The sequence below is a fragment of the Tumebacillus lipolyticus genome (assembly GCF_042682745.1).
Taxonomy (GTDB): domain Bacteria; phylum Bacillota; class Bacilli; order Tumebacillales; family Tumebacillaceae; genus Tumebacillus_A; species Tumebacillus_A lipolyticus.
Map to the genome: position 1 here is coordinate 434,470 of NZ_JBHUIO010000005.1, position 57,087 is coordinate 491,556.

General features: G+C 55.9%; 51 protein-coding genes, 3 tRNA genes, 2 pseudogenes and 1 riboswitch (2 of these 57 cut by a window edge). Of the genes and pseudogenes, 16 read left to right on the forward strand and 40 right to left on the reverse strand.

The window, feature by feature from the left end; genetic code table 11:
* The 3 genes from ACFSOY_RS07420 to ACFSOY_RS07430 form a co-directional block, all read left to right on the forward strand.
* Positions 1–976, forward strand: partial view of an aminotransferase-like domain-containing protein gene (locus ACFSOY_RS07420; protein ID WP_386045274.1) — the 3' portion only. It extends 467 nt beyond the left edge of the window; the window shows 976 of its 1,443 coding nt (coding positions 468–1,443); its start codon lies beyond the left edge, outside the window; the stop codon is at positions 974–976.
* Between the two features lie 117 nt (positions 977–1,093).
* Positions 1,094–1,588, forward strand: coding sequence for an NUDIX hydrolase (locus ACFSOY_RS07425; protein WP_386045275.1), 495 nt, complete (start codon positions 1,094–1,096; stop codon positions 1,586–1,588).
* A gap of 442 nt (positions 1,589–2,030) precedes the next feature.
* The gene (locus tag ACFSOY_RS07430) at positions 2,031–3,500 is read left to right on the forward strand and encodes a protein adenylyltransferase SelO (RefSeq protein WP_386045277.1); all 1,470 of its coding nucleotides are present in this window, start codon (positions 2,031–2,033) and stop codon (positions 3,498–3,500) included.
* Positions 3,501–3,896: 396 nt separating this feature from the next.
* Here ACFSOY_RS07430 and ACFSOY_RS07435 read toward each other — a convergent pair whose 3' ends face one another.
* Entirely contained in the window at positions 3,897–4,280 is a 384-nt protein-coding gene (locus tag ACFSOY_RS07435) for a VOC family protein (protein ID WP_386045278.1), read from the reverse strand.
* A gap of 616 nt (positions 4,281–4,896) precedes the next feature.
* Between ACFSOY_RS07435 and ACFSOY_RS07440 the strand changes: the two are divergent.
* Positions 4,897–5,041, forward strand: a pseudogene (locus tag ACFSOY_RS07440) (DUF255 domain-containing protein); the annotation flags it as partial.
* Between the two features lie 108 nt (positions 5,042–5,149).
* Here ACFSOY_RS07440 and ACFSOY_RS07445 read toward each other — a convergent pair.
* Positions 5,150–5,542 (reverse strand): hypothetical protein, encoded by a 393-nt coding sequence (locus ACFSOY_RS07445; protein ID WP_386045280.1) that lies wholly within the window; start codon positions 5,540–5,542, stop codon positions 5,150–5,152.
* Between the two features lie 384 nt (positions 5,543–5,926).
* On the opposite strand from ACFSOY_RS07445, the pseudogene ACFSOY_RS07450 reads away from it, so the two are divergent.
* Together ACFSOY_RS07450 and ACFSOY_RS07455 are read left to right on the forward strand one after the other, a co-directional pair.
* Positions 5,927–6,110: pseudogene (locus ACFSOY_RS07450) on the forward strand (DUF255 domain-containing protein); the annotation flags it as partial.
* A gap of 22 nt (positions 6,111–6,132) precedes the next feature.
* Positions 6,133–6,261, forward strand: a complete 129-nt coding sequence (locus ACFSOY_RS07455; RefSeq protein ID WP_386045283.1) for a hypothetical protein — start codon at positions 6,133–6,135, stop codon at positions 6,259–6,261.
* Between the two features lie 79 nt (positions 6,262–6,340).
* Here ACFSOY_RS07455 and ACFSOY_RS07460 read toward each other — a convergent pair whose 3' ends face one another.
* A complete protein-coding gene (locus tag ACFSOY_RS07460) occupies positions 6,341–8,587 on the reverse strand; it encodes an EAL domain-containing protein (RefSeq protein ID WP_386045285.1) in 2,247 nt (748 codons plus the stop codon).
* Positions 8,588–9,015: 428 nt separating this feature from the next.
* Between ACFSOY_RS07460 and ACFSOY_RS07465 the strand changes: the two genes are divergently transcribed.
* On the forward strand, positions 9,016–9,813 hold the full coding sequence (locus ACFSOY_RS07465) for an ion transporter (RefSeq protein WP_386045287.1): 798 nt from the start codon (positions 9,016–9,018) through the stop codon (positions 9,811–9,813).
* 54 nt (positions 9,814–9,867) lie between these two features.
* Here ACFSOY_RS07465 and ACFSOY_RS07470 read toward each other — a convergent pair whose 3' ends face one another.
* Positions 9,868–10,524: an FMN-dependent NADH-azoreductase gene (locus ACFSOY_RS07470; protein ID WP_386045288.1), complete on the reverse strand. Its 657-nt coding sequence runs from the start codon at positions 10,522–10,524 to the stop codon at positions 9,868–9,870.
* 103 nt (positions 10,525–10,627) lie between these two features.
* Positions 10,628–11,047, reverse strand: a complete 420-nt coding sequence (locus tag ACFSOY_RS07475) for a DoxX family protein (RefSeq protein WP_386045290.1) — start codon at positions 11,045–11,047, stop codon at positions 10,628–10,630.
* Between the two features lie 162 nt (positions 11,048–11,209).
* Here ACFSOY_RS07475 and ACFSOY_RS07480 point away from each other — a divergent pair, with 162 nt between their 5' ends.
* Complete coding sequence (locus tag ACFSOY_RS07480; RefSeq protein ID WP_386045292.1) at positions 11,210–11,740, forward strand: helix-turn-helix domain-containing protein; 531 nt, start codon at positions 11,210–11,212, stop codon at positions 11,738–11,740.
* Between the two features lie 238 nt (positions 11,741–11,978).
* Here the strand turns inward: ACFSOY_RS07480 and ACFSOY_RS07485 are convergent, their stop codons facing one another.
* The 7 genes from ACFSOY_RS07485 to ACFSOY_RS07515 form a co-directional block, all read right to left on the reverse strand.
* A complete protein-coding gene (locus ACFSOY_RS07485) occupies positions 11,979–13,130 on the reverse strand; it encodes a universal stress protein (protein WP_386045294.1) in 1,152 nt (383 codons plus the stop codon).
* Between the two features lie 65 nt (positions 13,131–13,195).
* Complete coding sequence (kdpC, locus tag ACFSOY_RS07490; protein ID WP_386045295.1) at positions 13,196–13,783, reverse strand: potassium-transporting ATPase subunit KdpC; 588 nt, start codon at positions 13,781–13,783, stop codon at positions 13,196–13,198.
* Positions 13,784–13,799: 16 nt separating this feature from the next.
* The gene (kdpB, locus tag ACFSOY_RS07495) at positions 13,800–15,833 is read right to left on the reverse strand and encodes a potassium-transporting ATPase subunit KdpB (protein WP_386045297.1); all 2,034 of its coding nucleotides are present in this window, start codon (positions 15,831–15,833) and stop codon (positions 13,800–13,802) included.
* A 25-nt stretch (positions 15,834–15,858) separates the two neighbouring features.
* Positions 15,859–17,532, reverse strand: coding sequence for a potassium-transporting ATPase subunit KdpA (gene kdpA, locus ACFSOY_RS07500; protein WP_386046771.1), 1,674 nt, complete (start codon positions 17,530–17,532; stop codon positions 15,859–15,861).
* Positions 17,533–17,590: 58 nt separating this feature from the next.
* A complete protein-coding gene (locus ACFSOY_RS07505) occupies positions 17,591–17,671 on the reverse strand; it encodes a potassium-transporting ATPase subunit F (RefSeq protein WP_386046773.1) in 81 nt (26 codons plus the stop codon).
* A 413-nt stretch (positions 17,672–18,084) separates the two neighbouring features.
* Entirely contained in the window at positions 18,085–18,453 is a 369-nt protein-coding gene (locus ACFSOY_RS07510; RefSeq protein ID WP_386045299.1) for a Na-translocating system protein MpsC family protein, read from the reverse strand.
* Between the two features lie 244 nt (positions 18,454–18,697).
* Positions 18,698–18,844, reverse strand: a riboswitch (cyclic di-AMP (ydaO/yuaA leader).
* A 99-nt stretch (positions 18,845–18,943) separates the two neighbouring features.
* Entirely contained in the window at positions 18,944–19,933 is a 990-nt protein-coding gene (locus tag ACFSOY_RS07515; protein ID WP_386045301.1) for an MraY family glycosyltransferase, read from the reverse strand.
* A 408-nt stretch (positions 19,934–20,341) separates the two neighbouring features.
* Between ACFSOY_RS07515 and ACFSOY_RS07520 the strand changes: the two genes are divergently transcribed.
* A complete protein-coding gene (locus ACFSOY_RS07520) occupies positions 20,342–20,485 on the forward strand; it encodes a hypothetical protein (protein WP_386045303.1) in 144 nt (47 codons plus the stop codon).
* Positions 20,486–20,522: 37 nt separating this feature from the next.
* On the opposite strand, the gene ACFSOY_RS07525 is transcribed toward ACFSOY_RS07520, so the two are convergent.
* From ACFSOY_RS07525 to ACFSOY_RS07555, 7 genes are all read right to left on the reverse strand, one after another.
* The gene (locus ACFSOY_RS07525) at positions 20,523–20,780 is read right to left on the reverse strand and encodes an IreB family regulatory phosphoprotein (RefSeq protein ID WP_386045305.1); all 258 of its coding nucleotides are present in this window, start codon (positions 20,778–20,780) and stop codon (positions 20,523–20,525) included.
* Positions 20,781–20,816: 36 nt separating this feature from the next.
* Positions 20,817–22,097, reverse strand: coding sequence for a UDP-N-acetylglucosamine 1-carboxyvinyltransferase (murA, locus tag ACFSOY_RS07530; RefSeq protein WP_386045307.1), 1,281 nt, complete (start codon positions 22,095–22,097; stop codon positions 20,817–20,819).
* 156 nt (positions 22,098–22,253) lie between these two features.
* Entirely contained in the window at positions 22,254–22,799 is a 546-nt protein-coding gene (locus ACFSOY_RS07535; RefSeq protein ID WP_386045308.1) for a TlpA family protein disulfide reductase, read from the reverse strand.
* Complete coding sequence (ligA, locus tag ACFSOY_RS07540; protein ID WP_386046775.1) at positions 22,796–24,826, reverse strand: NAD-dependent DNA ligase LigA; 2,031 nt, start codon at positions 24,824–24,826, stop codon at positions 22,796–22,798. The genes ACFSOY_RS07535 and ligA overlap by 4 nt, the downstream gene beginning before the upstream one ends.
* Positions 24,827–24,847: 21 nt before the next feature.
* Positions 24,848–26,050, reverse strand: a complete 1,203-nt coding sequence (locus ACFSOY_RS07545; protein ID WP_386045310.1) for a bifunctional 3,4-dihydroxy-2-butanone-4-phosphate synthase/GTP cyclohydrolase II — start codon at positions 26,048–26,050, stop codon at positions 24,848–24,850.
* A gap of 22 nt (positions 26,051–26,072) precedes the next feature.
* On the reverse strand, positions 26,073–28,310 hold the full coding sequence (pcrA, locus tag ACFSOY_RS07550) for a DNA helicase PcrA (RefSeq protein WP_386045312.1): 2,238 nt from the start codon (positions 28,308–28,310) through the stop codon (positions 26,073–26,075).
* A gap of 139 nt (positions 28,311–28,449) precedes the next feature.
* Positions 28,450–29,592 (reverse strand): AAA family ATPase, encoded by a 1,143-nt coding sequence (locus tag ACFSOY_RS07555; RefSeq protein ID WP_386045314.1) that lies wholly within the window; start codon positions 29,590–29,592, stop codon positions 28,450–28,452.
* Between the two features lie 189 nt (positions 29,593–29,781).
* On the opposite strand from ACFSOY_RS07555, the gene rseP reads away from it, so the two are divergent.
* The 4 genes from rseP to ACFSOY_RS07575 all read left to right on the forward strand — a co-directional run bounded on the left by rseP (position 29,782) and on the right by ACFSOY_RS07575 (position 31,239).
* Positions 29,782–30,819, forward strand: coding sequence for an RIP metalloprotease RseP (rseP, locus tag ACFSOY_RS07560; RefSeq protein ID WP_386045316.1), 1,038 nt, complete (start codon positions 29,782–29,784; stop codon positions 30,817–30,819).
* Positions 30,820–30,958: 139 nt separating this feature from the next.
* Positions 30,959–31,035: transfer RNA gene (locus tag ACFSOY_RS07565), tRNA-Pro, on the forward strand.
* Between the two features lie 26 nt (positions 31,036–31,061).
* A tRNA-Pro gene (locus tag ACFSOY_RS07570) sits at positions 31,062–31,138 on the forward strand.
* Between the two features lie 24 nt (positions 31,139–31,162).
* A tRNA-Pro gene (locus ACFSOY_RS07575) sits at positions 31,163–31,239 on the forward strand.
* 261 nt (positions 31,240–31,500) lie between these two features.
* Here the strand turns inward: ACFSOY_RS07575 and ACFSOY_RS07580 are convergent.
* The 13 genes from ACFSOY_RS07580 to ACFSOY_RS07640 all read right to left on the reverse strand — a co-directional run bounded on the left by ACFSOY_RS07580 (position 31,501) and on the right by ACFSOY_RS07640 (position 47,542).
* Positions 31,501–32,094 carry a helix-turn-helix domain-containing protein gene (locus ACFSOY_RS07580; protein WP_386045318.1) on the reverse strand — a complete coding sequence of 198 codons (594 nt, stop codon included), beginning with the start codon at positions 32,092–32,094 and terminating at the stop codon, positions 31,501–31,503.
* Positions 32,095–32,142: 48 nt separating this feature from the next.
* Positions 32,143–34,194, reverse strand: a complete 2,052-nt coding sequence (locus tag ACFSOY_RS07585) for an AAA family ATPase (protein ID WP_386045320.1) — start codon at positions 34,192–34,194, stop codon at positions 32,143–32,145.
* Positions 34,195–34,196: 2 nt separating this feature from the next.
* Positions 34,197–34,661: a DUF6530 family protein gene (locus tag ACFSOY_RS07590; RefSeq protein ID WP_386045322.1), complete on the reverse strand. Its 465-nt coding sequence runs from the start codon at positions 34,659–34,661 to the stop codon at positions 34,197–34,199.
* Positions 34,658–35,002: a GIY-YIG nuclease family protein gene (locus ACFSOY_RS07595; RefSeq protein WP_386045323.1), complete on the reverse strand. Its 345-nt coding sequence runs from the start codon at positions 35,000–35,002 to the stop codon at positions 34,658–34,660. The genes ACFSOY_RS07590 and ACFSOY_RS07595 overlap by 4 nt, the downstream gene beginning before the upstream one ends.
* 286 nt (positions 35,003–35,288) lie before the next feature.
* Positions 35,289–35,999: a geranylgeranylglyceryl/heptaprenylglyceryl phosphate synthase gene (locus ACFSOY_RS07600; protein WP_386045324.1), complete on the reverse strand. Its 711-nt coding sequence runs from the start codon at positions 35,997–35,999 to the stop codon at positions 35,289–35,291.
* Positions 36,000–36,062: 63 nt separating this feature from the next.
* A complete protein-coding gene (locus ACFSOY_RS07605) occupies positions 36,063–36,356 on the reverse strand; it encodes a YerC/YecD family TrpR-related protein (RefSeq protein ID WP_386045326.1) in 294 nt (97 codons plus the stop codon).
* Positions 36,357–36,584: 228 nt separating this feature from the next.
* Positions 36,585–38,759 carry a DEAD/DEAH box helicase gene (locus tag ACFSOY_RS07610; protein ID WP_386045327.1) on the reverse strand — a complete coding sequence of 725 codons (2,175 nt, stop codon included), beginning with the start codon at positions 38,757–38,759 and terminating at the stop codon, positions 36,585–36,587.
* 181 nt (positions 38,760–38,940) lie between these two features.
* Complete coding sequence (locus tag ACFSOY_RS07615; RefSeq protein WP_386045329.1) at positions 38,941–40,245, reverse strand: amidohydrolase; 1,305 nt, start codon at positions 40,243–40,245, stop codon at positions 38,941–38,943.
* Positions 40,246–40,307: 62 nt separating this feature from the next.
* Positions 40,308–41,384 carry a MerR family transcriptional regulator gene (locus ACFSOY_RS07620; RefSeq protein WP_386045331.1) on the reverse strand — a complete coding sequence of 359 codons (1,077 nt, stop codon included), beginning with the start codon at positions 41,382–41,384 and terminating at the stop codon, positions 40,308–40,310.
* Positions 41,385–41,469: 85 nt separating this feature from the next.
* Positions 41,470–42,213 carry a UMP kinase gene (gene pyrH, locus ACFSOY_RS07625; RefSeq protein ID WP_386045333.1) on the reverse strand — a complete coding sequence of 248 codons (744 nt, stop codon included), beginning with the start codon at positions 42,211–42,213 and terminating at the stop codon, positions 41,470–41,472.
* Between the two features lie 128 nt (positions 42,214–42,341).
* Positions 42,342–43,679, reverse strand: a complete 1,338-nt coding sequence (locus ACFSOY_RS07630; RefSeq protein ID WP_386045334.1) for an ATP-binding protein — start codon at positions 43,677–43,679, stop codon at positions 42,342–42,344.
* Positions 43,672–45,090, reverse strand: coding sequence for a TerB N-terminal domain-containing protein (locus ACFSOY_RS07635; protein WP_386045336.1), 1,419 nt, complete (start codon positions 45,088–45,090; stop codon positions 43,672–43,674). The genes ACFSOY_RS07630 and ACFSOY_RS07635 overlap by 8 nt, the downstream gene beginning before the upstream one ends.
* 154 nt (positions 45,091–45,244) lie before the next feature.
* Positions 45,245–47,542 (reverse strand): M20/M25/M40 family metallo-hydrolase, encoded by a 2,298-nt coding sequence (locus tag ACFSOY_RS07640; protein WP_386045338.1) that lies wholly within the window; start codon positions 47,540–47,542, stop codon positions 45,245–45,247.
* A gap of 309 nt (positions 47,543–47,851) precedes the next feature.
* Between ACFSOY_RS07640 and ACFSOY_RS07645 the strand changes: the two genes are divergently transcribed.
* Positions 47,852–49,981: a HelD family protein gene (locus ACFSOY_RS07645; protein WP_386045340.1), complete on the forward strand. Its 2,130-nt coding sequence runs from the start codon at positions 47,852–47,854 to the stop codon at positions 49,979–49,981.
* 174 nt (positions 49,982–50,155) lie between these two features.
* Here ACFSOY_RS07645 and ACFSOY_RS07650 read toward each other — a convergent pair whose 3' ends face one another.
* From ACFSOY_RS07650 to ACFSOY_RS07675, 6 genes are all read right to left on the reverse strand, one after another.
* Positions 50,156–50,974, reverse strand: a complete 819-nt coding sequence (locus ACFSOY_RS07650) for a DUF2785 domain-containing protein (protein WP_386045342.1) — start codon at positions 50,972–50,974, stop codon at positions 50,156–50,158.
* A 106-nt stretch (positions 50,975–51,080) separates the two neighbouring features.
* Complete coding sequence (locus ACFSOY_RS07655) at positions 51,081–51,422, reverse strand: hypothetical protein (RefSeq protein ID WP_386045344.1); 342 nt, start codon at positions 51,420–51,422, stop codon at positions 51,081–51,083.
* A gap of 56 nt (positions 51,423–51,478) precedes the next feature.
* A complete protein-coding gene (gene tsaA, locus ACFSOY_RS07660) occupies positions 51,479–51,961 on the reverse strand; it encodes a tRNA (N6-threonylcarbamoyladenosine(37)-N6)-methyltransferase TrmO (protein WP_386045346.1) in 483 nt (160 codons plus the stop codon).
* Positions 51,958–52,614, reverse strand: a complete 657-nt coding sequence (locus tag ACFSOY_RS07665; RefSeq protein WP_386045348.1) for an MOSC domain-containing protein — start codon at positions 52,612–52,614, stop codon at positions 51,958–51,960. The genes tsaA and ACFSOY_RS07665 overlap by 4 nt, the downstream gene beginning before the upstream one ends.
* A gap of 1 nt (position 52,615) precedes the next feature.
* A complete protein-coding gene (locus ACFSOY_RS07670; protein ID WP_386045350.1) occupies positions 52,616–52,990 on the reverse strand; it encodes a VOC family protein in 375 nt (124 codons plus the stop codon).
* A gap of 135 nt (positions 52,991–53,125) precedes the next feature.
* The gene (locus ACFSOY_RS07675; RefSeq protein WP_386045352.1) at positions 53,126–54,340 is read right to left on the reverse strand and encodes an MFS transporter; all 1,215 of its coding nucleotides are present in this window, start codon (positions 54,338–54,340) and stop codon (positions 53,126–53,128) included.
* A 179-nt stretch (positions 54,341–54,519) separates the two neighbouring features.
* On the opposite strand from ACFSOY_RS07675, the gene ACFSOY_RS07680 reads away from it, so the two are divergent.
* Complete coding sequence (locus ACFSOY_RS07680; protein ID WP_386045354.1) at positions 54,520–55,659, forward strand: glycerate kinase; 1,140 nt, start codon at positions 54,520–54,522, stop codon at positions 55,657–55,659.
* Between the two features lie 21 nt (positions 55,660–55,680).
* Here the strand turns inward: ACFSOY_RS07680 and ACFSOY_RS07685 are convergent, their stop codons facing one another.
* Positions 55,681–55,956: a DUF1294 domain-containing protein gene (locus ACFSOY_RS07685; RefSeq protein WP_386045356.1), complete on the reverse strand. Its 276-nt coding sequence runs from the start codon at positions 55,954–55,956 to the stop codon at positions 55,681–55,683.
* A gap of 161 nt (positions 55,957–56,117) precedes the next feature.
* On the opposite strand from ACFSOY_RS07685, the gene ACFSOY_RS07690 reads away from it, so the two are divergent.
* Positions 56,118–56,450: a hypothetical protein gene (locus ACFSOY_RS07690; protein WP_386045358.1), complete on the forward strand. Its 333-nt coding sequence runs from the start codon at positions 56,118–56,120 to the stop codon at positions 56,448–56,450.
* 155 nt (positions 56,451–56,605) lie between these two features.
* Here the strand turns inward: ACFSOY_RS07690 and ACFSOY_RS07695 are convergent, their stop codons facing one another.
* Positions 56,606–57,087: the final stretch of an ABC transporter permease gene (locus tag ACFSOY_RS07695; RefSeq protein ID WP_386045360.1), read on the reverse strand. The gene runs 676 nt beyond the window's last position; the window shows 482 of its 1,158 coding nt (coding positions 677–1,158); its start codon lies off the right edge, out of view; the stop codon is at positions 56,606–56,608.

Here is a 57,087-nt window from a genome sequence, read left to right on the forward strand (position 1 = left end):
GCGAGAGGCGCTCTGTCACTATTTTACGAAGCGCTATCACTTCTACCTGTCTGCGGATGAATTGTTGATCACATCCGGCTCCCAAGAGGCGATCGATCTGATCGCCAGAGTTCTGATCAAACCGAGAGATGCAGTCCTGCTGGAACGACCAACTTACAGCCCGGCGATCGATGTGTTCAGACGACAAGGGGCGAACATCATCCCGATCGAGATTCATCCGCACGGCTACGATTTGGATCGGGTAGAAATGCTGATGCAACAATATAAACCTCGCCTCTTCTATCTCAATCCGACCTTCCACAATCCAACAGGCTTCGTCGTTCCGGCTGAGCAGCGAAAGCGACTGGTGGAGATCGCGCATAAATACAAGTGTGTGCTGGTCGAGGATGACCCCTGCCCAGATATCTATTTTGAAGAAAAACCGCCGCTGCCGCTTTTCTCCTATGATACAGCTGGCTATGTGATCTATATTCGCAGCTTCAGCAAATACATCGCGCCAGGTCTGAGCATCGCCATGATAGCTTGCCACCCCTCGTTCATGAGCTATCTCATCAGGGCAAAATCGTTGTCAGACAGTGGGACACCATTGTTAAACCAAAAGATCTTTTTGCATTATTTCTTCTGTGAACGGATGCAGAAGCATTTGGCCAAACTCCGAATCGCACTGGCGATTCGGAGAGACATCATGGAACAGGAGCTATCTGTCACCGATTGGAAATGGTCGAGCCCGACAGGTGGATTTAATCTGTGGATTCGGCTGCCCGAGTCGACTCCGATGGAAAGTCTGCTCAGCAAAAGCATCGAGCAGTCGATCACCTTTGTGCCCGGCTCCATCTTCGATCCGCAGAGGGAGTTCAAATCGTGGATTCGAATGAGCTATTCCTTCCTGAATGAACAACAATTGCGAGAAGGCTTAAAACGGCTTGTCCACCTGTCCCGCACGTTGCATCCGGAAGGGAATCCGTCCGGCGATTGAAGGAAGCACCCTACAGTCTCCCTTCAATTTTGCCGCCTTTTGTGAGAGGAACCATGTTGTCTATATCGAACGTTTAGATAACGTTTGCCTACCCCTACAGATCGAGGTGTCTTTGCGATGGAACCAAACTTACGTTACACGATGTGTTTTCTTAGGAGCGAGGATCGTGTCCTTCTATTGAACCGAGAAGCGCCTCCCAACATGGGCCTTTGGGTCGGCCCAGGAGGTAAGCTCGAAGCTGGGGAGACCGCGCTCGATTGCGCCAGAAGAGAATTTTTAGAGGAGACCGATATCGATCTCCCAAATGCACGATTTGCGGGCATCGTTACTTGGGATACTGAGACTGGATGTTCGGGGATGTATCTGTTCGTCGCTGATGCTCCTGCAGAATTTGAATATCACACACCGCGAATAACGGATGAAGGCATTCTGGAATGGAAGGAAATTGCGTGGATTTTGCACCCTGAGAATTGCGGAATCCCACCGCACGAAAAACATTTTTTGAAGGCGGCATTGGAGGATCCCACGACGTACGAACATCATTACGTATTCCGCAAGAATACTTTAGTCGACTACCGCACCATCCCTTTTGAGCATCCCGTTCACCTGTAGATCTTCCTTGCCCCGTGATTTCTAACGCGGGGCGCCTTCCTTTATGCAGAAGCCCCCCCCTCTTCACTCCACATCTTAAGCGACACCTAGGCTGTAGCTCCGCTTCTCAAGTTTCTGGAAAAACCAACGATTCTTTGCTGTGCTAGATCGAGTTCCTCTGGTAGCAGTCTGCTCAGCGATGCGATTCCCCACGCAAGTCTGCTGGCGCTCCTGCGATCGCTACCAGCCTTGAATAGCTCCCACCTCCTCTGCTAACGCTTAGGGACAAAAGCTTCTTGTCCTGGGCAAAGCACCTCAGGATGCAGAAATCTGTGCATACCGATCGATGGAAGGAAAGGATATAATAAATGGCAGAAGTGGACACGATAAAGGGTCGTCTCTCAGTGAAATAGTAAGAGCGAAGCTACATAAATACGAAACAAGAAAAGGAGATGCGATGACGATGGGAAACACAAGGTCAGAAGCAGGATGGAACTTCGACAACAGTTATGCACGTTTGCCGAACCCATTTTTTACCAGCCTCACCCCAACTCCAGCAAGCTCGCCAAAGTTGGTCATTCTCAATCATCCGCTTGCAACATCACTTGGGTTAAACGCACAGGCGCTGCAAAGCGAAGAGGGTGTAGAAGTGTTCGCCGGCAACCGAATTCCGGAAGGTGCGTCACCGCTTGCTCAAGCATATGCGGGGCATCAATTCGGTCATTTCACCCGGTTAGGCGATGGCCGCGCTCTGCTGATCAGCGAACAGATCACCCCTTCAGGCGAACGGTTTGATGTTCAGCTCAAAGGACCAGGCAGAACCCCCTACTCGCGCGGTGGTGATGGTCGAGCAGCACTTGGGCCGATGCTGCGCGAATACATCATCAGCGAAGCGATGCATGCGCTGGGCATTCCGACCACCCGCAGTCTGGCTGTGGTGACAACCGGCGAGCCGATCTACCGCGAAACCGAACTGCCTGGTGCCATTCTGACCCGTGTGGCTGCGAGCCATCTGCGCGTCGGCACTTTTCAATATGCGGCAAACTGGGGCGGTGCCGATGATCTTCGCGCCCTGGCCGATTACGCATTGCAGCGCCATTTCCCAGATGCAATCGATGATGAGAACCGCTACCTGTTGCTGCTTCAGGAGGTCATCAAGCGTCAAGCCTCGTTGATTGCCAAATGGCAACTGGTCGGCTTTATTCACGGAGTGATGAACACCGACAACATGACGATCAGCGGCGAAACGATCGACTATGGCCCTTGCGCCTTCATGGATGCATACGATCCGGCAACCGTATTCAGTTCGATCGACGTGCAAGGCCGCTATGCATATGGCAATCAGCCGTACATTGGCGGATGGAACCTTGCCCGCTTCGCTGAAACTCTTTTGCCGCTGCTCAATGATGATCAGGAGAAGGCTGTCCAAACCGCTCAGGATGCGATTTCTAGTTACTCTGAGCTGTATCGCCGTCATTGGTTTGCCGGGATGCGAGCCAAACTGGGAATCTTCAACGAAGAGAAAGAGGATGAGGCCTTGGTTGAAAACCTGCTCAGCCTGATGCAAAAGCATGGTGCTGACTTCACCAACACATTCCTTGCCTTAACTTTTGATAAACGGGAGGACGCAGCCCTGTTTGGAACACCTGAGTTTGCACAGTGGCAGGAACTGTGGCAGGCGAGATTGGGCAGACAGCAGGAATCGAAAGACGCCTCACATCAGTTGATGCGGAACAGCAACCCTGCGGTCATCCCTCGCAATCATCGGGTGGAAGCTGCACTGGCAAGCGCAGTGGAACGAGAAGATTACAGCGTGATGGAGAAGCTGCTTGCTGTTCTTGCAAATCCCTTTGCGCACACCCCTGAACAGGCGGAGTACGCCGCTGCGCCTGCTCCTTCAGCTCTTCCATATCGTACTTTCTGCGGAACCTAAAATCTCTGTTTCAACGAAAAAACACCTCTTTATGAAGAGCATTGCAAAAGTGCAGGTATGGATAACGAACGAACTAAGGAGTCAGATTGTAATGTTGAAAAAGCGAGTCTCCATCCAGGAGGCTTGCTTTTCTTGTTCTAGTAACCTTACGATCCACTTGGTATTGACGGCGAAAGCTGAGGGCAAACCGATCTTCCTCTCCATCCGATGTAGTATCTACCATCGAAGCTACGTCGGAAAAACACTCCCTGCATCTTCCTCAGCAAAAATAAAAACAACGACTCATGATCAAGTCGTTGCCATCAATCAAAACATTCTCCATCGTTGGTGATTCGAACAGAACTGGCAACTGGAACTAGAGAGCGATCAACTGCCCTACGCAACCATTCCTGCCGATCAGATCTCGTGATTGATCTCGATCAAATTCCCCACCGGATCACGGAAATAGGCGACGCGCATACCAAATTCAGGCGTGTCGTGCGGTTCCTTCACAAACGCAACCTCTTTGCTTCGTAATTGATCGTACGCGGCGTCGACATCATCAACTCGTAAAATGATGGCAACCCGATCCTGTGCGCTGAATTCATTCGGCTTCGTCCAAGCTTGGTCAGGTTCGCTTACGAGCAAAGGCTCCAGCGCAAGATTGATGCTTCCCGTTTGAAACTCAGCAAACGGCGTGGTTTCATCGCCGTAACGGACTTTCAATCCAATCACGTCGCGGTAAAACAGAAAACATTCTTGGACATTTGGCACCAACAATCGAACATGTGAAATTTCCAAATGAGTTCCTCCCTAGCACCTATTCCCTGTGAATATAAAATAATATTTATTATACAAAAAGTGTGTGATTCTGCATAGACTGCTTCCCTTACTTATCCATCGTCTGTGCACTCCACCTTCTACATTACTCTGAGCTACTTTGAAGGAGGATGCTCCATCTGCCACTGGTGGCATGTCCATAACACACCTCATGCATCCTCCTAATCGAGACATAAAAAAATCCACCTTAGATAAGATGGATTTCCCTGCTCTTTTGTTCTGAGCAGATCTGTTAGCATACCTCGCAAACTGTGCAACAAAACGAAAAATCCCCTTTTGTGTCATGCATGCATTTGTTGTAACATTCCCATTCCGGCATTGGATTCGAATAGAGAACGTAAGATGGTTGTGGACTGTAAAATGCTGTAGGTGCAGCATAAGCAGTTGGCTTTAGATATGGATGGTGTGGGACCATAACAACAGGAACTCGGAATGCATAACCGCTCGTATAAGGTTGACGATACAAGGATGATCACTCCTTCGCTTGCCGTTATTTTTATCGATATTATATCTAGCCGAATTCTATTTCGATGATTGTCCCTAAATGATTAGGTGATCGCCCACTCCGCCCTAGTGCCTGCCAGTAGCCGAACAGCTCCAGCATGCCGATACCCCCGTTGACTGGATGCCTCGGTCAGAGAAAAGCTTTTGAACAAACAATGAGAGAAGAGAAGCCAGTATGCTTAAGCATCGACTACTCCACCTGCCACTGGTGCCATATCTGTAAACTATCCCAAAAGAAAAAGGCTCCGTATTCTTAAACACGGAGCCTTTCCCACACTTTAGTAAATTCCCTTTGCATTTGGACAAACTACTCTACAAAAAATGGTTCAAAAACCACCAAAAAATCTCAGTGCCTCTAGTCCCATTATACGTCTCTGCACTTCAGGTGGTAATCCTAATGCTCCAGGAACGGATACAGGTTCTTGGCGACGTTGAAATTCTTGTGGTGATATAGGAGTGGGCTGAATCCGACCAACCGGTAATCCGAAAGGACCGATCACTCCAGGAGCAAATTGAAATGGATTAACAGCTGCAAATGGAGTAAAAGCAAAAGGGTTGATGTTCCTGACGGTACCAAGTGGGGCTTCAGCAGTAGGACCTTGAAACATTGGTGCATTTGGTGCAACTGGTCCCATTGGAGTAGCCTGTTGAAAAAAACGCATCTGTACTTGTTGTGCATCGACCTTATAGTGCTTTTGGTTTTTCTTCTTTGCTTTCATCTGTTTACTGCTCGTCTTCGATTTTTTAGCTTTCAATTTATTTCGCACCACCAATCTGAATGGTATCTTAAATAATTCCAATCATCCGATTGACTGAACAAACAACTTATACGAATAAACAAGAATCCAGCGAAAGTTTCTCTCAGCAATGCCTCCTTTCTTTGCGAAACTATTGCGAAAAATATTCTCATTGCCTCTACTTGTCTCAACTCACTATCCAATATATACAAGATCATAAGAAATCGTTTGGACGAGAGGTGAGAAGCTATAAAAGAAAACACCTATCTTTTTAAAAGATAGTCGATTGTTACAGGTTCGAGTCTCGCATAAGCACTCAACGAAACATACGCTGGTTGTTTTTATTCTGTCCGTTTCCAGTAAACGGCGTTCAATAAAGCAAAACGTGAAGGCAAGACAGTATTTTTGAGTATCGGCTATTCTTAGCCTTCGGGCTAATATAATGGAGTATTCGTCTACTCGCCACTGGTGCCATGTCATGGAACGGGAATCGTTTGAAGATGAAGAAGTAGCCGTACTGCTCAACGAGCACTACATTGCGACAAAAGTGGGTACACCCTGGGGTGATGGAGATGCTGACCCAGATTCATGACAGCTGGACGAAAGATCACGCCCGCATCACCGCGTCCAGCGAGAAGATCGCTTCTTCTCTTCAGCCGCACTTCATGTCGCACAGCAAAGGCATGCTGACCAAAAATTGAAACTCTCCTAACGAAAGAGGAGACAGTCATCCGCGGTGGATGCTGTCTCCTTTTTATCGTCACTCGTGGTGACCTCCCACTATTTTTTACGACTATCTTCATCGGATAACGGGGGTACAACTTCCGTTTTAAACAATTTCCCTCGGACGAACAGTTGCTCGACATCCTGGGCGGGCAGCGGGCGGCTGAAATGGTAGCCTTGCATATCATAACACCCGCGCTCCGCCAGGTAGCGCAGATGATCTTCCGTCTCCACCCCTTCGGCGATCACGTGCAGGTTGAGGCTCAGGGCGAGTGCGATGACCGAGCTTGCGATCGCCGCATCGTCCGCATCGGTGGTGATGTCGCGGACGAAAGACTGATCGATCTTCAGCGTGTGGATCGGGAAATGTTTGAGATAGCTCAACGACGAATAGCCTGTCCCAAAGTCATCGAGCGAGATGCGAATGCCTAAGTTGCGCAATTCGTTGAGCACGACGATCGCCCGCTCAACATTGTGCATGGTCACGCTTTCGGTGATCTCAAGTTCGAGGAATTCCGCATCGACGCCCGTCTCCTCCAGCACGCGCTGGACCATTTCGACCAGATCTTCTTGGAGGAACTGACGCGCCGACAGGTTGACCGCGACGATCAGGTCGGGATAGCCCGCTTCGTGCCAGATTTTGATCTGTTCGCAAGCGGTTCGCAACACCCACTCGCCGATCGGGACGATCAGTCCGGTCTCCTCGGCCAGCGGAATGAACGAGGCGGGCGACACCATGCCGAGAACAGGATGCTTCCAGCGCAGCAGCGCCTCCACCCCGATGATCTCTCCGCTGCTCACGTTCACCTGCGGCTGGTAGAACAGGACAAACTCTTGCAACCCTAACGCTTTGCGCAAAAATCCTTCTAAGGAAAGCTTCTGCATCGAGTCTTCGTTCATCGAGGTCGTGTAGAGCTGGAAGTTGTTTCTCCCCCGCTCTTTCGTGCGATACATCGCCGTCTCCGCATTTTTCAGCAGCGTGAACAGATCGCCCCCATCGTCGGGGAAGAAGGAGATGCCGATGCTGCAGGTGACAAACAGCTCGTTTGACATCAGCACAAAGGGGGCTGCCAGCGTCTGCAACAGCGTTCTCGCCATCTGGATCGCACCCTGCGGCGAATTCAGATCGGGCAAAATCAGAGCGAACGCGTCCCCGCCGATGCGACAGATCGTGTCCTCTTCCCGCATGCAGACCTTCAATCGCTCGGCAACCGCCCGGATCAGCTCATCGCCGACCGAGTGGCCGAGCGTATCGTTGATCGATTTGAAGCGGTCGACATCGAGAAACAGCACAGACAGCATCTGCGAATTGGCACGAGCTTTCTCCATCTCCTCTTGCAACCGCTCTTCGAACAGAGCGCGATTGGGCAGGTTGGTCAGCACATCATAGTAGGCGATGTACTGGAGTCGCTCTTCGGTCAGCTTGCGTTCGGTGATGTCGACCATGATCCCCCGACAGCCGGTGACGGTGCCGTTCTCATCGAGCACCGTCACGTAGTCTTTGATCCACACAGTGCGCCCATCTGCGGCGAACACGCGATACTCGATCTCATGGTTGCGCAGCTCTGCGTTCTCCTGCTTGCAAAAGGTCAACAGCCGCTCACAGTCGTCCGGGTGAATCACCGAACGCCAAAACGACTCTGATTCGATCAATTGCTCCGGACGGTAGCCCAAAATTTTAGCAGACTGCGGCGACACGAACTGATAGCGGAACGTGTACGGGTCGCCCTCCCAGACGATCGCATCGATCGATTCGACCAGCCCCTGGTATTTTCGGTTGGAGCGATTGCGCTCTCGATCCGCCTGTTTTCGCTCCGTGATGTCTTTGACGATGATATACATGCCGGTCACTTCGCCTTCCACGAAGATCGGCACATGGGTCAGGTGCACGTTGATCAGGTGACCCTCTTTGTGATAGAGGGTCGTCTCATAATTTCGTGGCACGCCGTTCACCGCAGCAAAAAAATGCGCTTTGATCTTGTCGCTCTCATCGGAGCGCAGCACCCTCAAGGGTGAGCCCTCCACAAAGTCTGACTCCTCGTAGCCGAGAACTTTCTTACAAGCTGGATTGGAGGCGAGCAATCGCCCTTGGAGATCGAGCGTGTAGACCGCATTCGGGTTGTGCTCATAGAGCGACTTGAACGCTTGCTCCTCTTTGGTCAATCGGCGCCGCGTGCTGAGATGTTCCGATGTGATGCTGCCGACGACGAACACCATCACCAGCATCAGCCCGCTTGCGAGCAGCCAGTCGGAGTCGCTCTGGAACGAAAACAGCTCCCCATCCAGGCTGTCTGCCCCATTCATAGAAACTACCTGATACGTCAAAAGCAAAACAGAGATAAGTGCTAACAAGGCAATTCGCCAATCGGGGATTCGCCTGTACATGACAAGGGTCCACCCCAAAGCAATCAATCCGATCATGATAGAAGTTAAAGAGACCCAGTTCATGATAAGCTCCTCTCAGGCGAGGTAAAATTATGGATACGTCATTATTCGACATGATTCGTGGCTTTCCTGTTTAACGAAAACGTGCTACACGAAAGAAGAAACAAGACAAATCAACCTACCTTCCAGTCGAACTTTCCAATTAATTCTTCAAAAAATAGACCGACCACGAGCATTTCAAGCGGCTCGCATCGATAATCCTGTAAAAAACGATTTATTTTTCTTCGTCTAGGGATGATCTCTACCTTTTGTTCATGCTATCTTATCTATATATGAGGAGGGATTTTATGTCTTTTTGGCGCTTCTTTTACGAGATGATCATCCTGCTCGCTGTGATCACCTACACGATTTTGATTTTTGCCGACCCAGCCGACCATCCTCATCTGACAGAAGAACTGATCCGCAAAGTGGATTTAGGACTGATCCTGTTTTTAGGCTTTGAATATTTGCTTCGATTGTATCTTGCAAAAAACAAGCAGAAGTTTGTGCGGGAAAACTGGTTTGATATCATCGCGATCATTCCGTTCGACCTGCTCTTCCCGCTCGCTCGGTTCATGCGGATCATCCGCATCGTGCGTTTGCTCAAAGCGTCCCCGCTGCTGTGGAGCGTGCTCAATTCGAATCAGATGCGCAAGATCTTCGCCTATTTGGCGGTGATCCTGCTCTGGAGTGCGACAGCTGTCTATCTGCTGGAAAAGGGGAATAACGATAGCTTTCAGACTTGGGGAGATGCGCTGTGGTGGTCGGTGGTGACGACGACGACCGTCGGGTATGGTGACATTTCGCCGATCACAGAGGGCGGGCGAATCATCGCCGCCTTCCTGATGATCTCTGGGATCGGCCTGATCGGTACGTTCACCGCCAATCTCGCCAACCATTGGATGACCTTTTTTGAAGCGCCTAGCAATCGCGAGGATGATGTGTTCGAAGCGCTGGAAGAGGAGCTAGCCTATGAGGATGACCGGTTGCAAAATCATTTGAAACACAACGTGATGCAATGGGTGCACCGCATTGAAACGCTCAGCGAGAGCGAATATCAAACGCTGCTGCGCACGCTTGAGATGCTGCGCGAAAAAGAGCTGTGATCCAAAAAAAGCGGCATCAGGTAATCACACCTGATGCCGCTCGATCATCTTCTGTTAAGCGTTTACCGTTTGACCAGCAAACGTTTTCGCCAACTCTTTCGCCTGTTCGATCGCTTCCGACTTGATACGATCCGCCTCGTGCGGCACTGCTGCCATACCTTCGATCGGCAGCGTGGTCGCATCGGTGATGCCGACGAACGCGAGGATGCCGCGCAGGTAGCGGTCGCCAAACTCAAATTCTGTTGCCGGGCCTTCGGAGTAGAAGCCGCCGCGCGCTTGAATGTGGATTGCCGGTTTGCCGCCCATCAGACCTTGCGGCCCTTGCTCGGTGTAGCGGAACGTCTTGCCTGCCACGCAGATGCTATCGATGTACGCTTTCAGAACTGGCGGGAAGCTCAAGTTCCACATCGGGGTGACAAACACATATTTGTCAGCAGCTACGAACTGCTCGACCAGTTCGTTCAAGCGTACCACTTTCGCTTTTTCAGAAGCGGTGAGGTCGTCAAACGAGCCGCCTTGTTGCAGCTTGCCCCAACCGGTGAGCACGTCTGCGTCGATCTCCGGGATGTCAGACTTGAAGAGGTCGAGCTCGATCACCTGATCGTTCGGGTTGATCGATTTGTACTCGTTCAAAAACTCGCGTCCAACCGACAGGGAGAACGATTGATCCTCCGTTTTCGGGTTTGCTGTGATGTACAATACTGTAACCATATTCCTCTCATCCTCTCTGCTGAAAGTATAGTTGGACAGGATTTTGGACTCTGTGCTCCCACCAACAATAGGGTGCGATCAGAGCGACAAAATCATGCTGTCTTTAGTTGGTAGATTTCGCAGATCGCGCCCGTCCGAACAGGCAGTCAACCGACCAGCCTTCCGATCCTCTGATCGTCAGGTAGGCTGCGATCGCGATCAGCGCCAAGTCTAGCTCCCAGCCTGCTCCCTGTCCATCGCCGGTGAAACCGATCGCCACTTTCACTTTGAAGAGAGCGACGAGCAGCATGATCACAAAGGCTGCCGAAACATAGCGGGTCAACAGGCCGATGATCAGCGCGGCCCCTCCGATCACTTCGAAGTACGCGATGATGTACGCCATGAAGGACGGGATGCCGATCGAGCTAAACCAACCTCCAATGTTGTCAAGCCCACTCTGCATCTTGATGATGCCGTGCGCCAACATGGTGATGCCAAGTACAACTCGCAAAATCGTACTTGCCAACGCTTTTTGTTGTTTCATTTTAGAATGAAGCCTCCCATTTCTATTGGTTCACTTGGTTTTCTGTGGTGAAACTTTGTTTCTTATTGCGCTACTACGAAGATATCACCGATTGGGATGGAACGTCAATCCTATTTTTGATACTATGTAATCTAGGTCACTCTACAGTTCGGGAGGGATTGTATGGACATCGGCTCGATGATTCGAGAGATCCGCAAGCGCAAAAACGTGACGATTCCCCAACTTTGCGAAGGGACGGGGCTTTCCAAAGGGTTTGTCTCCAACATTGAGAACAATAAAACATCACCGTCGATCGCGACGTTAGAAAGCATTGCCGATTATTTAGAAGTGCCGTTGGCCTATTTTCTGCTCAAGAAAGAGGATCGTATGCATGTCGTGCGCAAAGAGCAGCGAGAGGTGTCGCTGTTCGGCAAGGACAATCTAAAGATCGAAAAATTGACGATGCACGGTGGACTGCGGATGAAATTGGTCGAAATGCCACCAGGTTCGGCGTCTGGCGAGACGTTGCATTCGCATGAGGGCGAAGAGTGCCACCTGATCCTGCAAGGGAAAGTGACCGCGGTCCAAGGAGATGAGGCGGTGGAGTTGACCGCCGGCGACTCGTTCAGCTGGAAATCTTGCGTTCCCCACCGCGTGATCAACAAAGGGGACGAACCCGCTTTGATCCTGATCGCCAACTATAAGCCTCGCTAAGCGGTACGACCTTTCGCGATCTTTCACTTTGAAATGACTCTCGCACTAGACCAAAAATGAATCCTATTCACTATTTAAGCGTTATTTTCCAAGTGATATAATAAATACAGACAACTCTTAGTCCATCTGATAATAAGAGAGGTCCCCCGAGCACGAAAAGACCGCCTTCCGACACAAGGCGGTCTTTTTCTATTGGCGTTTTGATCGGTCGCAAGCAGATCTGCACGGTGACAGCAGATCAATCCCTTCCCTCCACCCCGTCCGCTACGATCAGCACATCCACATAGCGCGTGTTCTTCATGATCTTGTTGATGATCGATCCTTTGGTGATCTCTTCAAAGCGAGAGCGCGCCGATTGGCCGAGGATGATCTGCGTGATCCCGTGCGCTCTGACAAAGTCGGTGATCACGTCAGCCGGCCGCTTTCCGCCGATCGGGCGGATGTGCAGATCGGCGCCTAGCGAAGCGCAGAGCTGTTCCAACCCGCTCAGCTTTTTTCGGTTCTGCTCATCAAGCTCCGAAATCGGTACCAGCGGCACGTTGAGCACATCGAGCGAACATTTCAGCCGGTTGGCGATGCGCCAGCCACGCCTGATCAAGCGCTCCGCGTTTTTGCGATAGTTCACACAGACGAGGATCTTTTCATTCGCCCCCTTCATGCCGTCAATTCCGTTCTCCTGTTTGTAATGTTCCAAGCGATCATCCACATCGTCCGCCACCTCGCGCAGAGCGACTTCGCGCAGTGCGTTCAGATTGCCGAGGCGAAAGAAGTGGTTCAGCGATTGCTCGATCTTGTCTTGCTTGTAGATCAGCCCCGCTCGCAGCCGCTCGCGCAACTTTTCTGGCGATGTGTCGATCAGTTGCACCTCGTCTGCCACGTGCAGCATGCGATCGGGGACGCGCTCGCCCACTTTCACACCGGTCAGCTGTTCGACCATGTCGTGCAAGCTCTCCAAGTGCTGAATGTTCATCGCCGAGATGACATCGATGCCCGCCGCCAGTATCTCCAAGACATCCTCGTAGCGCTTGCGATGCTTCGAGCTGGGCGCATTCGTGTGTGCGAGCTCGTCGATCAGCACCGTCTGCGGTCGGCGTTCGAGAATCTTTGCCACGTTCAGCTCGTAGAGCACCTTACCTTTGTACTCGATCGCGCTCAGCTCGATGATCGGCAATTCTCCGATCTGCCGCTCCGTCTCGACGCGCCCATGCGTTTCGATCAGGCCGATCACCACGTCGGCTCCCTTTCGCAACAGCTCATTGCCCTCGCGCAGCATCGCATATGTCTTGCCCACGCCCGGTGCTGCGCCGATCAGGATTTTAAAATGGCCGCGCGATTGGCGTTCGATCGCGTCGAGCAACTGTTCTGGCGTTTTTCGCTCCGCCTGCTTCACACCGCATCTCCCCTTTGATGGCCGCCACATGCCCCGATCGAAAGCGACCGGAGCACGGAGCTGTCTTAGATTCGTTTCTGCAAGTCGAGGTTCAGCTTGAGCACGTTGACGCGCGGTGAACCGAACAGGCCAAGCTCGCGCCCTTCTGTGTGCTGCTCGACCAACTGACGCAGCTCGATCTCGGGAACGCCAGTCCGCTTGCTGATGCGCGGTATCTGCGCCTCGGCAGCTGCCGGCGTGATGTGCGGGTCGAGGCCTGAGCCGGAGTTGGTGAGCAGATCGCTGGGCAGGTCGGCGATCGGAACATCCGGATTGGTCGCTTGCCACGCCGCGATCGATTCTTGCACCCGCATTTTCAGCTCGGGGTTGGACGGCGCGTAGTTGTTGGAACCGGATCCTGCCCCATCGTAGTTGATCGAAGACACCCGACTCTGAAAAAAGCTCGGATCGGCAAAGCTCTGACCGATCAGCTCGGAGCCGATCACTTCGCCTTGCTGATCATAGATCAGACTGCCGTTCGCCTGCTCCGGGCTCACCACTTGGGCGACACCTGTCAGCGCCAGCGGATAGAGCAGACCGCAGACCAGCATCAACAGCAAGCTGAGCCTGATGATCGTGCCGATATTCCCGATGCGTGTCATCTTCTTTTTCATCACTCTCACCCTTTTCTTATAAAAAGATCGAGACGAACATGTCGATCAGCTTGATGCCGAGGAACGGCACGACCACGCCGCCCAAACCGAAGAGGAGCAGATTGCGGCGCAGCAGAGCGGTCGAGCTGAGCGGTTTGTAGGTGACGCCTCGCATCGCCAGCGGAATCAACAGCGGAATGATCACCGCATTGAACAGCAGAGCGGAAAGGATCGCCGATGTCGGCGAGCTGAGGCGCATGATGTTCAGCGCATCAAGCTGTGGGATCGCGAGCACAAACAGCGCAGGGATGATCGCAAAATATTTAGCAATGTCATTGGCGATCGAAAAGGTGGTCAGGGCACCGCGCGTCATCAACAGCTGCTTGCCGATCGAGACCACCTCGATGATCTTGGTCGGATTGGAATCGAGGTCGATCATGTTTGCCGCCTCTTTGGCGGCGATGGTGCCCGAGCTCATCGCCAGCCCTACATCTGCCTGTGCCAGGGCTGGCGCATCGTTCGTCCCGTCGCCCGTCATCGCGACCAGTTTGCCCTCCGCCTGCTCGCGGCGAATGACGGCGATCTTGTCTTCCGGTCTGCTTTCCGCGATGTAATCATCGACGCCAGCTTCGCGGGCGATCGTCGCCGCCGTCAGCGGGTTGTCGCCTGTGCACATGATCGTCTTGATGCCCATCTCGCGCAGCTGTTGAAAGCGTTCGCGCATCCCCGGCTTCACCGTATCTTTGAGGTAGATCAGACCGTACAGCTCGCGATCGACCGCCACCGCCAGCGGCGTTCCTCCAGCAAGGGCGATCTGATCGCTCTTCTCGTCCAGATCGGCGGGGAGGATGCCCCCTTGTTCAAGCACCCATCGCTTGATCGCATCCACCGCGCCTTTGCGAACCTTTTGACCGTTCACCAGATCGGCACCGCTCATGCGCGTCTGCGCTTTGAACTCGATCCACTCGCTGTCCACCGCCAACGCCGCTTCCACAGGCAGCTCCAGCCTCTTCATCAGCTCCAGCACCGATCTTCCCTCCGGCGTCTCATCGTGCAGCGAGGAGATGGCCGCCCAGTTGGCCAGCTCGGCCAGCCGATGGGAACCGACCGGCAGAAACTCGCTCGCCATCCGATTGCCAAAGGTGATCGTGCCCGTCTTGTCGAGGATGATCGTGTTGATGTCGCCCGCCGCTTCGACCGCTTTGCCAGACATGGCGAGCACGTTGAACTGGGTGACGCGATCCATCCCGGCGATCCCGATCGCCGAGAGCAGACCGCCGATCGTCGTCGGAATCAGGCAGACGAGCAGCGCGATCAGCATCGGAATTTCCAGCGTCATGCCCAAGTAGTTCGCAAAAAACGGCAGCGTGACGACGACGATCAGGAAGACGAGGGTCAAGCTCATCAGCACGGTGTTCAGCGCGATCTCGTTTGGCGTCTTCTGGCGCTGCGCCCCTTCGACCAGCGCGATCATCCGGTCGAGAAACGATTCGCCAGGATCGCTTTCGATGCGCACCGTGATCTCATCGGAGACGACGCGAGTGCCCCCGGTCACCGAAGCGAAGTCGCCGCCCGCCTCTTTGATCACCGGAGCGGACTCGCCGGTGATCGCCGACTCATCGACGGTCGCAAGCCCTGCGATCACCTCGCCGTCGCCCGGGATCAGCTCGCCTTGGAGCACCTGCACGATGTCCCCTCTGCGCAGTTCATTCGCCGCGATCATCTGAGCGCTTCCGTCCGCAGCGATCTTTCTGGCGGGCACATCTTTTTTCGTCTGTTTGAGCGAGTCTGCTTGCGCTTTGCCACGCCCCTCGGCGAGCGCTTCCGCAAAGTTGGCGAACAGTAGGGTGAACAGCAGAATCAGCGCGACGGTCAGATTAAACCAGCGCGGCATCGCGCCTCCAAACGCGTCGGGAACAAAGCTTAACAACAGGGTGATCAAAAAGCCTACTTCCACCACAAACATGATCGGATTGCGGATCATCGCGCGCGGGTCGAGCTTGATCACCGACTCTTTGGCCGCCTGAAGGGCGATGTTGCTCGTGATCATCGATCGTTTTGTGCTCATCATGTCTCTCCTCCTCCACATATCCCCGTTACCTCAGCGTCAAAAACTCGGCGATCGGCCCGAGCACCAGCACGGGGAAGAACGTCAAGGCGCCGACGATAAACGTCGTTCCCAGCCAAATGCCCCCGAACAGCGCGTTGTCGGTGCGGAAAGTGCCGGCCGTCTCCGGAACGGGGCGCTTTGTCGCAAGCGATCCGACGACCGCCAAGAGCGTCACCATCGAGAAGAAGCGCGCGACATACATGACGATCCCGGTCGTGATGTTCCAAAACGGCGTGTTGTCAGCAAGCCCTTCAAATCCTGATCCGTTGTTCGCCGCCGATGAGGTGTATTCGTAGAGCACCTGCGTGATCCCGTGGTGGCCCCCGTTGGAGATCGCCTCCTGACCGAGCGGCGTGTAAAAGGCGAGCGCGCTGGCTCCGAGGATCAGCAGCGGATGGATCAACAGGGTGAGCGCGATCAGCTTCATCTCTCTGCCTTCGATCTTCTTGCCCAAAAACTCGGGGGTGCGCCCGACCATCAGCCCGGAGAGAAAGACGGCGATCATCGCATACATCAGCACGTTGAGCATCCCCGCCCCCACACCGCCGAACACCGTGTTGAGCAACATGTTCGACAGCGCGATCATCCCGCTGAGCGGTGTGAGCGTATCGTGCATCGTGTTGACCCCGCCCGTCTCCGAGGCGGTGGTGACGACCGAGTACAGCGCAGATTGCGCCACCCCCAGGCGAACCTCCTTGCCCTCCATGCTCCCATGATCTTGGGCCAGGCCAAGCCCGCTCAAAACGGGGTTGCCCGCATACTCATTGGCCAGTGACACGCCGAGAAACAGCACGAAGATCATCGCCATCGAGACAAACAGCACCCGCCCCTGTTTCGGGTTGCCCACCATCCGACCATAGGTGAACGGAAGCGCGGTGGGGAGCAGCAGCATCAATAGCATTTGGATCGTGTTGCTGAGCGCTCCCGGATTTTCAAACGGGTGTGCCGAGTTGGCCCCAAAGTGTCCGCCGCCGTTGTTGCCGAGCTCTTTGATCGAGAGCAGCGAGGCGACCGGGCCGCGCGCGATCTGCTGTTCAGTACCGCTGAGCGTGTGCGCGGTCACCGGCTGCTCCAATGTCTGCGGAACGCCGAGCAAGAGGAAGAGCAGCGCGGCCACGATGGAGATCGGCAAGAGAATGCGGACGATGCTGCGCACCAGATCGACGAAAAAGTTGCCGAGCGGCTTTCCGGCAAGCCCGCGCATGCAGGCGATCACCACAGCGAGCGCGGTCGCCGGCGCGGTGAACATCATGAAGATGATGCCGATCAGCTGGGACAGATAAGACAGGCCGCTCTCCCCGCTGTAATGTTGCAGGTTGGTGTTGGTCATGAACGAGATCGCCGTGTTAAAAGCTAACGTCGGCTCCATGCTGCCGATCTGACTGGGGTTGAGCGGCAGTGACCCTTGGAAGCGAAACACCAGATAGACCAGCACGATCATCACGGTGTTCAGCAGCACGACTGCACCCGCATACTGCTTCCACGTCTGGTTCTCCATCCGCACACCGCCGATCGCAAACAAGGTGCGCTCGATCGGAGCAAACAGCTTGTCGATCCCGCTCCGCTTTTCCGTATCGAAGGCGCTGGCAACGTAGCGGCCGACCGGGCGTGCCAGCAACAGTGCAGCGAGCAGTGTCAAAATGATAGCTAACAAATCGATCGTCACAAGAATCCCTCCACAATCTTTCCGAAATGTTGATCAAGGTTATTGATATCGATCAAAATTTTTCCGGCCGTACCAAGGCGAAGATCAGATAGCAGATCAGGGCAATCACGATGCCGCCCAACAACCACATCATCTTCCCTCACTCCCTTCCTCGCTCACCTTGCTTGCAAAGCGGAGCAACCACAACATCAACAGCGTAAGTGTCACTATGCTTCCGATCATCAGCGCATCGAGCATGCACGTTCCTCCTCCATCCGTTCTTGGACTTGTGTCGCTTCATCCGTTCTTGCCGCTTGCGGAGAACCGGTCGTCCGAACCGCGCTGGCTCGCACGCCGGTTCTCCGGCAAGAAACAAAAAGACCGGTGCCCCTTCAACGCCTGAAACAGGTTCGAATGATCAGAACCATGTTTCGCTCGTCAAAGTCTGCACCGGTCTACGTAACGCCTGGCAACCGCTCAGCAGTTCCCCTGCATTCTGTCTCCCTGTAGTGAAAAAGACTTCTGCTACCTCGTCGATCTCGGGGTCCGTACGCCCGCCCAGATCTGCTATTTCAGCTTTTTTTCCAGATCGCAATCTAAAATGTACATCTCGACCTGCTCTCCAATTCGCGTGGAGATGTCGCTATGGCTGGAGATCACCTGACATTCTGTGATTCTGGAGATGATCGCTTCCGACTCTTCGCTGTAGTTCTCCCGCAAAATCTGCCGCATCTCTTTGACCAGCCGCTTGCCACGATCCGACTTGACGAGATGCTTCTCCTCATGGGTCAGCACCCCTTTCAGCCGAACGATCACCATGTCGCGAATGATATAGGTCTTGGTCTCTTGCGGTCCCCGGCCTAAGATCTCTCGCTGCAGCTTGATGTACGCCTCGCTGATATCAGACTCCATCTTGTTCTTCGCATTCGGTGCCATTTGATCTTCAATCCCCTTTTTCGGTGAGAATCGCACAAAGAATGGCACAACAAAACCGGTGCTGATCTCAACCTGTAAGTTAGAAAATACAAAGGTCAAAATCTACACCGGTCTACAAATCGCCACGCGAATGCTCGCTTTGCGTCATGTCTCCCTGTGAGACCAACTTATGAAAGACTCCAGTTAAAACGGTGTCTTCTGTTTCAAGGAAACACAAAAAGACCGTTCCAACTAGAAGGTCTTCTGACCCTCCCTGCATTAGCCGACGAAGTTAGCTGACGGGTAGGATGGCAAGGAAGTTCCTCATCCCTCTCGCGCACTGCGAGATTAACCCCAGAAGATCGGGTCCTCCGCTCTTGAAAGTAAGTCCAAGATTAGGCCATGTTTCAGTTGTTGAATCAAATATACTGCCCTCCGAGCACTTTGGCAAGACCTATTTTTGTAAAAAAAGCTCCTTCCCTGAAACTGAGGAAGGAGCGATCCGTACGCATTATCTGTAGTTGACGAGCAGCACGACGATCGAGGCAAGCGAGAAACAGATGCCGAGCAAATACATGACCGATACGGTCTGCACTTGGTTCATGCCGCTGCGCATCAGCGTGTGGTGCGTGTGCGATTTGTCAGCCTGATGCAGCGGTCGACGCTCTTTGATCCGTCTGAACAGCACGAACATCGTGTCGAAGATCGGAACGCCGAGCGCGAGCACCGGCACGATCAGCGAGACGAACGTCGCCGACTTGAACGCGCCGTCGACCGCCAGAGCGGCCAGCGCAAAGCCGAGGAAGGTCGCCCCCGAATCGCCCATGAAGATCCGAGCCGGGTGAAAGTTGTGTTTCAAGAAGGCAAGCGATACGCCGATCAGCGCCACCGCATAGAAAGCGACCGGACCATTGCCCGAAAGGATCGCGATGAAGAGCAAGGTGATCGCCGAGATCGAGGAGATCCCTGCTGCCAGACCGTCCACGCCGTCCAAGAAGTTGAGCATGTTCGTCAGCGCGACGACCCAGAGCACGGTCGCAGCGATCGAGATCCATTCCATGCCGTGGTCAGCAAAAGAATAGTAGGGCAGATCGATCCACGGAATGGTGATCGCTTCCACCTTTACATCAAATCCGACCAAGATTAAAGCTGCCGCAATATGTGTCAACAGTTTCGGCCACGCCGGAAAGTCTTTGCCGCGGGTCTTGTAATAATCGTCGAGCACACCGACCGCAAACAGAAGCAAGCCGCCCAGCGCGATTCCATAAAACGTGTCGTCCACTTCTCCGAAGAACAGTTGAATTAATAATGTGGAGATGATAAATCCAAAATAGATCGCCGCACCGCCGAGCACCGGAATCGGTTCCTTGTGCAGTTTCCGAGGGTTCGGCATGTCTACAAACCCTGTCTTCAACGCCAGCTTGCGCAGATAAGGCACCATAAAGTACACGAGCGCAAACGAGACGATCAAAGTCAGCGTCAGCATTTGTGGGGATTGCATTTTGTTCGTAAGCCTCCCTCTGCGCCACAATCTTGGTGAAGGTAGTGTGCGCAAAAATCCACTTTTATTTCCTGAGAAATTAGATACGCTCGCTATGAAAGGAGCGCCAATGTACAGGCGCTCCTTAAAACGTACTCATTATACCAGAGAACTCTGCAATAACGGAAGTTACTATCGGGTAAAAAGAAACGCAAAGAGACGAATTTCGTCATTTTTCAACATTTCGTCCACATTCTCTTCGATTCTCAATAGATAAGACGATCTGAAATTGGAAAACGTTACAGCGATTTCAACATGCTAAAAGATTCGTGCCGATGTCCCGCTTTCTGTCTGGCAGAATCTGCTGTTCTACTCGATCCGCCTCGCTCATACAATCTAGCAAGTAGAAGAGTAGGAGGTAGTTGATCGATGATCAGCGGAATTCTGTTGTTCCACCTCATCGTCATCCCGGTGGTGTTTCTGCTGGGACGCCTGTCCAATCGCATCGCCTTTGTCCGCGTGAAAGCTGAGGCTCGCCAGAGCCTGCCCAACTTTTTGCGAAAGAAAGACTAACAAAAAGCGTTCCTCACGGTGGAGGAACGCTTTTTGCTTACAGCCCTTTGAGGGCAAAATAGTCGTTTAGGATCTGCTCAACGGCCAGCAGGCGGTCCATCTTCGCCATGGTCGTGCGCGCGTTGTTCGCCGAGGTGATGTAGTTGCTCTCCCCCGTGACGATAAAGCCTGCCAATTGACGCGCCGCATCATAGCCTTGCTCGCGCAGAGCAGGCACCACTTTTTCGATGATTTCGTTCAGCAGTTCCGATTCTTGATCAGGTCGGAAAATCATGGTCTTGTCGAGGTTGGACATGGTAAGGCCCCTCCTGTTCTTGGTCAAGACTTTACTCTACGCACCCGATGTGACGCGCTCGATCTGCGCACCTAAGGAAACTAGCTTCTCGACCGGGTTCTCATACCCGCGGTCCAAATATTGCAATCCTTCCACGGTGGACGTGCCTTCTGCGACGAGGCTGCCGAGAATCATCGCGCCCGCCGCGCGCAGATCGCCTGCGACCACGCGAGCGCCGCGCAGCTTGTCTACGCCGCTGACGATCGCCGTGTCGCCGGAGATCTTGATGTCCGCTCCCATGCGGGTCAGCTCCTGGGTGAAACCAAAGCGAGCATCGAAGACGGTCTCTTTGACATAGGAGATCCCGTTGGCGGTCGTCAGCAGGGTCAGCATCGCCGGTTGCAAGTCGGTAGCAAAGCCCGGATAGGCAAAGGTGATCACATGTGTCGCCCGCAGTTTGCGATCGCGAGCGTCGACGGTGATCGAATCACCCTCCAGCGAGATGTCACAGCCCATATCGAACAGCAAGGAGGGCAGACCTGCCAGCGATTGTGGCGGGATGCCGCTGACCGTCACTTTGCCGCGCGTGATCGCGCCGGCACAGAGGTAGGTGCCCGACTCGATGCGGTCTGTCATGCAGGTATAGCGCACACCATGCAAGCTCTCCACGCCTTCGATGGTGATGATGTCGGTGCCGACACCGCGGATCTTCGCTCCCGCCTTGTTCAAGAACATCACCAGATCGACGATCTCCGGCTCGCGGGCTGCGTTGTAGACGATCGTGGTGCCGCTGGAAAGCGCACCGGCCATGATCGCAGCGTTCGTGCCGCCGACAGTCGAGCCAAAGCGCGTTCCCAAAAACATCGCCGCACCTTTTAAGCGACCGTCCGGACACTCCGCATAGACGCTTCCTTCGAGCATCTTGATCTCAGCGCCCAGCGCCGACATCGCTTTCAGATGCTGATCGACCGGTCGGGCACCGATCACGCAGCCGCCCGGAAGCGGCACTTGCGCCTTGCCAGCCTTCGCAAGCAGCGGACCGAAGATCGAGAACGAAGCGCGCATCTTGCGCACCAGGTCTTCGGAGACCGTCCAGTTGGTCAGGCCTTCGTTGACGATGCGCAGCGTGTTGGGACCAGCCCACTCGCATTTGACGCCCGTCTCTTCTAAAATTTCCATCAAAGTATTTACATCGCTCAAATTCGGAACATTTTCCAAAATTGTTTCGCCGTCACAGAGCAAGACGGCACACATGATGGCCAGGACGGAGTTCTTGCTCCCCGATGCCTGAATCTCGCCATTCAGCGGGCTTCCGCCTTTTACGCGAAGTACTTCCATTCGTTGTACACCCCATCCGTTAGAACTGGCTCGATAGACACATTTTACCACAGAAAAGGGGTTCCCTGCGGTACTATTTCTTTCCACTATAAGTGATCGACTGTGTCCAGTCAATTTTAGGGGTCGAGCGGAAAACAGCCTTGAGCGCTTCGCTGCTCAAGGCTGTTTTGTCGTCATCATCAGCGTCTGAAACATCTGCTCCATCTGCTCGTGGGTCAGCTGGCCGATTCGGCGCTCGACGATCTTTCCTTCCTCATCGATCGTGACGGAGACGGGCACGGTGATGATGCCGTACGCCTTTTGCACAGCGCCATCCTTGTCGATCAGCTGCGGGAAGGTCAGCGCCTGTTCGAGCACAAACCTCTCGGCGAGCTCCAGCGTATCATCGTGCGTGATGTTGACTCCGAAAAGCTTTACTTTGTCCTCATATTTGCGGGACATCTTCTGCAGATCGGGCATCTCTTTCTTGCAGGGCGGGCACCACGACGCCCAGAAGTTGAGAAACACCTTTTGACCGCGCAGATCGGCAAGCGACACCGTCTGTCCGCTCATCGTGGTCAAGGTGAAATCGGGTGCCGGCTGCCCCGGTGTCAGCGCGACCGCTTTGGTCGAACCTTGCTTCCCCGGCTCGTCGCTGCCGCAACCGCTGAGCGAGAAGAGCAGGCTGATCAGCAGCAGGAACAGTGGCCATCTCCTGTTCATGCTTGCTCGATCAAGGCGAGGAACTCTTGCTCACTCAGGACGGTGATGCCCAGCTCCTGCGCTTTGGTGAGCTTCGATCCCGCCTCTTCCCCTGCGATCACAAAGTCTGTCTTCTTCGACACCGATCCGGTCACTTTCGCACCGTACGACTCAAGTTTCGCTTTCGCTTCGCTTCGCCCAAGTTGGGAGAGCGTTCCGGTCAAGACGACCGTCTTGCCGAAGAACGGGCTTGCGTCCGCCACCGCGACCAACTGCTGCGCCTCATGCGTCGGGTTGACCCCGGCCGAAAGCATCCGCTCGATGCTGCGCTGCACGCGCTCCTGCTGGAAGTAGCCGATGATGCTCTCGGCGACGATATCCCCAAATCCGGGGATCGCCACCAGCTCTTCAAACGTGGCGATCTGCACGCGCTGAAGCGAGCCGAACGTCTCCGCAAGATCGCGGGCCATGCGCGTGCCGGTGTTCGGAATCCCCAGCGCGTTGAGGAAGGACGCCAGATCTTTCCCTTTGCTCTTCTCGATGGCGTCGAGCAGGTTTTGCGCCTTTTTCTCGCCGAATCGCGGCAGGGAGAGCAGCTTTTCGAGCGTCAGGCTGTCATAGAGGTCTGCCGGATCGGTGATGTTCAGCTCCGCAAAAAGCTGTTCGGCCGTCTTGATCGAAAACGTCTCGATGTCCATGCCGCCCCTGCTGGCAAAGTGTGAGATGCGATTGACCACCTGCGTCTTGCAACCGTCCACGTTCAGGCAGAACAGATGAGCTCCCTTTTCCACCAGCGTGGAGCCGCAGCTCGGACACTCGATCGGCTTTTCGATCGGCGCCGTGACCAGATCGTCATCTTCCAAGGCGAACAGCACTTCCGGAATGACATCGTTGGAGCGGCGAATGGCGATCCGCGAGCCGATCGCCACCTCTTTGCGCTGAATGTCGCCCCAGTTGTTCAAGGTCGCCCGCTGGACGGTGACCCCGCCGATGTCGACCGGTTCGAGCAGCGCGGTCGGCGTGATCTTCCCCGTGCGCCCCACATCCCAGACCACCTCTTGCAAGATCGTCGAATACTCCTCCGCCTCAAACTTGTAGGCGATCGCCCAGCGCGGAAACTTGTCGGTGTATCCGAGCGCGGTACGGGTGGCGATGTCGTTGATCTTGATCACCATGCCGTCGATCAGATAGTCGAGCTGCGCCCGGCCTTCCTGATCGAAGCGGTCGATCTCGCCGATCACGCCTTCGATGTCAGAAAATGCCTTGGAGTACGGGCCGGTCTTGATCCGGTTCTCACGAAGAAACGAGAGCATCTCCTCATGCGTCGCAAACTCGACCTGCTCCGCGTACCCGACGCCGTACAGGTATGCGTCGAGCCCTCGCTTGGCGGTGATCTCCACATTTTTTTGTCGCAGTGCGCCAGAGGCAGCATTGCGCGCGTTCTTCAACAGTTCAGCACCCGTTTCCAGCGCTTGCTTGTTGTAGTTTTCCAACACGGAGAGCGGCATGATCGCTTCGCCCTGCACTTCGATCAACCCCTGAAAGGGGATCGAGAGCGGGATCGACTTGATCGTCTTGACCTGCGGCAGAATCGACTCGCCGACGGTGCCCCGCCCGCGCGTCGCCGCTTGCACGAGCACGCCGTCCTGATAGGTCAGGTTGATCGTCAGACCGTCAAACTTCTGTTCGAGCACATACTCGGGCTCGGGTAGCGTTTGGTCAGGATGCTGTTTCTGATGGTCGGCGATCAGCTTGCGAACGCGCCTATCCCAGTCGCGCAGCTCTTCTGCGCTCTGCGCTTTGTCCAGGCTCCACAGGCGAGCAAGGTGCTTGTGTTCAGGGAAAGAGCCGACCAGAATGCCGCTTCCGACGCGATGTGTCGGGGAGTCGGGGAGCATGATGCCCGTCTCCTCCTCCAGCCGAACCAGCTCGTCATAGAGACGATCCCACTCAGCATCTGTCACTTTCGGCTTGTCCAGCGTGTAGTAATGGTAGTCGTACTCGGTGAGCAGTTCGACCAGCTCGCGCAGGCGCTGCTCTTTGTCCAGTTCTGTCACAGCTTGCTCCTCCTAAAACTTCAGCATGTGGCCGAGTTTCGCCTGTTTGGTCTTCAGGTAGCCCTCATTGTTCTCGTTGTGCTCCATCTGCAGGGCGACGCGCTCGACCACCTCCAGCCCATGTCCGGAGAGGCCTTTGATCTTGCGCGGGTTGTTGGTCAGCAGCCTGATCTTGCCGACGCCGAGATCGCGCAGGATCTGTGCGCCCAGCCCGTATTCGCGCAGATCGGCCTTAAAGCCGAGCTGCTCGTTCGCTTCGACCGTGTCATACCCTTTGTCCTGCAGCTGATATGCTTTCAGCTTGTTGATCAGGCCGATGCCGCGCCCTTCTTGGCGCATGTAGAGCAGCACGCCTTTGCCCGCTTCGTTGATCTGGCGCAGCGCCGCATCCTTTTGCGGGCCGCAGTCACAGCGATGAGAGTGGAAGATATCACCCGTCAGGCATTCGGAGTGCACGCGCACCAGCACCGGCTCATCGGGGGAGATGTCCCCTTTGACCATCGCGACATGCTCTTTGTCATCGAGCGAGTTCGTATAGGCGACCATGCGGAATTCGCCGAGCTCGGTCGGCATCCGCACATCGACCTCTCGCTTGATCATGATCTCGCTCTGCTTGCGATAGGCGATCAGGTCGGCGATCGTGATCATCTTCAGATCGAACTTCTGCGCGATCGCCTCCAGGTTGGGCACGCGAGCCATCGTGCCATCTTCGTTCAACACTTCGCAGATCACGCCGGACGGATAGGAGCCGGCGAGGCGCGCCAGGTCGACAGCCGCTTCGGTATGCCCCGCGCGGCGCAGCGTGCCGCCATCTTTGGCGATCAGCGGGAAGATGTGGCCAGGCTTGCGGAAATCTTCCGGCTTGGCATCTGCTTCGATCAGCCGCTTGACCGTGACGGAGCGCTCATAGGCGGAGATGCCGGTGGTGGTGCCCACCACCGCATCGACCGATACGGTAAAGGCGGTGCCGTGCGCGTCTGTGTTCACCTCGACCATCGTGTGCAGCGCGAGTTGCTTGGCGCGCGCTTCGGTGATCGGCACGCAGACGAGACCGCGCCCTTCTGTGATCATGAAGTTGATCACCTCCGGGGTGGCATGCTCGGTGAGCGCGACAAAATCCCCCTCGTTTTCGCGGTCTTCATCGTCGACAACGATGATCACCTTTCCTTGGCGCAGATCGTCAAGAGCCTCTTCTATGCTGTGAAAGTTTGCCATCTGGCTTCTCTCCCTCCTGAATCTAATCCTCTACTTTTATGATCGGGGCAAAGCGGGCCAGCAGTTTTTTCATGCCGATCGCCAAGTCTTCAAACTGAATGTACAGCTCAAGACTGTCGCCTTCCCCTTCTGATTTCACAATCTCGCCCAACCCCCACTTGCGGTGGGAGACCCATTCGCCGATTTCCCACGTCTCGCTCAGGTCGGCGCCAAATCCGCTGGGGACTCGGGCGCCGTTTTGCAGGCCGGGGATGTCGCTCCTCACCCGATCCTGCTGAGGCGTGCGGCGCTGCATGCCGACCTCTTCGATCAGGCTTGGCGTGATCTCCCGGATGAAGCGGGAGGGGGGATTGGCTTTAAGTTGTCCATACATCATACGCGAGCCGGCGAAAGAGAGGAACAGCTTCTCCTCTGCTCGGGTGATGCCGACATACATCAGGCGGCGCTCCTCTTCCACATCGCGCTCATCCCCTGTCGTCATCGTCCGATTGCTCGGGAAGATGCCCTCTTCCAAGCCGACGAGAAAGACGACGGGAAACTCCAGCCCTTTTGCCGCATGCAGCGTCATCAGCTTGATCGACTCCGGCCCTTCCTCCCCGTCAGACTGCTCGCTGTCGGCGATCAGCGCCACATCGGAGAGAAACTCGATCAGGCGGCTCTCTTCTGTCAGCTCGTGCTTGTTGTCAAACTCGGCGGTGACAGACAAGAACTCATCCAAGTTCTCCAGGCGCGCGTCCGCTTCCAGCGTCTTCTCCAGCTCCAGCTCCCTGCGATAGCCGGTCAGCTTCAACACCTCTTCGGTCAGCTCGGTCAGCGAGAGATATCTCGCTTGGGTGGCCAAGTTGCGAATGAGCAGGACAAACTCGCGGATCGCCGTCAGCGCTTTGCCGCGGATGCCGACGCTCTCGATCTCCATCAGCGTTTGGAACGCCGAGAGCTCATGCGCAGCCGCATAGTCGAGAATCTTGCCGACCGTCGTGTCGCCGATGCCGCGCTTGGGCACGTTGATCACCCGCACCAGCGACAGATCGTCGTTCATGTTGGCGACCAGGCGCAGATAGGCGAGGATGTCTTTGATCTCTTTGCGCTCATAGAACTTGATGCCGCCAAAGATCGTGTAGGGGACGGTCGATTTGAGCAGCGCTTCCTCGATCACGCGCGACTGGGCGTTGGTCCGGTAGAGCACGGCGATGTCGGAGTGCTTGCCCCCAGCCTTCAGATGTTCGAGCGACTGCTGGATGACGAACTGCGCTTCCGAATGCTCATCATACCCTTTGTACAGCCTGAGCTGCTCCCCTTCCGGCTTGGTCGACCAGAGGTTCTTCTCCTTGCGCTCCGCATTGTTGGCGATCACCTGGTTCGCCGCTTGGAGGATGCGCCCGGTGGAGCGATAGTTCTGCTCCAGCTTGATGATCGTCGTCTCCGGATAGTCTTTCTCAAAGTTGAGAATGTTGGTGATATCAGCCCCCCGCCAGGCGTAGATCGACTGGTCAGAATCACCGACGACGCAGAGGTTGCGCTTTTTGCTGGCCAGCTGTTGCACCAGCTTGTACTGCGCTTTGTTCGTGTCCTGGTACTCGTCGACGTGCAGGTAGTGGAGGCGGTTCTGATACAGCGACAGCACCTCTTCATGATGTTCGAACAGGTAGACCGTCTTCATGATCAGATCGTCAAAGTCGAGCGCGTTGTTCGACTTCAATTTCTTTTGATAGGCCGCATAGACGTCTGCTGCCGTCTTGCCGTACACATCGCCATCGCGGACGGTCGAGGCGAATCGCTCCGGCGTCAGCAGATCGTTCTTCGCATTGGAGATCGCAGCCAGCATGCCGCGCGGATCAAACTTTTTCGGATCGAGATTGAGCTCCTTCAAACACTGCTTGACTGCGGTCAGCTGGTCGCTTCCGTCCAAGATGGTGAACGAATTGGTGTACCCGAGCTTATCCGCATCGCGGCGCAGGACGCGCACGCACATCGAGTGAAAGGTGGAGATCCAGATGTCGTGCGCCGTCGGCCCGACGATGTTCTCCACGCGCTCCTTCATCTCGCGCGCCGCCTTGTTGGTAAAGGTGATCGCCAAGATCTGCCACGGTGCGACGCGACGCTCCAAGATCAGGTAGGCGATCCGCCGAGTCAGGACGCTCGTCTTGCCAGAGCCTGCGCCCGCGACGATCAGCAGCGGGCCCTCCTGATGCAACACCGCTTCTCTCTGCTGCGGATTGAGCCCTTGCAGCATCTGCTCTCCGCTCTGTATCGAAAACATGTGCAACACCTCATGTCATATATCGGTCGGTAGGTTTGACTCTACTGATGATAAGTATAGCAAACATAGGTTCTCCTGACCAAATACAATAAAAACAGACGCAGCGAAAAAAAACTAGGAGCTGCGTCTCATTCCAAAACTATTTTCCTCGCGAATCGGCCAGCCGCACCATCATCAGCTCCGCCGCATATCGACCGGTCCTTCTGTAGAATTTTCGAATCTGGGAGAGCTCCACATGTTCGATGTCGCGGGGCATCAGCATGTGAAATTGAATCAAGGTCGCCACTTCCAGCGCGAAATCGTGCGGATAGCCAAAGCGCGTCAGGATGCGAAACGACAGCTGCGCGCCTAAGTTTTCATGATCGTAAAAATGTCCGTCGAGGTCGGTCCGAATGTGCGAGCTCAGAATCTGCTCCCCATCGACGAGATAAAAATCGCCCGGGTCGCGCCCTTCGCGAATGTCTGCCCCGTTCTCGATGATCACTTCGTCTCGCGCCTTGTACCTGCCAAACGGCGTCTGCACCTTGCCGGTGAACTGTTTGATCCCCGGATACGCTTTGCCGATGTCGTGCAAAAGCATCGTCCAGACCATCTTCAGCGAAGTGCCAGCCACCGTCTCCGTCGCTTTGAGAATGTGTTCGTAGATCGTGAAGCGGTGATGCGGGTTGTGCTGGTCGATCGGGATGGCCCGATGCAGTTCGGGCAACCACCCTTCCAGGCGACCGTCCGCTTCCAGCTCTCTGATCAGTTGCACCGGCTGCCCGAGCAGACGATCCTCCTGCTCGCGGAAAAAGGCGGCCGCCGCCCCGTTGACCCGCTCTGGCGTGCGCACCTCGACCCGATCGAAGCTCTCGGCGAGCGTGGGAATCTGTAGCAGACGCTCACAGCGTCGCAGTTCCTGGTCGGGGCGAGCCGATTCGCCGCGCTCGCGACGCGTTTGCTCCGCTCCGATCGCCTGCTCCAGCGGGACGTTCAGATAGATCGCCTCGGTGCGATAGCCGTGCTTCTTCGCCAGCTCCAAGTAGGGTCGTCTGTATTTCGGGCTGCGGTGTTTCGCTTGGAGCACGATGCTCCGTCCGCTCTTGAGCGCTTGCTCTAGGCGCTCCAAAGTCGATGAAATCGCGCTTTCGCCTCCCGCCTTCACATTTGATCGCGCACCGCTTCGTTCGCCGTTCTCCTCATCGGCGTCGATCAGAATCTGCTCCCCGCCCTCGATCAGTTGTTGTGCAAGCTGCGATTTACCGCTGGCGGGGATTCCGACCAGCACCGTGAGCAAAGACATGGAACGCTCCCTCCTTTTTTCCTAGCATGCGCTGTTCTTGAAAAGTACACACATTCTCCGCGATCTCCTACAGTTAGTAAGTCTGATGTTATGTTATAATGGGGGAATATTCGGCCTATCCGGCTCATAAGTATGTTCGGATGCAACTGCCAGCATATTATAGAGAATGAATGGGAGTGATGACTCGAAATGAACATCGTGATGGCCCTACTCGCACTTGGATTCTTGATCTTCATCCACGAATTGGGGCATTTCTGGGCTGCACGTGCCACCGGCGTCCGCGTCGATGAGTTTGCTGTCGGATTCGGTCCGTCGATCATCAAGCACCAGCGAAACGGTGTCCTCTATCGATTGAACTGGATTCCGCTCGGCGGGTACGTGAAGATGTATGGAGAGGACAACCCAGAGGCGGCAGCCGCACCTGATAATTTTAACAATCGCCCTGTCGGCGCGCGAATCCTCGTCATCGTCGCAGGCGTGATCATGAACATCGTGGGCGCTTTTCTCATCTTGGCCTTGTTGTTCAATCTATATGGCGCCCCGACATCAGAACTGTTCATCAGCAACGTTCAACCTGACAGACCGGGAGCGGTTGCCGGACTTCAGGCTGGCGATCAGATCAAGTGGGTCGAAGGGGCGGAGCTCAAGTCGCCCGTCGATTTTAACACCGCGGTGCAAAACCATTCTGACAAGCCGCTCTCGATCGGCGTGTTGCGCGATGGCGCGCGCGTCGACCTGACCGTCACACCACAGATGAACGTTGAGGAAAACAGACCGATGATCGGAGTCGGACTTCAGCAGAAGACAAGCTTTGTCAAGCCGGGCAACTTTGTTGACAACACGGCGTATGCGTTCAAGAACACCGGCGAGCTGACCGCGATGACGTTCGACGGATTTAAAAAGCTGGTGACCGGCGCGGTCTCGTTCAAGGAGATCGGCGGGCCTGTGGAGATCATTCGCATCACCGGCCAAGCTTCTGATAACGGCGTTCCGCACTACATGTATATCGTCGCTCTGCTGTCGGTCAACCTGGCCGTTTTGAACATCTTGCCCTTCCCAGCTCTCGACGGTGGGCGGCTGGTGTTCCTGCTGATCGAATGGGTGCGCCGCGGCAAGCGGATTCCGGTGGAGCGAGAAGCGAGCATCAACTTTATCGGCATTCTCTTCCTGTTGACCCTGATGGTCGTCGTCACCTTTAAAGATGTCTTTCACATCTTCTCGAAATGAGTGCGCATCCCCTCTTCGGAGGGGATTTTTTTGTGATCAAATGTCTAACAAAAAAAACATTGACTCTGCAATCAGCTCTATGGTATTCTATTACTCGTTGACGGGTGAGCGATAGCGCTCAATCTGGCAAATGAACGATCGGAATGTAGCGCAGCTTGGTAGCGCGCACGCTTCGGGAGCGTGAGGTCCAGGGTTCGAATCCCTGCATTCCGACCATTTTTATTTCTTCCCATCAGATCGATCGGAATGTAGCGCAGCTTGGTAGCGCGCACGCTTCGGGAGCGTGAGGTCCAGGGTTCGAATCCCTGCATTCCGACCATTTTTTTCTTCCGATCAGATCGATCGGAATGTAGCGCAGCTTGGTAGCGCGCTCGCCTTGGGAGCGAGAGGTCCAGGGTTCGAATCCCTGCATTCCGACCACACAAAGTGTCCTGATAGGATCTGTGTATCCTATCAGGACACTTTTCTTTTTCTGCTCAAAATCGTACACATCAGGTGGTCTGACCCGGGGAGTAGCTTAACGCTACTCCTTTTCGCGTTTCAATCTAAATTCATTTTTCCAAAAGGAAAACGGCAGCTTGAAATCGTTCTTTCAAAACCGCCGTCATTGATATTGATGCAGTACAAGTTTCTACCCAAACTGCGGTTTTTTATTTGCGGCAGAGGCAGTAAGGAGGTCGATCACAAAGTAAATGGGCATTTCTGTAAGCCGTGCTTCGTACAGTACAAATACAGATTTCCTCCGCCCCGCAACATCGGCAAACGAAATGCAGCACTTTGTTCCGGGTACAAGCGGTTCAGCAGCACACGGTCGTCATGTACATAGGCAGCAAAAACGATGTAATGATCTCTTCTCATTTCATGATTCAATGTGACATAGTAGTCTGTATCGATTTCCTCCACCGACACCTCATGCCCTTCCGTTTGCGGAATCGGTGTCAGTGGGTGCAGTCGGCGTCCACAGCAAGAAATCGTTGCCTTTCCCGTGCTCGTAAGAATATTGCTACAGGTAGAGCATACGTAAAACTTCATTCTGTCGATCTTGCCCACATCTGGCCGGTTTGGGCTTAGTTCTCCTTGCAGCAACTTGAGAAGATCCGCGCCGAGCACTGTGGAAAGTTCCTCCCAAAGTGTAACATCCGGGCATCCCAAGCCGCACTCCCATTTTGAAACGGTCTTATTGCTGATGTTGAGCCGATCTGCAACCTGTTGTTGGGTCATGCCCTTTTCTTTTCGCAGTTGCAAAATCAACCGTCCAACTTTTGAACAATCCATCATATCCCTCCTTTTCTGCCGAACATAGCCGAACATCATAGAAAAAGTTTATAGGTACTTGGCGATCATTTGCACCAACCGAGCCGGAAGTTGCCCTAAATCGGTAATATCGATAAACCTGTCCTGACCGTAAATCTCGCAGATGGTCTCTTTATCCTGCCCGATCGCAGCCGCCAGAAAGAGAATCCCTTGGCGGCTGTAATCACGGATGACCTGTTTCATATCGTCCATCGCAGCACTGCCGGTATAATCTGGCATCGCCTTGGGCTGCCCATCGCTAAGGCTGATCAGCAGCTTCGTCATTTGGGGCGCTTTTGCCAACTTTTCGGCTAAAATCCGCAGAGCCATTCCGTCTCGGTTGTTGCTGATGCTTTGAATGGCCATCAGTGCGTATTTATCGTTCAGCCCCCGCTCCTCCCAGTCGATATAGGAGTACAGAGACATTTTTTCCTTTGGGGAGCGGTCGGCCGTATCTCCGTAAATCAGAACTGGGATGCCGCAACTCTCGCAGAACTCATAGACGGCAACAGCAGCCTGTTTCGCCGCCTCCAGTCGCCCAAAAGCGTTCATCGACGCCGATTGGTCAATGCGCAGGGCAACCGCCAATGATGGTTCTTCCGTGGGTGGTTGTTTTTTGGAAAAATGGCGATAATCCGGGGATGCCACTTTTTCAGCATGAAACCTTGTGCCATACACACGATTTGGGGAAAATTCCAGCGAAACCTCATGCTCCAACAGCGGTTCGGTTTTTCGTGTCAGTTCCCGGATGACCGGCATAAGAGTGGAAACAATCTGCTGGTATTCCTCCCGGTGAGCCGGAGTGGCTTCCGGGCGATGGACGATCATGCCCACCTTTTCATGAGCAGAGCCTTTGACTGCCTCCCGCGCCTGCTGGTTTAAGTGCTTGCGAAAGGTCCTCTTTTCTTCTTCCAGCTTGGCCTGATCTTCCGGCTGCAGATCATGATACATAGGCGTCCCATCTTCGCCGGTGTCCTTGCTCTGTGTTGCTGTGGTGGTTTCTGACGACCTGGTGGAATGCCCTTCACTGTCAGGAGACTTCCTCAGAGCAACTGCCAGCGGGGTATTTGTATCAGGTGTGGAAAGCTCCGTTTCAAAAGTCCCGTCCGCCCGAAGTTCCAACACGTCTCCGTCGCTTTCGCCGCCACGATGGCGAGCGACATCCTCCAAAGCTGCCAGCAGCTCCTGCTGGGACAACGCTTGCTCTAACAGGATGATTTCAGCCGGGTCGGTCGTGATTTTGTAGATGACTTTGTGATAGAGAGATTCGATCGTATCCGCTCCCTGTAAAACTGCGTCTACCCAAAAGAAATAGGAACGCATACCGGCTACACCTTTGATGGCGTTTGCTTTGGCAGTTTGATCGAGCAAAACGATCGTCTGAGCAAAGGTGCGCAGTACATCAAGATCATGACAACCTGTCTTTGCCGCAGCCCGTTCGATCATGACTTCGACAGGGGGCAAATCCATCTTTTCTGTGTGCTGTACCCGATCGCGCAGTGCCTCGTTCAGAGGACGGCACCCGTTGTATCCCCGGTTGGTGGTGATGATGGCGATAAAATCCGGGTGCCGATGAACAATGCGGGTGGGTAGATTGATGCTGCCATCCGGTTCCAGCGCCGAATTAAGCGCCATCAGCACCGCCGCATCCCGGATGACGGTTGGCTCTTGAATTTCCAGCAGCCAGCCGTTTTCGTAGGCGCGCACGATTTCGGATGGGTAATATCTGTATTCCACATTCCCATCCTTATTCCCATCCTCGCCGCCATCCTCCGACAGCACCGGCAGGATGGCACCTAATACATCAGATTTATCCATATCTGCGAAACAGGTCACTTTTGTATAGGGCAGGCCAAAATCGGCAGATAGCGCCTTCGCGAGTTGTGTCTTGCCGGAGCCAGCATCGCCCTCCAGCAGAATATTGGTAATTTTCATTTCGCCCCGCTCCCAGTTTCGTTTGACCTCGGAGCAGATCCGTCGCTCAGCCTCACTTTCAATATGGGTGATAGGCTTTTTCCAGACAAGTTTTCTTTCTGCTTCTGTCAACCGTCTGGATGGAGAAAGAAGCCATCTATTTTCCATGGCTAGTAGCACTCCAATTCTTCAAGGATGCGGGTGAGCGTCCGAAGTCGTTCTCCGGTCAGTTCACCCAAATCGCTCAATGCCTGGGAGAATATTTGAATATCATCGTTAATGTTCGAGTTATCTGTGCAGACAGCTACCGGTAGAACGCCACCCTGTACGCCCACCCGCTCGATCGTCGGCTTTTCTGGGTCGTATAGCAGCGGCATCCGATATGCCTCTTTGAAATGGAGCAAGGTGCGGCTTAGCAAGATCATCAGGTCGAATACCTGATGAATGGGCAGCTCTGCATCGATTTCCAGCGATCCTTCCGCATTTTCGCGCCAAAGCTGTGCGGCAATCTTCATGCTTTTATTTTCTTCCCTCGTAGGTGCGCCCAAAGTCAGCCGCTTGATGTCAGAATGATAAGCATTCCGGCCGTCAATGCGGTCATAGCCATCTGCAGTCATCACTATTTTTTCATTCATCTCCAAATCCTCCTTGCCTCTTTGTTATCTGCCAAGCATTGTTCCCGCAATTCTTCTAATTCAGCAGTGTGATCTTCTTGCGGATCGTCATATTTCAGGATTTTTACTACGGACAGATCAAATCCGCTCTCGCCATATTGACGCCAAAGTTCTTGCAGCCGTTGATTGGGATGTCCTCCGGCAGATAGTTTGAAACGAGTGCTGTTAAAATCCGCTTTTGTATCTTTGGAGGCCCCTAAAAATTCTTCACCGGTTGCATGACAGCGAAAAGAGATCACACCCATTTCAGGACGGCGGTTCTTATATTCCTCTAACAGTTGCCTTTTACGTTTACTATCCATGGTTCTCACCTCGCGTTCTATTGTAATGTGACAACTCTACGGGAACAATCCACGCTCCGTAGACAAAACGCAACATAGGCATCGATGTATATTGGGCCGAGCCGAGCAATTTTTATCTTTCCCACTTTTGCAGAAAATGCCCACTTCGGTGAGCACGCTGCCTTTCGGGTCTACCAGCTCTGTAAAGCAGGCAGTTCATAGAACAAACAAACGCCCTCTTGTCGCATCAGCAACGAGGGCGTTTAACTGCAATAAAAAAACCACCGATGTCACATCGGTGGTTTTTTCATTTGACCGCGCGGACCGTCTCGCGCAGCACCGTTCGCCAGTTCTCCGCATAGAGCGCGTTGCCGATGACCAAGGTGTCCGCATGTTCAGCCATCGCGACCGCCTTTTCATAGGAGTCGATCCCGCCCCCGTAAAACAGGTGGGATCGCCTGGTCGTGCGGGCGACTTCCGCCACGAGATCCGGGTCGCCAAACGTGCCGCTATACTCCAAATAGAGCACCGGCAAGGAGAACAGCGCATCGGCTGCCGCAGCATAGGAGGCAGCTTCCCGCGGCGTCAAGCTGGTATCTGCCGCGGTGAGCTCGGCCACCGCCGCTTGCGGATTCAAGACGAGATAGCCTTCGACGAGCACTTTGCTCCAATCGATCCAGCTGCCATATTTTTCGATCGCCTTGGCATGGGCGCCGATCATCCAGGCGGGCGACCCCGCATTGAGCACGACGGGGATCGCATAGCCGTCCACCCCATCGACTACGGCGTCTGCAAGGGAGATCTCCTGCCACAGCGGGAGGTTCGGTGCGAGGCGGTGCAAGCGGCCAAGCAACGCATTGGTGTTCTCATAGGTGATGTCCTGCGTGCCGCCGAGGAAGATCGCATCGGTGCCAGACTCGGCGATCGCCACAAGGGCGTCATCACAGATGTTGCGGGCCGGATCGAGCTTGACGACATGCCGCCACGCGCGCCAAGGATGGGCGAGAGCGCTCATCATCCCGATGCCTCCTCTCTGTCATAACAAAACCCCTGCCATGTCGAAAGCAAGGGTTGTCGGGCGTTATTTCGTTTCTAATCGATCGAGCACAACCTTGTAGCCATCCGTTCCGTAGTTGAGACAGCGCTTGACCCGCGAGATGGTCGCGGTGCTAGCGCCGGTCTCCGCTTCGATCTGGTTGTACGTCTGGCCTTTGCCAAGCATCCGAGCCACTTCCAGACGTTGGGCGAGCGATTGCACTTCGTTGACGGTGCACAAGTCATCAAAAAATTGGTAGGCTTCATCGAGAGAGCGCAGTTGGAGGACCGCTTCGAAAAGCTGATCGACCGTTCTGTCGCGCAGTTTGTCCAGTTGCATGGGCTTTCCCCTCCAAACACACCAAGTCTATTCGGCTCACAGGCATTACAGCATTGACGCTTTACTCCTGTGACGCTGACCTATTCGACAGTCTAAATACCGTTTCCTGCTTCTAACCATTCTTTCACATTATCGACGAAGCAGACAGGAAATGCAAGATGCTCCACCGATCGAATGCAAAAAATGTGGAGCTGTCGATCAGGGTCGGCGTTTCTCTCCATCGAGTTCTCACCGAACTGCCTTCCACTTCTGCTCCTGCACCCACAGGCGCAGTCCCTCGATGTCCCGCTTGATCTCCGCTTCGATCAACCGCTGAAAATGCAGGGGAAGGTAGCTGCCAAACTTGGTGATCGGGTTGCCGTCCGGCTCGGCGGCGCGCCCCATCATCATGTACTTCGCCTCCGCTTTGCGCACCAGCACATCGAGCAAAAAGGTGACCAGCTTCTTCGCAGTCCCTTTCGGAATCTCGCCGCCTTCGATCTGGATCGAAAAGGGAGTTTGTTTCACTTGCCAGGACAGTTCCTGCTCGCGCAGCCAACCGCGCACCAGCGTCGCCAGCGCGCTCTGCCTTCTCGTTCCCGCAAAGTCGAACAGCGTGAGCGAGCGCGCCCCTTCCTGCAGGACGCGAACCCCCCGCTCAAACCCCTGTCCTTTCGCCAGCATCCGCACCTCCTGCAAGCGGTGCCAAGCGCGCGGGCTGAGGTACTCATAATCTTCCGCTCCGGTATAGACCTGATAGATCTTCTCCGCGATCTGCGGATGGATCTGTCGCCCGCTGGACAGCCAGATCGGCCGCTTTCCCTGCAGGGCGGGGACGACGGTGACCAAGCCTCGCCCCGCTTCGACCAGCGTGATCTCCCACATCGCGCCTGCCAGCAGGATCGTCTCGCCTGCGAGGACGAGCGGGCTCGCCTCAATCGTGCCGACCAAGCGCGTGCCATGCATCACTTTGTACAGCGCGGGCGATTGAAAGACCGAATAAAACTCCCGCGAGCGCAGGAGCTTCTCCCCTTTCAGCCCGGGGATGCACACCCCTTCGACCAAGGCGAGCCAATCCTCCTGCAGCATCCAGGTGATCAGTTCGCCTGCGCGATCTTCGGCGAGCTCTGCAAACGTGGGGTTGTTCAGCACCTCGTCGAGCAGATCATCCTGAAAGATGCCCTGTCGCTCCGCAACGAGGGAAAGCGTCTGATGAAAGAGCAGATCATAAGCGGCACGCCTCGGCTCTGGCGGTTCGATCCATCTGTCAAACAAAAGCTCGGTCACCGCCACCGCCTGCACCAAGTCCTCCTCTTCGGTCGCGTACATCATCAGGTAGGATGGCGTGCCTTCCCGCCGTCCGGAGCGGCCGAGCCGCTGTTTGAGCGAGGCGACCGAAAAGGTGGCGTCCAACTGCACGACAAGGTCGAGCGAGCCGATATCGATGCCGAGCTCCAGCGTGTTGGTGCTGACCACGGTGAGCGGGAGCTTGGTGATGCGCATCTGCTCCTCGATCCACTCGCGCTCCGCCCGGTCGATCGAGGAGTGATGCGGATAGTAGCGCTTCGCATACAGCGGCCCGCCGAGCTTCTGCCCCGTTTCGTTCAGCCTGTGCGTCAGCTCTTCCACCTGTCCGCGCGAGTTGCAGAAGAGGATCGTCTTTTTGTCTTTGGTCAGCCCGTAGATGTCCTCGATGAGCGCTTGCGGCAGCGCGGCGCTCGCTTTGGCAAAAAAGTCTGCCTGCAAAAAAATTTGGCGCTTGCCGTCCGCCGGGTTGAGCACCTCGACTTCGTCAGGCTGCTCCGCGTGCAGAAAGGACTGCGCGATCTCCGGCGAGCCGATCGTCGCGGAGAGGCCGATCATCACCGGCTGTTGCCGCATGTAGCGGCGCAGTCGGTGGAGCAAAGAGCGCACCTGCAAACCGCGATCGCTCTCCAAAAAAGCGTGCAGTTCATCGAGGATGATATATTCGACAGCGGAAAACAGCTCCGGCACTTTTTCCGTCTGGTTGATCAAAAGCGATTCGAGCGATTCTGGCGTGATCTGCAGGATGCCGCTCGGGCTGTTCAGCCAACCGATCTTTTTGCTGCGCGACACGTCGCTGTGCCATTTGAGCAACGGGATGTTCAGCGTATCGCTCAGCCGTTCGACCCGCGCGAACTGGTCGTTGATCAGGGCGCGCAGCGGCGAGAGGTAGAGGACTTTCAGCCCCCCGCTCCCCTCGCTCTTCCCCTGCGCTTCCAAAGCGGAGAGAATCGGCAAAAAAGCCGCCTCCGTCTTACCGGAGGCGGTTCCTGCCATCAACAGACAATGCCGCTTCTTCAGGATGACCGGGATGGCCGCTTCCTGAATCGGAGTGAACTGCCGCCACTCCATGTCCCAGATTTTCTTTTGTATCGATGGGCTGAGCAGTTCAAACGTCATGCGTTTCTCCTCCTGTGGGACGAGCGGGCGATCCCCGTCCCGCTGTCTGCGCTCGCACGTTCACCTGCCGAAAGCAGATCGATCGCGCTGCTGCGCTCGTGTTGTTATCCCTTTCCACATTTTCTCATTCTATCCCTCTTTTTTCGCCCGATCTTTTGCTTCTGTTCGAGCTGTCCCGCCATCAGATCCCCGCCGTGATCCGCTTCGCCCGCGCGGTCACCTCAGCGATCAGCGCTTGCTCATCCAGCTGCGTCAGCTGGCGATCTCTCATCAGCACCTTCCCTGCCACGATCGTCGTGTGCACGTCCGCACCGCTTGCGCTGTAGGCGAGCAGGGCGGTCAGATCGTGCGGCGGGCAAAGATGAGCAGCCCGCATGTCCACCAAGATGATGTCCGCCTGCTTGCCGACGGTGAGCGTGCCGACCTGCTCGTCGAGCGCGAGAACTTTGGCGCCCTCGCTGGTCGCCATCTGCAGCACTTGCCCGGCCTGGAGCGCGGTCGGATCGAACGCCTTCACCTTTTGCATCCAGGCGGCCGCCTTCATCTCCTCGAACATGTCGAGCGTCGTCGCACTTCCCGGCCCGTCTGTGCCCAGACCGACGGTGAGGCCCGCCCGCAAAAACTCGCCGATCGGGGCGATGCCACAGCCCAGCTTCAGGTTGGAGATCGGATTGTGAGCGATGCCGCCGCGGAGCCCGACCTTTTTCAAAATCTCGATGTCACCGGGCGTGAGGTGCACGCTGTGCGCGAGGACGACATGGTGATCGAACAGCCCGACCTCGTGCAGATATTCGGTCGGCGTGCGATCATACTCCCGCCTGATCAGCTCCACCTCTTCGGTCGTCTCCGCCAGATGGATGTGCAGCGGCGCCCCAAACTCCTCCGCCAAGCTGATCGCCCGTCTTAGGAAGGCTGGCGGACAGGTGTGCGGGCCATGCGGGCCGACCATGACCGAGATGCGACCATCACCCGCCCCGTTCCACCTCGCCAGCAGTTCCCGCGCTTCCTGAAACCGCACCGCTTCCCCCTCCGGCATGTCGATCAGGCCGCGGGTCAGCACCCCGCGCATCCCCGAGTCGACGACCGCTTGAGCGACCGCGTTGGTGAACACGTACATGTCGGCAAACGCGGTCGTCCCCGACTTGATCATCTCCACCGTCGCCAGCAGCGTGCCGAGATAGACGTCCTCCTCTGTCATCCTCGCCTCGGCGGGCCACATCTTTTCGGACAGCCATTCCATCAGGCGCAGATCTTCGGAGAAACCGCGCAGAATGCTCATCGCCGCATGGTTGTGGCAGTTGACCAGCCCGGGCATCGCGACCAGCCCGGTCGCATCGATCACCTCGACCGCTCTGGCTCGATCCTCTGCTGAAACGTCCCCCACGGCGACGATCCTGCCCTGCTCGATCAGCAGGTCCCCTGGCATCGGGACGGCTCGCTCCGCTTCCATCGTCAAAATCATTGCGTTTTCAATCAAAAGGCTCATGAAAATTACCCCTTTCGGAAATTGTTCATGAGCCTATCGTAACGGTTGACGCTACGTAAACCTCAAGCGTTATTCGATTCGGGTTCCCGCTGTGCATAGAGAATGTGCAGGTAGTCGTTCACCTGCTTCGCCTCCGCCCGGTAGCCGTTCTCCGCAAACCATGCGAGTAGGAGCGAGCGATCCGCATAATACTCATCTTCGATCGCCGCCCACACGTCTGCTCGCCCCGCTGCGAGGAAGCGCTCGCGAACCGCTTCGCGCTTTTCATTCGACTCAAACATCAGGTCGGCGATGCAGATCCGTCCGCCCGGCTTGAGCACCCGCTGCATCTCCTCCAAGGCGAGCAGCTTCTGCTCATCGGTCAGATGATGCAGCGCGTAAGAGGTGATCACAAAATCGAACTGCTCATCCAAGTAGGGAATGGCGAGAAAATTGCCGAGCTTCGTCTCCATCTGCGGGTGTTTGGCCATGCATTGGCGCAGCATCTCCCGCGACTGGTCGATCCCTGCCACCTCGATGCCCTTTGCCAAAAAGCGGCCCGCCAGATTGCCTGTGCCCGTTCCGATGTCGAGGCCGCGCTCGCCCGTTTGCGCGTCGACCAGTTGACAGGTGAGGTCGAGCGCTTCGTTGTAGTTTTGGTGCGGGTTGAACTCCGGCTCGCGCAACACCGCCTCATCATATTGTGCCGCCTGCCGGTCAAAGCCCCAGCGATCGCTCCAATTTTTCCGCAGTTCGCGGAACCCTTTCGCGCTATCGACAAGCTGGTGGATGTCCTCCCAGACCAGCTCTTTTTTCTCTTTCGCCATCCCGATCATCCCATCGAGCGTCTTGATCATGCTCTGCAGTTCGATCCATTGGGAAAACATCGCCGAGCGCTGCAGCTCAAGATAGTAGAGCACATCCTGATCATCGCCCGCATCGATCTCGGCGAGCACCTTTTGAATCTCGGGGATCGGCATGCCGATCTCCCGGAGCGAGATGATCGTCTGCAAACGCCACGCCTCGCTCTCCGTAAAATAGCGATAGCCGTTTCCTTCCTCTTTGTGCGGCTTGATCAGCCCTTTTTGCTCATACCAGCGAATGGCTCGCGTCGATACTTGCAGCTTGTTGGCAATCTCCTTGATCTGTACAGAACGCATCGTTCGAACACCTCCTGGAGCTCATTGTAAACCTTGACGCAACGGAAAAGTAAAGCATAAAAAAAAGCCCCTTTTTGCAAAGGGACTACTCCAGACACATCGTGGTCGTGGGAGAGAGGTATGTGCCGACGTTCTCACCGAGGCAGATGCTTTTCATCGATCCGCGTTGGTCAAAGTCGAAAATGTGCAGCGGGATGCCGAAGTCGCGGGCGAGAATCATCGCCGACTGGTCCATCACCTTGAGGTTTTCCCGCACGACATCATCGTAGCCGATCGAGTGGTATCGGCGCGCCGTCGGATCTTTTTTCGGGTCGGCCGAAAAGATGCCGTTGACGCCATGCTTCGCTGCTAAGATCGCGTCACATTGCAGTTCGAGCGCACGCTGCACGGCCGGATAGTCGGTCGTGACGTACGGTTGGCCCGTGCCGCCGGCGAGGATGACGATGTAGCCTTTGTCCAGATGGTGGGTTGCACGCAAGCGGATGAACGGCTCGGCGATAAAGTTCATCTGATGTGCTGTCAACACGCGCACCTCGCGATCGGAGCGCGCTTTCAGCACGCCGCGCAGCATCAGCGAGTTGATCACAGTGCCGAGCACGCCGATGTTGTCCGCCTCTGCCCGCTCGATCCCCCATGTCTCCGCCACGTTGCCGCGGAAGATGTTGCCACCGCCGATGACGATCGCCACTTCGACGCCCAGATCGACAACCGAAAGCACCTCTTGTGCAATATGCTCCAAAGATTCAGGATCGAAGCCAAAATCGTTTTGGCCCGCCACCGCAGCCCCGCTCAATTTGATCAGCACTCGTTTATATCTCGGTAATGTCATCCAAACGTTCCCTCCCCTTAAAGTTCCTGCAACATTATAGCCGCAAAGTTCAAGGTTTGCACGGTTTGGAAAGGTGGTCTATCGCGTACCTCTTGATTCATATTCTTTATGCTTGGCTTTTCTTCCGCTTAGTCCAACATACGCCCAACAAAGCGTCTCGACTCCTGGCTTGCCAATTCCAGCCGCTCGCTGAAGATGTCGCCTTTGTCCATCTCCGGGTTTTGATGCAGGACGTTGACGATCCCGATAAACTCCCGGATCAGCTCGCGCGGCGTGATAAACTGAATGCCACCAGGGCGAGCGAGCGCTTTTTGCACGATCTCCAGCATGTTGTCATCGCTGATCAGCGCGGTGATGTTCTCCACCTGATAGAGCGCCGCATAGATGTCGCGAATCTTTTGCAGGAGCACGTACAGCTCCTCCGCCGAGAGCGGTGCAAGCTTGATCACCGGCTGGCGCAGGTCGCGAAACTGGTCGGTCTCATATTGGTTGGGCGACAGGCGCGACTTGAGCGCTTTGTAGGAGAAGAGCCCTCTGCGCTCATCTTCCAGAAACTCGGTCGTGCCCATGAACATCAGCATCAGGTTCTCCGCGCGCCCCTGTGTGCACTCGTTAAAAAACTCCAGCACGCGCTCATAGTTTTTGGCGCGCGCACCCGAGTGGTCGATCTTGTACAGGTTGACCGCCTCATCGAACAGCACGAGCAATCCTCGATAGCCGATCGAGGCGATAAACTTGGTCATCACCTTCAGGTAGTCAAACCAGTTGTCATCATTGATCACATCGCGCACGCCGAGATCTTTTTTCGCTTCCGTCTTGGTGCGGTATTCGCCGCGCATCCATTTGATCGCATGCTCCTGCGTCGTCTCATCGCCATCGAGATACGCTTGGTAGTATTTAGTAAGCACGGTGGCAAAATCGAAGCCGCCCGCCAGCTCCTGCACCTCGCGGACGACCGCCTGCACCTCAAGGCTGACCAAGCGGGTGAAGCGGGAGTCGGTCGCGTCGGGCAGGCTGTCAAAGCTGTGCGCAAGCGCTACCTTTTGCTGTACATCAGAAAGCCAGCGCTCGATCAGAGAGCGCAGCGCATTGCCGTTCGGCTTGGCCTTGGTGGAGAGGTTTTGCATCAGATCCGAATAGGTGGCGACCCCTTTCCCATCGTGTGCGTACAGGCGCCTGTTGGCCGTCAAGTCGGTGTAGGCGACCACAAAGTTTTCCTTGTACGCGATGTAGCGGGTCAGCGTCGCCATGAAGCTCTTGCCGGTGCCGTAGTCGCCGATGAGAAACTTCATGCAGGACAGGCCGTCTGCGGTGCGGTTGAGATCTTCCACCAGCTGGCGAATCTCCTTGACGCGGCCCACCACCACATGCTCGATCCCCTCCTGTGGCACGACACCGCCGCCCATCGACTGGATGATCGCGTTCGCTTGCCGTCTCGTCAGCTTGCTGTGTACCGCTTCACTCATCGTTGCAAACCCTCCTCATCGCATCTTCATACTCTGCCTCCACGGTGAGCTCCTCCCCATCGTCGAGCAACAGCGGCTCCAGCCCCGCATCGACCGACTGCTCGTTGATGCGCATCACCACCGCGTCCAAAAACATCCGCCGGCCGGTCAGCCAGCGGGAAAGCTCCCGCCGATTCCGCTCTTGGCTCTGCACCAGATGGCGCAAAAACTCCCGCTCCGCGTCGGACAGCGCTTGGAAAAAATCGTCAAGCTCCGCCCCCGGCAGCTCCTCCCACAGCGAGGAGATTCGATCGTTCCCGCTTGCTTTTTGAAGAGGTGAACGAGCCTCCCCAAGCATGGCGTCAGGCACATCTCCGCCCCGTGTGACGCGTTGCGCCTTCTTTGCGACCACCTCCGCAGAAGGCGCTTTGATCAGCAAGTCTTCCGATCCACCCTCTTCGTGCATCAGCTCGACCAGCCAGTCTGTCTCTTTGTTGAGCGCCTTGACCCGCGAGAAATCGAGCTCGATCGGTTGGGAGGGCAGTTCGCGCTCCAGCAGCGAGGGAGCGGGGTCAGCCTTTTTCTCCACCGCTCTCGGCTTGGCCGGATAGCGCGATTCGAACTCCGCAAAGTAGGGATCGACGCTCTGATCATACTTGAGCTTCGGCTTCCCTTCCGCGCGGCGCAACAGGTTCTCCGCACAGCGCAGGCCGTTTTTCACCCAGTGGACAAACGTCCCCGAGTAGCTGTAGCGCCGGAACCCTTCTAAGTAATACTTCTCGTGGATCGGCGTGTTCGAAAACAGATAGAGCACCGGCTCTTCCGAGTAGCGCGCCCATCTGTCCAGCGGATGCATGCCTTCCAACCTGGTAAACGCGCGAAACGCACCGTGCATCATCGCTTCGATCTCCTGCTCGATGCCTGGCATGCGCTCGCGGTAGAAGCCGGTCTTGGTCATCCCCGCCACCTTTTTCAGCAAAGGGTACGGAATGTCCAAGTCGCCAAATCGATACCAGGACAGCCGTTCGTACAAGTCGCCCCCCGGCCCTTTCGTATACCAGTACAGCGCTTGATCCGGCCGATCCAGCTTCAGATACAGATCGCCGATCCAGCGGACTAAGGTCACGTCGAGCTTCGGTTGGATGCTGTGAAATTCTGTATAAAACTGAATCAGCCGCTCGACCGCTCGCTCCGGATCTTTGATATATTCCAAACTGAGCAGTTCATAAATGTGAATCATCATATAGGACAGGCTCGTCTTCTTCACAACTCCCCGTTCCCAAAGCGAGCGCCAATATAAAAACCAGCGCAGTTGCGCCCGATCGAGGTGCTCATGCTTGGGCCAGTTGTGAAAGAACTCAACTTCCGGGGATGGTATGCCCGCTACTTCTCTCCATCTCGCCACTTGGGCGCGGAATTGCTTTGCTTTCACTTCCCCGAGTTCCAGAGGCCTTGGCACCTCCTTTGTCCGAAGTCCTACTCTCCATCGTACATCATTTGGTGCAAAATTGCATGCGCACAAGAAAAGGCGGCCTCTTCAGGCCGCCTTTCCTCCAGCTTGTCCCCTCGCGTGGGAACGATCCTGGTTATAGCTCAAACTTTTTGCTGACGACAACCCGCTTGACCGCCATGATCGACTTCGGGCTATCGGTGTAGCTCTTGCCTTGAACGGAAGGATAACCGTATTTCGTGTCGATCACCGACAGGGTGACTTTCGACGCAGCTTGCACCTTCAAGGTCAACAGCAGCCCTGTCTCCGGCGCAGAGCCGTAATCCACGACGAACGGACCGCCCGGGTTTTTGATCGTCGACGTGTCGAACGCGCGATCGAACACTTTTCCGCCTAGCAGCTTGCCATCCGTCTCGGTCGTCACCGTGATCGAACCCGCTTGGCGCTGCGACGTCAGCTTGACGGTGATCGTGCGCACATCGCCGCTCTTCTCGTCGGAGATCGTCTCAAGCTTCGGACCCTTTTCCTCGATGCCCGGCGCTTCCGCATAGCGGTAGTCTCTTCCGTAGAGCGGATACAAAATCTCGTTGAGCGGCCCCTTCTCCGGCTCTGCGCTCAAAAACTGTTCGAGCCACGGATCGTCGAGCGTCGAAGCGGTCGCAAATACAGCCTTGTTCGTATCATCGTTCTTGCCGTAGAGCAGGCTGACGAGCGTCGGGTTCTTCTCGGTGACGCCGAGCGCAAACGCGCTGATCAGGAACACGGCCAGCGAGCCGGCGACAGCAGCGATCGGGAACCGCAGCGGGCGCACATCCATCAGCGACAGGATCTGCGGGAGCAACAGCCCCATCATGATCGCCTGCAGGGCGAAGATGACGCCTGCCAACTGCAGCGAGACGAGCACCTGCACCAGATAGACGATCGGCGAGAAGAGCACCACAGCCGGGACGGCGAGCAGCGTCAGGATGATCGCTTGCGGCAGCGAGGCGATCTTGCCTTCGCGCTCGCGGATCAGCAGATGCCAGCCGATCAAGCTGAAGAACAGCGGCCAGGTGAACAGATAGGAGCCGCCCGGCAGCAGGAAGACGGTGGCGATCATCAGCAGCCAGACCCAGATGATCGCGCCGCCGGTCAAGTTGCCGACAGATGTGAAGCGGCGGAACCACGCGTAGAGCAGCGCGAACACGGCGATGGCGAGCAGCGCAAATCCCCAAGCGTACACATCGGAGAAATCAGGGTCGTTGGTCAGGTTGAAGACCAGATCGGACTGCAGGGTGCTGAGCAGCATCCAGGCGCCCATCGTCACCGCTCCGGTGACGACGATGGCGAGCAGGAAGGCGAAAAACCCTTTGAGCAGGCCGCCCACCTGCAGGCTGTCGCGTCTGATGCCTGCGATCAGCACGTACAGGAACAGCAGGGTGACCGCGATGGCGAGCGGGAGCACCCAGGTCTGCGAGTAGCCGACCAGCGTGTGCTTCAGCACGTTAAAATAGACGCGGTTCGTCTCTTTCGTGTCTTCCAAGCTGTCCAAGTTGCCGAGGTGTTTCGTCAGCGACAGCATGTAGGAACCGTGGTGTTGCAAGCTCTTGCGATCTAACTGCTCCACGCTGTCGATCGTGTTGTGATAAGCGTTGAGGCCGATCGCATAGGCGAAGTTCAGCCCGCTCAGACCCGCCTGTTTAAACGCGGTGAGGTCTGTGTCGTTCGGCATCAGCTTGTACATGTCATAGAGCATCGAGTTTGCGACCGGATGTTCGGCAGCCTCGGCAAACTCTTTCATCAGCCAGCCGTTTTGGTCGCTCGTCTCAAACATGAAAGAAGGGCCGGTATAGCCGCGCGCTTCAAAGTTGAGCACGAGGCCGATGTCTTTCATCCACGGATGTTTCGCCGTGAACAGGTCGGCGCCGACCAAGCCGAGCTCTTCCCCATCGGTGAAGAGGAAGATCACATCGTGCTTGAGCTGCGGGCCTGCTTGCAGAGCGCGCAGCGTCTCCAGCATCGCTCCGACCGCCGCTCCGTCGTCGCTCGCCCCTGGAGCTGTCGGGACCGAATCATAGTGGGCGGCGATCATGATCGCCTTGCCCTCTCCCGTTCCCTTCAAGCGGGCGATGACGTTTTGCACGCTGCCCGCGAAGACCATGTCGTGGGAGAGGCGTGCGCCTGCTCCCTCCTGTACTTCAGGGCTCAATCCGAGCGCCTTCAGTTGGTCGAGCAGGTAGTCGCGCACCGCATACGCTTCCGGCGAACCGGTCGGGTGAGGCTTCTGGGCAATCTTTTCAACGTGTTCCAGCGCTCGCTCAGCAGAAAACTCCACATCGGGTGCGCTTTTCGGGTTCACTTCGGGCGCGGCGACCTGACTCAAGCCGAGATAGACGGCTAAAGAGAGGATCAACAGCACAACAAGTGAACGCACAAAACGATTGTTTACGCTCATGTTGTCACCTCTACCACATAAATTTCACCAAACGATCGGTTGCAAATTTAATTAATGCTCATTTGACTTCATCATAGTACAGAATCTTATGAACCGTCAAATAGATAAGCGATTTGTCAGGTTTGGTCACGGCTAAAAAAGCATGAACTTTCAAACTCCTCGAAATGGCAAGTTTGTGGTAGTTCCTTCCCTATAGAGGAGGGCAAGTGTGAACGAGCGCGTTCCGCGTCCTTGCTCCCCCCAATAGACTGTGTTATATTGAAAAATCTCGTCTACATGGCGAAATTTCTCACATGGAGGTAACTGATCTTGGAACCTGAGATTCAAAGTGCCTATCAAGAAGAGTTGCAGCGGCTCGAACAAACGGCTGCCGAGATTGACCGCCAGCTACAGACGCTCGAACAGACCCCTCGCTATTATGGCGATGATCTGACCGAGCAAGCATTGGACAACATTCGCGAGTCCAGAAAGCAAAACTTGCGCATCGCGACGGTCGAACCATATTTTGGCCGCCTCGACTTTCAGGAGCAGGGAGCAGATTCACCACAGCCGCTTTATATTGGCAAAGTGGGCGTCGAGGAGGAAGACTCCGGAAAGCTCGCCGTCATCGACTGGCGCGCGCCTGTCGCCTCGATGTTCTATTCGTTCACCGGCGGTGAGGAGCTCGCCACTTATCGGTCGCCAGAAGGGCTGATCGGAGGTCTCATCTATCTGAAGCGCAACCTGGTCATCCGCAAGCAAATCCTCGAACGCGTCGTCGATGCGTTCGTCAAAGGCGGAGACAACCTCGATGTGGCCGATGAGTTTTTGCTCTATCGCCTGGGGGAGAACAAGGACAACCGCCTGCGGGACATCGTCTCGACCATCCAAGCGGAGCAGGACCAGATCATCCGCAGCGCCAAAAATAAGGCGTTGGTCATCCAAGGGGTCGCCGGGAGCGGAAAGACGACCGTCGCCCTGCATCGCCTCGCCTACCTGCTCTACCAATACAGAGAGAACATCAGAGCGGAGCGGATGATCATCTTCGCACCGAACTCGATGTTTCTCGACTACATCTCCGGCGTCTTGCCAGAGCTTGGCGTCGGCGGCATTCAACAGACGACCTTTTCCGATTGGGCGCTCGACCTGCTCGATCATGAGGTGCAGCTGTCCGATCAATCGGAGCGGCTGCTCACATGGTTTGCCATCGGTTCGAAGCGACCCGTGTTGAGCGATGAAGCGCCGGGACGCTATAAAGGTTCGCTTCGCTTCTTCCACGACCTCGACGCTTGCTTGAAGAGCTTGGAGATGGAGTTTGTGCCCGAAAGATCGTTCGAAGCGTGGGAAGGCACCTCGCTGCCCGCCGAGACGGTGCGCGAATGGTTCCACACCGAGTACAAACACTATCCGCTGGCCAAACGGCGCGAGCGCGTCGTCGCTCGCATCAAGCGCTGGCTGGAGATGGAGCTGGACAAAGTGTGGGACTCGCTGAAGCGCAAAGAGTGGAAAAAGCAGGCGAACGCCCGTCTGCGCACCTATTTAAAAGCGCTGCCCGACCTCACGCCCTTCTCTTTATATAAAAAGCTGTACACCGAGGGCTTGACGCTGCCAGAGGAAATCCGCAAAGCGTCGCTCAAGAAGTTTAAACAAAAGACTGTCGATCTGGAGGATCTCGCACCGCTTTTGCTGATTCGCAACCGTCTGCACGGCATCGACAGCGACCACTATTTTGACCATGTGGTGATCGATGAAGCGCAAGATTTCTCGCCGTTTCAGGTCGCGTTGCTCAAAGAGCAGACCAGAGGCCACTCCTTCTCGATCTTAGGCGATCTGTCACAAGGGATTCACGCCTATCAGGGCGTGCGCTCCTGGCGGGAGTTTCTCGATCTGTTCGATGAGCAGGAGCAAGGCTATTATCAACTGCAGCGCAGTTATCGCTCGACGACGGAGATCATCAACTTTGCCAACGTCGTGCTCGAACGCTCACAGGAAGCGCTGACGCTCGCAGTTCCCGTCTTCCGCAGCGGCGAAAAGGTGCGCGTGGCGCAGGTCGCACAGCCGGAGCGAGCGGAGATGGTGATCCGCTCGGTGCGCCATCTCGGGCAAGGCCCTTACAACACGATCGCCGTCGTCACCCGCACCGAAGAGGAGGCGAGCCAGCTCCATCAGGAGTTGCTTCAGGCAGGGCTGGATGCCACGTTGATTCACTCCGCCCAGCGCGAATACAAAGGCGGCCTGTCGGTGTTGCCCGTCTATTTGACCAAAGGGCTTGAGTTTGACGCCGTCTTGCTCACCGATGTGGATCAGGCGCATTATGAGCACACCGCCCAAGATGCGAAGCTGCTCTATGTCGGCTGTACGCGCGCCCTGCATGAGCTCTGGTTGATCTATGCGGATCAGCCGTCTGCGCTGATCGCCTCGATGGACGCGGAGCTGGTTACGCCAGAGCTTGGCGTCTGATCGACCGAAGAGCGGGGAGCTTCCCGCATCGTCCCCGATCGCGGCGAGCAGGTCGGAGCTGCGCCACCCAAAGAGGAAAAGCCCGAAAGACCGGATGATGCGGTCTTTCGGGCTTTTTTTACAGACAGGACGACGCTTTTACCGCTTAGCGGGTGGAACTTAGTGGGCAGAAGCTTAGTAGGCGGGCGCGAAAGAGCTCGCGATGCGCTGCAGGCGCGCTTGTTCCTCACCGAGCAAACCTGCGCGTTGCAGACCAAAGTAGAAGCTGCGCACCAGGTGCTTCCAGTTGATCCGCACGATGAAGCTCTCCATGTAGTCCGCTCGCTGCCAACTCTCCGCCTCCAGCCACGAGCAGACGGTCGCCACCGACGCTTTGCCCGTCTCGACCATCGCGATCAGCGCGTTGTTGATCCGCTCATCCTCCTCCGCCTGATACACCTCTTGCGCGTTGCGGATCAGGCTGGAAAGCCCTGTCCACAGCTTTGCGCAATCTTCGGCGGTCGAATCGCGATGTTTCACGCATTCATCGACCGCATCGGCAACATGTGCGGCCGCATGCGCCCAACCGCCTTGCGCGACGAAGCCGCGCAGGTCTCGCTCCTGCTGACAATAGTCGATCATGCGCTCCATGATCTGGCGAAATTCCTGCTCTGACAAGAACGGGTTCTTGTTGTCGCGCGCCAGCAACAGAGCGACCACCAAGCTGGTAAAGCTGCGCAGAAACACACTGTCATCGTTCGATCGTCCGATCTGATCGAACCACATCTCGTCGCTGAGCACTCGGTTCATGATCTCCCGCAGCTGCTCCGCCGAATAGCGATCTTCTCGATAGATCCAGTGCGACAAGGTCGAATAGCCCAGCTCATCGCGCAGATAGCTGTCTGTCGATCCGAGCTGATCTAAAATCTCATGCGTGATCGCCATCAGATCATGCGGTGCTTCAAGCTTGTAGCCGTTTTGTTTGATGATTTCGAGTTTTTTGGTCAGGGTCATCGGGGTCAACTCCTCTAGGGTGGATAAGAAAAATGACAAAGAGAGCCGAGATCTCTCCCCTCGGCTCTGCGCTCAACTGCCCGCTCTCCGCTCTGCGAAACGAGGCTCAGATGTCCCGACCGCCGCCTTCCTGCGGATCGATCCGGTCATCGCCGCCCTCCACCTGTTTTTCAAATTGGTCGAGCTCCTGTTGCAACGCTTCCAGCACAGCATCGCCATGAACGTGGTCGGTGGCGGTGACATCGTGCATCGGGTGCATAAACATCCCGCTCTGCGCTTGCAGCGCTTCCATCGCCAGCGTGTTGTCTGTCGATTCGGTGATGTATTGGCGGTTGTCTGTAGACTTATCGCCGGCGAGCTTTGCTGTTTCGTAGTTCGGATCATCGGTCAGTCGAAGCTGTTTTTGATTGGTGAACTGATGAAAGCTTTGCTTTTCCCCTTTGGACACTGGCAGAATCCCCCTTTGTTCCCGTTCTGGTCATAGGGTGTCCAGTGTGCGCGATGCTATTCGAGAAAATATTCTTTCATCAGCACATGCGACCATTCTGGCTGTCTGATCTCACCGCGCGGGCCAAATTCGCCCATGTAAGGTTTCAGATCGACCACCGGCGTCCCATCGATCGCATCCAATCCGCGCACGGTGAGGCGAAGCCCCTCCACTTTCACCAGCTGGCAGTTGGTGACGCCGATCCGGTTGGGCCGTCCTTTCGCGCGCTGAGCGAAGATGCCCACCTTCGGCCACTCTGTGTTGCCGCGCGGATGGCGAGCGATCGTTTCGATCTTCTCCGCTTTGACTCGGTTCATAAAGAAGATCACGTCCAGATGGGAAAAGTCGCTCAGCCCAGCGACCACCTCTTCGGTAAACTGATCCGCATCGAGCTCGATCACCGACTCGACAGCGCCCCAATAGTCGTCGATCGCCTCCGCGCGGGGGGAGCGCACGACCCCGATCGGCCGAATTTCGATCATCGCTTGCCAGTCTTTCATTCGGACGCCCCCTCTTTCTCCAGCCGCGCCACCTGTTTCGCCACCATGTCGTGCAGCGACTTGGCGGCCGACTGCTCGTGCAAAATCAAGCGCAAGCGATCGGGGTCTTCATTTTCATGGAAGAGAATCTGATTGACTTCTGCGATCGTCAGCCCAGTTCCCCGCTCCAACCGCTCGATCGGCGGCTTGGCCGCTACCGCGCCCTCTTGTAGCACGCGCAGATAGTAGCCGGTGTAGCCCGTCTCCTTGAACTTTTGCGCAAAGTGCGGGACGCCGTTGCGCATCGAGATCTTGCCACAGGGAATTCGCGGTTGCGAAACCTGCAGGATCGCCTCTCCGACTCGGAAGGTGTCCCCGATGCGGACGTCCGATTCGGGCAGGCCGCGCAAGAGCAGGTTTTCACCGAACGCGTTGGCGGGCAACTCGATGTTCAACGCCGCTTCCCAATAGGCGTAGTGCTCGTGCGGATAGGCGCAGACCGCCTTGTCCGGGCCGCCGTGGTGGACGAGGTCCGCCTGCTCGTCCCCTTCAAAATTTTCCTGAGCAAGATAGACAGACTGTTCGACGCTCTGCTTGACGATCGCGCTCTCGACCGACTTCCCTCCGACGGAAAGCGATTTCGGGCGACCGACGCATACGGAGATCACTTCCACCCTACTTCCCCTCCTCTTCCATAAATTCGAGGCGATTGCCCCAGGGATCATCCATAAAAAAGCGCTTGCGCTCTTCGATCGCCGTATCGATCCGATAGGTGACACCGCGGGTCTCCAATCGAGCGATCAGCGCGTCGAGGTTCTGCACGACGAACGCTGGATGCGCTTTTTTCGCCGGTGCAAAATCTGCTTCCACCCCGATATGAATCTGCTGTGCGCCACAGGCGAACCAAGCGCCGCCGCGCGCTTGTAACGCTGGTGGCTTGACCAGCTCTGCCATGCCGAGCAGCTCGCCAAAAAACTGCCGAGCTGCCGCTTCGCACCCGCGCGGAGCTGCCAGTTGCACATGATCGATGCCTGCATAGGTAAAGTTCATCCTGATCCCTCACATTCGCTAGTCGATTGAACCCATTGTACTCCAAAATATGGTGTCTGCGTTATAGAAATCGAATAAGTTCCTATTCGTATTTTCGATAGATCGACATTCGATCGCGATCTTCCTTTGAGCGGGTCAGAGCTGCCAGATCTGTCGCCTCGTGCTCAGCACGACCAGCGTGATCAGGATGCAGCCAGCTCCCATCAGCACACCCGCCCAGAGCGCGCCCGCCGCGCCGGCCACCGCGCCGATCATGATCGACCCGAGCGGAATGAAGCCGCGATCCATCAAGGCGATGCTCATGATCCGCCCGCGCAGATGATCTGGCACTTGCATCTGCATGGTGATGCGGCTCATCGTGCGGTAGGTCTGGCTGGTCAACCCGATCAGAAACATCATGCTCATCGCCACCCAGAAGTTGCTGACCAACACGAACAGCAGCAGAGAAAGACCAAACCCGATGATCGAGAGGATCAACAGGCGACCCGCATTCGCTCGCTCCTTGCGCAGGGAGAGCCAGATCGACCCGACGACCGCCCCTGCGGCGGAGATCGAGAGAAGTGCTCCAAATCCACCTGGCCCTGCGTTCATCAGCTGGTCGACAAAGACGGGCAACATCGACGTGTAAGGAAATCCGAACACCATCGGCACGATCGCAAGCAGCAGCAAGGACTGCACGCTCTTCTGTTCCCTGATGAAGGCAAACGCCTCGCGGACATCCTGCTTCAGCTCGCCCTTTTCGCTCTTGCCCTGCTCTTGCACAGGGCGCACTGCGCACAGGGCGATGATTTCGATCAGCAGCCCCGCAGCGCCCAGCCAGATCACCTGCTCGGTGAAGAGGACGGCCAAAAGCCCGCCGGCGATCGCAGGTCCGATGATCCGCGAGAGGTTGAGCGCCATCGTGTTCAGCGCGATCGCCCTGGCGAGGAATGGCTTGGACACCAGGTTGGGGATCAGCGAATTGCGAATCGGCGGGTCCATCGTCTGAAAGATGGCGCGCAGCAGAACAGCTCCTGCGAACAGCCAAAACGGGCTGTCGAGCAGAAACAACCAACCGATCAACAGGGTGAGGAGCAGCGAGATCGTCTGCAGAAAGATCAACAGCCTCCGCCGATCATAGCGATCGGCCAAGATTCCAGCCGGCACGCTCAACAAAAAGACCGGGATCAGGCGACATGCGTTGATGATCCCCAGATGCACAGGAGAATCGGTCATCAAAAGCACCGCCCAGTTCAAGGCGACCATGTCCAACCATTCTCCGCAGGCGGAGAGAAAGTTGCCGCTCAGGTAGAGTCGAAACGACCTGCCTCCGTTTGCAGAGCGGGTGCGCTTTGTCTCAAGTTGTTCCATGTTCGTCCGTCAGCCTTTCCGTCTATGAAGTATCCGCTCTCTCGCTCCCATGCTGGAAGCGAAATTTTATCTCTTGACCATCTTACTCCTATCTGACACCGCTGCAAAGACTTCCTGTTCCTGCAGCATGCAGATGCGTGGTAAGATGTGGAGAAAGCGATCGTACGGGAGGTTTGCGCATGAAAGTGGCGGTGGCTGTCGATTCGTTCAAAGGGTCGCTCAGCGCGAACGATGTGTGTGCTGCGGTGCGGGCTGGCATCCTGCGGGTCGATCCAGCCTGCGAGGTGATCGAGATCCCGCTCGCAGATGGCGGAGAGGGCACGGCGGAGCATCTCGTGCGCGCGACAGGAGGCGTATTGCGGGAGGTGACGGTCACAGGGCCGCTCGGTCAACCGGTCAGAGCGAAGTACGGCGTGCTCGGCGATGGTGTCACCGCGGTGATCGAGATGGCGCAAGCGTCCGGCCTGTCGCTGGTGCCGGAAGCTTCGCGGAATCCGCTGTTGACGACGAGCTATGGGACGGGCGAGCTGATCCGCCATGCGCTGGATCGCGGGCACCGCAAGTTTTTGATCGGGCTTGGCGGCAGCGCGACGCAAGATGGCGGGGCTGGCATGTTTCGAGCGCTGGGCATGCGATTTTTGGACGAGCGAGGGCGGGAGTTAGAAGCGGGAGGGGCGGCGCTCTTGCGGTTGGCAAGAATCGAGGCGAAGGGACTGGACGCGCGGCTTGGTGAGTCCACTTTTGTCGTGGCGAGCGATGTGCAAAATCGCTTGGTCGGACCCGCTGGCGCATCTGCTGTGTTCGCTCCGCAAAAGGGCGCGACCCAAGAGATGGTCGAGCGGTTAGATGCGGCGCTCACGCAGCTTGGGGAAGTGATCTTGGCGGAGCGAGGTGTGGAGGTTCGCGACCTGCCAGGCGGGGGAGCGGCCGGTGGCATCGGGGCGGCGACGGTCGCTTTTTTGAACGCGTCGATTCGCTCCGGCATCGAGGTGATGCTCGCGGCAGTGGAGTTTGACAGAAAGATCGGCGGGGCGGATCTGATCATCGCCGGCGAAGGCACGCTCGATGAGCAGACGCTGGCGGGGAAGGCGATCGCAGGGGTTAGCCGTGCGGCCGCACGCCAGGGCATTCCCGTCCTCGCCATCTGCGGAGGGATTTCGCTGTCGGGCGAGCAGTTGGAACAGCTCGGGGTCGCCTCCTGCTCGTCGATCGTACCTGGGCCCTGTTCGCTGGAGACGGCGATGGACAGGGCGTCCGAGTGGACGGCAGATGCTGTCGAGCGAATGATGCGGGTGTGGAAAACTGCCAGCAGGCGGTGATGGAACGCCTCCTGCCCGCTGCTAGCGGAACAGATACAGGATGATCATGTACAGCGCGATGTTCCAGACGACCGCAAGCGGCAAGAGGATGCGAAACGAAGTGTGCTTCGTCTTGTGATGAAATTGTTTCATTCCGCGATAGACGCCGAGCCCACCGCCGAGGAATGCGACGAGAAAGAGCTTCTTCTCCGGAACGCGCTCGCGATGGCGCTGTGCTTGTCGCTTATCGCTTCGCATCAGCGCGTAGCCGTACAGGTTGCCGATCAGGATCAAGCTCAAGATGATGCCGATGGTCATGTTTGCTTCTCTCCTCTCTCTCGCCCCTATTCTACCTGATCCGCTGCGAAGTCGGTAGCAAAAAGGGGAAGTGCCGTTTGTAAAACAGATTGTATGTGAAAAAATGGTTGCTACTGCTCGGACGCCTCTGCTACATTGTTCATGCAAAGGAGGTCTACGAGATGGACGAAACGCAAAGGTTGCTCCAGATGCTGCTGGAGAGCTCGCAGAAAACGCATGCGGCGATCGAATCGCTCAGCGCACGAGTCGACAGCATGCAGGTTCAGATCAATGAGATGAAAGTGCAGATCGATCGGCTTGAGAGCGAAGTCGCCTCGATCCGATCTACGATGGCCACCAAGGAAGACATCGCGATGGTGCTCGAATGCTGTGCGACGAAGGAAGATGTACACATCGTGCAACAGAATGTCGATCGCCTTGAAAAGCAGTTTCTGCTGAAAGAAGCCCGCCAAGATCAAGAGATCCTGATCCTCAAGCAAAAACTCTCGTTGTAGCCGCCCCTTCCCCTCTGCCATTCCGAACAGACCCATTCCAGAAGCAAGAGCCCCTGCACGCCTGACGACGGACGGGGGCTCTACTATTTCACACCAGATCTGCGGAGCCGATTATCCGGAGATCGCTTCGCTGCACCTCGGATGACATTACAAACTCATTCATACTTCACACGGGTCATGCCGACGAACAGGAACACAGCGCCAAAGGCGACCAGCACGGCGACCGGCATCAGGATGTCGGCGACCGTCCCTCCTCGTGCGATCAGCTCGGTAAAGCCTGTCATCGCCCATGACTGCGGCACGAAGTTAGCGATGGTGCGCATCGTGTCAGACACGATGTCCAGCGGCCAATACACGCCGCCGAGCATACAGGTCGAGATGATGACGATCGTCCCGATCGCCCCTTGCTGCTCTTGCGTCTTGACGATTCCGGCGAGGAACAGACCCAAGCCGACCACGCAGAAGAGCAGAGCGGAGACGAGCACGATCTGGCCGATCATGTCTCCCCACTGCACGCCGAACAGCAGCGAGGAGAGGCCCATCAGGATGGCGAACTGAATCCATCCGATCAGGAAGAAGGCGAGCAGATAGCCGCCCAGCACTTGCAGGCGGGAGGTCGGCGTCGAAAGCAGTCGGT

Excerpts from the sequence above, each read along its gene's own strand:
- murA (WP_386045307.1), bottom strand. The coding sequence starts at position 22,097 with ATGGAAGTACTTCGCGTAAAAGGCGGAAGCCCGCTGAATGGCGAGATT.
- ACFSOY_RS07510 (WP_386045299.1), bottom strand. The coding sequence starts at position 18,453 with ATGGCACCGAATGCGAAGAACAAGATGGAGTCTGATATCAGCGAGGCG.
- ACFSOY_RS07630 (WP_386045334.1), bottom strand. The coding sequence starts at position 43,679 with ATGAGTGAAGCGGTACACAGCAAGCTGACGAGACGGCAAGCGAACGCG.
- kdpB (WP_386045297.1), bottom strand. The coding sequence starts at position 15,833 with ATGATGAGCACAAAACGATCGATGATCACGAGCAACATCGCCCTTCAG.
- pyrH (WP_386045333.1), bottom strand. The coding sequence starts at position 42,213 with ATGACATTACCGAGATATAAACGAGTGCTGATCAAATTGAGCGGGGCT.
- ACFSOY_RS07430 (WP_386045277.1), top strand. The coding sequence starts at position 2,031 with ATGGGAAACACAAGGTCAGAAGCAGGATGGAACTTCGACAACAGTTAT.
- ACFSOY_RS07505 (WP_386046773.1), bottom strand. The coding sequence starts at position 17,671 with ATGATGTGGTTGTTGGGCGGCATCGTGATTGCCCTGATCTGCTATCTG.
- tsaA (WP_386045346.1), bottom strand. The coding sequence starts at position 51,961 with ATGAAAGACTGGCAAGCGATGATCGAAATTCGGCCGATCGGGGTCGTG.
- ACFSOY_RS07535 (WP_386045308.1), bottom strand. The coding sequence starts at position 22,799 with ATGAACAGGAGATGGCCACTGTTCCTGCTGCTGATCAGCCTGCTCTTC.
- ACFSOY_RS07605 (WP_386045326.1), bottom strand. The coding sequence starts at position 36,356 with ATGCAACTGGACAAACTGCGCGACAGAACGGTCGATCAGCTTTTCGAA.
- ACFSOY_RS07675 (WP_386045352.1), bottom strand. The coding sequence starts at position 54,340 with ATGGAACAACTTGAGACAAAGCGCACCCGCTCTGCAAACGGAGGCAGG.
- pcrA (WP_386045312.1), bottom strand. The coding sequence starts at position 28,310 with ATGTTTTCGATACAGAGCGGAGAGCAGATGCTGCAAGGGCTCAATCCG.
- kdpC (WP_386045295.1), bottom strand. The coding sequence starts at position 13,783 with ATGAAAAAGAAGATGACACGCATCGGGAATATCGGCACGATCATCAGG.
- ACFSOY_RS07690 (WP_386045358.1), top strand. The coding sequence starts at position 56,118 with ATGGACGAAACGCAAAGGTTGCTCCAGATGCTGCTGGAGAGCTCGCAG.
- ACFSOY_RS07525 (WP_386045305.1), bottom strand. The coding sequence starts at position 20,780 with ATGTCCAACCTCGACAAGACCATGATTTTCCGACCTGATCAAGAATCG.
- ACFSOY_RS07425 (WP_386045275.1), top strand. The coding sequence starts at position 1,094 with ATGGAACCAAACTTACGTTACACGATGTGTTTTCTTAGGAGCGAGGAT.
- ACFSOY_RS07580 (WP_386045318.1), bottom strand. The coding sequence starts at position 32,094 with ATGGATTGTTCAAAAGTTGGACGGTTGATTTTGCAACTGCGAAAAGAA.
- ACFSOY_RS07600 (WP_386045324.1), bottom strand. The coding sequence starts at position 35,999 with ATGATGAGCGCTCTCGCCCATCCTTGGCGCGCGTGGCGGCATGTCGTC.
- ACFSOY_RS07680 (WP_386045354.1), top strand. The coding sequence starts at position 54,520 with ATGAAAGTGGCGGTGGCTGTCGATTCGTTCAAAGGGTCGCTCAGCGCG.
- ACFSOY_RS07545 (WP_386045310.1), bottom strand. The coding sequence starts at position 26,050 with ATGGCAAACTTTCACAGCATAGAAGAGGCTCTTGACGATCTGCGCCAA.
- ACFSOY_RS07480 (WP_386045292.1), top strand. The coding sequence starts at position 11,210 with ATGGACATCGGCTCGATGATTCGAGAGATCCGCAAGCGCAAAAACGTG.
- ACFSOY_RS07465 (WP_386045287.1), top strand. The coding sequence starts at position 9,016 with ATGTCTTTTTGGCGCTTCTTTTACGAGATGATCATCCTGCTCGCTGTG.
- ACFSOY_RS07460 (WP_386045285.1), bottom strand. The coding sequence starts at position 8,587 with ATGAATGGGGCAGACAGCCTGGATGGGGAGCTGTTTTCGTTCCAGAGC.
- ACFSOY_RS07515 (WP_386045301.1), bottom strand. The coding sequence starts at position 19,933 with ATGCAATCCCCACAAATGCTGACGCTGACTTTGATCGTCTCGTTTGCG.
- ACFSOY_RS07585 (WP_386045320.1), bottom strand. The coding sequence starts at position 34,194 with ATGGAAAATAGATGGCTTCTTTCTCCATCCAGACGGTTGACAGAAGCA.
- ACFSOY_RS07455 (WP_386045283.1), top strand. The coding sequence starts at position 6,133 with ATGCTGACCCAGATTCATGACAGCTGGACGAAAGATCACGCCCGCATC.
- ACFSOY_RS07445 (WP_386045280.1), bottom strand. The coding sequence starts at position 5,542 with ATGAAAGCAAAGAAGAAAAACCAAAAGCACTATAAGGTCGATGCACAA.
- ACFSOY_RS07650 (WP_386045342.1), bottom strand. The coding sequence starts at position 50,974 with ATGACCCTGACCAAAAAACTCGAAATCATCAAACAAAACGGCTACAAG.
- ACFSOY_RS07685 (WP_386045356.1), bottom strand. The coding sequence starts at position 55,956 with ATGACCATCGGCATCATCTTGAGCTTGATCCTGATCGGCAACCTGTAC.
- ACFSOY_RS07555 (WP_386045314.1), bottom strand. The coding sequence starts at position 29,592 with ATGTCTTTGCTCACGGTGCTGGTCGGAATCCCCGCCAGCGGTAAATCG.
- ACFSOY_RS07595 (WP_386045323.1), bottom strand. The coding sequence starts at position 35,002 with ATGGATAGTAAACGTAAAAGGCAACTGTTAGAGGAATATAAGAACCGC.
- ACFSOY_RS07620 (WP_386045331.1), bottom strand. The coding sequence starts at position 41,384 with ATGCGTTCTGTACAGATCAAGGAGATTGCCAACAAGCTGCAAGTATCG.
- ACFSOY_RS07590 (WP_386045322.1), bottom strand. The coding sequence starts at position 34,661 with ATGAATGAAAAAATAGTGATGACTGCAGATGGCTATGACCGCATTGAC.
- ACFSOY_RS07470 (WP_386045288.1), bottom strand. The coding sequence starts at position 10,524 with ATGGTTACAGTATTGTACATCACAGCAAACCCGAAAACGGAGGATCAA.
- ACFSOY_RS07640 (WP_386045338.1), bottom strand. The coding sequence starts at position 47,542 with ATGAGCGTAAACAATCGTTTTGTGCGTTCACTTGTTGTGCTGTTGATC.
- ACFSOY_RS07475 (WP_386045290.1), bottom strand. The coding sequence starts at position 11,047 with ATGAAACAACAAAAAGCGTTGGCAAGTACGATTTTGCGAGTTGTACTT.
- ACFSOY_RS07615 (WP_386045329.1), bottom strand. The coding sequence starts at position 40,245 with ATGAGCCTTTTGATTGAAAACGCAATGATTTTGACGATGGAAGCGGAG.
- ACFSOY_RS07520 (WP_386045303.1), top strand. The coding sequence starts at position 20,342 with ATGATCAGCGGAATTCTGTTGTTCCACCTCATCGTCATCCCGGTGGTG.
- rseP (WP_386045316.1), top strand. The coding sequence starts at position 29,782 with ATGAACATCGTGATGGCCCTACTCGCACTTGGATTCTTGATCTTCATC.
- ACFSOY_RS07670 (WP_386045350.1), bottom strand. The coding sequence starts at position 52,990 with ATGAACTTTACCTATGCAGGCATCGATCATGTGCAACTGGCAGCTCCG.
- ACFSOY_RS07610 (WP_386045327.1), bottom strand. The coding sequence starts at position 38,759 with ATGACGTTTGAACTGCTCAGCCCATCGATACAAAAGAAAATCTGGGAC.